The organism is Vibrio sp. Evd11, assembly GCF_900382755.1.
GTDB classification, from domain to species: Bacteria; Pseudomonadota; Gammaproteobacteria; order Enterobacterales; family Vibrionaceae; genus Vibrio; species Vibrio lentus.
Genome location: NZ_OSDX01000037.1, coordinates 1 through 41649, shown reverse-complemented (window position 1 = coordinate 41649; position 41649 = coordinate 1). Strand labels below are relative to the sequence as shown.

The window sequence follows — 41649 nt, the reverse complement described above, 5'->3', positions numbered from 1 at the left end:
TAAAGCTGACCGACTAAAGTCGGTGGTTTTAACCTTTTAGGAGACTAATAAATAGTTGCCATCAAAAATGAAGTCATCAATGTAATCAACAATGCCTGACGCCCCATAATACGGGAACCCCCCTTGCCTTTTTTCTCGATCAAGACTTTTAAGGGGTATTCGTTTATTGTTTTCGAAGTTGGCAACTTCAGAGATGCGTTTAAGAGGCCAATTACAGCTCATAACCCAACCCCGCTAGATTTTTCTTAATCTCCGCCTCTAGCGCTGCTGACTCGGTAAGCTGCTCACTTAGCTTTGAAGTCAGCGTTGACATCTTCTCAGCAAAAGGAACACCATCGTCCTCTTCTTCAGCAGTACCAACATAGCGCCCCGGCGTCAGTACAAAATCATTAGCCTTGAGATCAGCAATCGTCGCTGATTTGCTAAAGCCTGTTTGGTCTTGGTACTTATCTACTTTGCCATCACCTCGCTCAATACGCGCTTTGAGTTCTGCGTCATCACAGCGCCAAGCATGGTAAGTGTCGGCAATTAGAGCGATATCATCTTTGGTCAGTTCTTTATTGGTACGGCTAATCATGGTGCCCATCTCACGGGCATCAATGAACAGCGTCTCTTTTTGGCGGTTACGGAAACCTTCGAAGTAAACTTAACTAGCCATGCTTCATCACCAGGCTGTGCATAAGTGCGGCATTGTGTTGCGCCTCCAGCTGGCATATAAATTTGTGCTTTAGGGCGAGCACCACCTGAGCTACCTACTGCGACCAAAGTTGCTAACACTTGCTGAGTACTACCGTCTAACTCGTCCGTCTCTTTATAGTCAAGTACGGATTGGTCGAACAAGGTTTGGGCTTCAAGTCCCAGTGTTTCCAAGTCAATATCTGAAGGCAGATCTAATGAGAACCCAGAGACAGGCGTAAAAGACAATGCTCCCATTCCTTGCAGGCCAACAAACGCCAATCTATCCATTGCTGTTACTTGCGCTGGTAAAATACCTTGTTGACGGAACACACGATCTTGCAACAACAACCCCCAACCATCGGGAAGACTATCGCCAAAAACGCCGTGAATGCCTTGATGTGGTGCTTTTGGTGCTTGCTGTAATCGCACATCACCTTGAAGAGTAAATGGAGATAAATTGCCAAATCTGCTTATATAGTTTTCATCGTACTGAAAGAAAACACCTTGACGGTTTTGCGCTAATACACCCACCGATACGATTTCGCCTGTTGTGAGAGTACGTCCAACATTCAACTTTTGGATGGATTTAAAGCTCATCTTTAAGCACCTCTTCTATGCTGGTTGGTAAAGCGTTACGGTCAGCAATTGTTTGTGTCAATTGATAAAGCCTATCGAGTGAATCCAGCGACTGCCACAAAAGCAGCAACTGGCGAAATGAAATTTGTCCGGTAAGTTCAAACTTTTTTATGGTCGAAGCAGGTACACAACTACGCTGGGCCAGTGCCTCTCGCGATAGCTTCTCTTGTTTACGTAAGCCACGCAGATGAGTAGCAAAAGCTTGGCTTACATCGGTATCATCTAAAAGTGAAAAGTTCATACTCAGCCCGAATGGATACAATAATGTCCATTATATCTGAATTTTATAACTTATGGATACAATAATGCCCATATAAATATAAACAACAATCACATGGTTGGAGAAGAATACTAAAAGCTGATGCTTTACGTCAGACAAGAGGTTGAGTTAAGGTAATTCATGTATTTCTATAAAGTGATACATTCCTGACCTAGATAAACTGGTCATTACTAATACTTTATTGAGACGAATTTAGCGAGTGGTTGCGCTTGGTATATTGAAACCTTACAAGTGAGTGAATCTCACTTAAATAGCATAGGGCTGAAATTATTTACCATTTATAAGCGGTGCTTGATTTGAGTTGCCGTTAAAGGCTGTACCTTTTTCGCCATCGTAACCCCCTGAAGTAACCTCGAAATTGCTTAGATCTTAAAAGACTACTTCAGAGATTACTTTAAACGGTGGATTTTACAACACATCATGGGATCTCTTGGGACCAAGAAATAGCTAAGAGACTGATAAAACAAGGAATTCAGGACACAAAAAAGCCCACACTAGGTGGGCTTTCTTTTTGAATTTGGTGCCCGCTACTGGACTCGAACCAGTGACACCTTGCATGTCATGCAAGTACTCTAACCAACTGAGCTAAGCGGGCAACTCTGTGAAACTTATCTAACCGCTTTGTTAAGTGGCTAACGCTTCAGAACGAGATGGATAATAGCGAGTGATTTGGATGCGTGCAAGGATAAATTTGCACAAAACTGTTCGTTTGCTTTTAAAAACAACAATCAGAATAAAATTTAAACACAAAGTAGATCAATGGCTTGAAGTAGATCACATTTAAGTTCAACTTCGATGATTACATACATCAGCATACTTTGTGTCTGTTCTCCCTTTACTGAGCACTTTGGCGCGCGATATTAGTTAGAATCATCGTCCACGTCGAACACGACGTTGTAGTTCTCGGTATAAGTACAGTTAGGTTGACGACTACAAGTAAAGAAACGTCGGCCTTTATAATCGCCATGGCTTGCCAGTTTGATAATCATCGGGCTGCTACATTTCTTGCAGAATCGAACCTCTTTTGATGGCTCGATCAAATCAATGTGTGCTGCCAGTAACCTCTTCAAACGGCTCACTTGATAACTGTGCTTAATTGAAGCGCCAATAAGTGGAAGGCCAGCCGATTTACAAACGTGCATCAATAGCTTCTCGCGATCAACCTTTCCTTTATTAAGCTCTTTCCCATTGTCCAATTCGATGATTACGCGTGGCTCTAACGTTCGCGGGTCGCACACTACAAAGTCAAAATAACTACGTGAGATTTTGTTGTTCGCAATAAACCAATTCTTCTTGTTATTAGCCTTAGCAGGGATAACAACGTTAGACATGCTCACTTTAGCAAATACTTCCCCATGGTTACCCACTGCAGATTTAAGTGCGTTATAGAATGTCGCTTGTTGTGCCGACATTAACGAGCCTTTCTTCTGATAAGCATCATCTTTGGTGTCATCATTTTTTACTAGATAGTTTTGAATAAAGTAAAAGAACACAACCAGAACAATTACAACGATAAAGATATTAGTCATTTTCCAACACAATCACATTTGTATGGGGTTAAGAGAGTGGTTAGCGTATGTAGAAAAGCGTCATGTGGCAAGAAAAAGAAGTAGAGTGACAAACTTGAATCATGAGCTTTGAACGCTTTAATCGCCAGAGGTGGCCTCTTTATCAGCTTCGACAGTTCAAGACATACATCTCCTATTTACTAATCAAATCATCAATTACATATTAAATTGATTTAGATCAAACCGCACCAAGTTGTGACCAACTAGCATTAAAAACGTTAGGCAAATGTTAATAAGGAAATTACTATGGAACTCAAACAAGACCCAAGATGTTATACCGATGTGTGTGTCGATGGTAAGTGGTTCCATTATGACCACTGTGGAACTCAAGCTTATATGTTAAAAGGTGGCGCTTCAGCAGTCATTGAGCTCGCTCGTGAACCAGCAACAGAAGGCGAACTGGTTGAAATGTTAGAAGGTATCGCTAAGTAAGACTCTTAACAAATAACATGAAAACTAAGCGAATAGGAGTTGATAACACTCCTATTCGCTTAGGTTCTTTAGGTTCATTTAAGCGGTATTGCGTACTAAGCTGATTTCAAATGCTGTTTGTAGGTACTACTATTTAACTCTTGATTCGTTAAATGAATGTTCGCACCAATTGGTGTGGCCGACGCTAACGGACCAGAACATGTTTCTATCGTTTGATCAGCGATTGTTTGCCTTATCATTTCAATTGTTCGTCTGGCTCTTGAGTACTAGCAAGCAGTAAAACGAACTCTTCCCCACCCCATCGAGCCAACACATCGTTTATTGATAGCACTCTCCCTATACGCTTAGCAACCTTTAAGACAACCGACACATATGTAGATTAAAATCCTGAACACGGGTCGATCCGAGTAGTATTTTTCTCATAAATTAGAATAATCAGATAATTTTCTTGATTTAACTCAGGCAATGATTCTGTAAAAAGGCGTTATAGTAATTTTCCTGTTCCAGCCTCCGTGACTTCTTTAGAAACAACGGAGCAAAATGAGAATTAACAATGACCCAAATTAATGAACAACGTCTCGTAGAACATTTCTGCGATCTAGTGAAAATTGATAGTGAATCTCGTAACGAAAAAGCGATTGCTGAAGCTTTGGCTGAGCAACTCGGTGAACTGGGTTTTGAAGTTCACAAACTGGCGGTTCCTGAAGAAGTGTCTAACGGTTTCAACATTTACGCTCGTCTAGATGGCACTCTTCCAGGTAGCACAGTGTTCAGCTGCCACATGGACACTGTAACGCCAGGTATCGGCATTGAGCCAATCATCGAAGACGGTATCATCCGTTCAAAAGGTAACACAATTCTAGGTGGCGACGACAAGTCTGGTATCGCGGCTATCATGGAAGCAGTTCGTTGCATCAAAGCTGAAGGCCAAGAGCACAAAACTATCGAGATTGCATTTACAGTATTCGAAGAAGGCGGTCTGTTCGGTTCTTTAAACTTCGATATGTCTTACATTCAGTCTGAGCACGCTATCGTACTTGATACAGGCGGTCCAATTGGCACTATCGTCAATGCGGCTCCGGGTCAGCAGAAGATTGTTGTTAACATCAAAGGTCGCCCTGCTCACGCGGGTTTAGCGCCAGAAGAAGGCATCAGTGCCATTCAAGTTGCTGCAGATGCGATCACTAAGATGAATCTACTTCGTATCGATGAAGAAACTACGGCAAACGTCGGTATTGTTGAAGGCGGTCAAGCGACTAACATCGTAATGCCAGAGCTTAAAGTCGTGGCTGAAGCTCGCTCTCTAAACGGAGAAAAGCTAACAGCTCAAGTTGAGCACATGATCTCTACATTCCAAGAGAGTGCAAAACAGTTCGGCGCTGAAGTAGAAATTGAATCGACTCGTGCTTACGATGCATTCGTTATCGCAGACGATCACCCGCACATTCTTTCTATCAAATCCGCATTCGAGAAGCTTGGCGTAACGGCGAACACCAAACGCACTGGTGGCGGTAGTGATGCGAACAACTTCAACGCAAAAGGTCTAACAACGGTTAACCTTTCTACAGGTATGGCGAAAGTTCACACCACTGAAGAGTACATCGCAGTGAAAGACATGGTCGCAATCACTGAGTTTGTTGTGGCTTACGTGACTCAATAGTCTTACTGGTTAACTGCCTGTCTTACTTGTTAACTAGACAATCTTACTCGTTGACGAAATAGAAAATGCCATCTAGTTAACGTCAAAAAGCCGAGTTCACGTGTAACTCGGCTTTTTTGTTTTCTTAATTTAAACAGAAGTTCTAACCTAAAAACCCCTACGCTTCCAAAATTGGCCTTCGTCTTTTGCAACAAGGTCGAATGTCTTATCGGCAATGATGTTGCCTTTTAGCTCGACCGTCATGCGCCATTTACCAAGCTTATTTGAGACTGGCGCCCAGATGGTGTCACCTAAGTAAAAATCCCAGTCGTTGTTACCGACATGCTCTTCACCATCGAACGGTTCGAGCACTTCGCCCGTGTCGGTGGTGATGTGCGGGTGATAGATGCAGTAACGGATCTTTTCACCTTTGGCTTTTTTGATATTCAGGATATAGCCAAATTCCACGTCGATTTCAGCATCAACAATAGTGGTGAACTCTTGGATTTTTGGAAGGTCTTTAGATTTAGAATCCCATGTGGAATAAATACCATAAGAAGTCATGTCGACCACAACAGAGCGCTTTGCCATTTCAATCGTTACCTTGGAGTTGTTCTATTAATTTAATTCTATTTGCCACTCAGCTAAGTTGGATAAGCACGAGACTATTCTTGCCAATCTTTTGCCATGCGCTTAATCACCGACGGTTCGATGTCGTGAATGCTGCCATATTGTTCTCGGCACACTTCTATAACCAAGTCCGCTTTGTATTTGAGTGCAAGTTGGCGGTAAGCCTTCATTTCCCACTGCTTAATAAAGGTATTCGACACCACAACGTCTAACCCTTGCTTCAAGCCGTCTTCTGCAGTGTTCTGACACCACTCATGCGCTTGCTGCAACTGTCTTGGGTCAAAACAATAGTCACCCTGCTCATTCACGTAATACATATCCGCTTCAACATGCAATGCATCGTAGGTTTTTGCTTTTGTTGACTTGCCAGAACCCGGCAACCCTCGAATGAGTATTAACTTCATCTGTCACTTTACAGGCTAATTCGAAAACATGAGTTTATCTTAAATAGTAATGAGTTTCTCTGATAACTGCCTTTGCTCAACATCCGAAAACCGAGTCCTTACACTGACTCAGGTAACCACTGAATACAGTGAGACTGCCCTCGATGTCGGTGGATGGCTTCTGATAGAAAACACAAATAATTTACAACTATCCACTTTGTATATCGACAAGCGTATCAAACTACTATAGATTTAGAAGTATAGACGTCTACATATCTAGCTTAGGGAGAAAGCTTTGCCTATTCGCATTCCAGACCAATTGCCAGCATCTGATGTTCTTCGTGAAGAAAACATCTTTATTATGCCGTTATCAAGAGCATCGACACAGGAAATTCGTCCACTTCGAGTCTTGATCCTCAACCTGATGCCGAAGAAGATTGAAACTGAAACTCAATTCTTACGCCTACTATCGAACAGCCCATTGCAAGTCGATGTAGAGCTGCTGCGTATTGATGACCGTCCAAGCAAAAATACACCAACAGAACACCTTGATAACTTCTATCGCCAATTTGAAATGGTCAAAGGGAGAAACTTTGATGGATTGATCATCACTGGTGCGCCACTTGGCTTGGTTCAATTTGAAGACGTTATCTACTGGGATCATCTAAAAACCATCATGGAATGGGCGAACAAGCATGTGACCTCAACCTTGTATGTGTGTTGGGCAGCTCAAGCTGGCTTAAAGCTCTTGTATGATTTACCAAAGCGTACTCGTAAAGATAAGCTTTCTGGAGTTTACAACCACGAGATACATAACCCGTACCACCCAATTTTACGTGGCTTCGACGATACCTTCTTGGCACCGCACTCTCGCTATGCTGATTTCTCTCAGGAATACTTAGCCGAGCATACTGACCTTGATGTTCTTGCGACTTCTGATGTGGCGGGCGTATACCTAGCAGCGACCAAAGATAAGCGAAACGTGTTTGTAACGGGGCACCCGGAATACGACTCGCATACACTTCACAACGAATACATCCGTGATTTAGGTGAAGGCATGGAGCCAGTGATACCAATCAACTACTACCCGAACAACAATCCAGACAACAAGCCTGTTGCAAGCTGGCGTAGTCATGGACACTTGTTGTTCTCTAACTGGTTAAACTACTGCGTTTACCAACAAACGCCTTACGATCTGGATCATTTCAGCGAAGACAACTTTACCAAAGACGATTAAGTTCTTTCTTCCGATTCACAAATACATAAAGCCGTGTTCCATAGGTCGTTGATAAAAAGCCAAATTGGACACGGTTTTTTTATGATGTTTGGGTCGCATTCCATAATCGATCTAACACTTAAGTGTGTTCAATTTCATATCATAGGTTTGTGTTCAAAAGGAGCTGCACATGCCTAACAAGTCGCTATCACCAAAATCCACCCTGATATCTCATCTCACGCTACTCGCCTCTGTTTCTCTGGTAGGTTGTGTTTCTGTAACCGAAGGGCCACCAAAAATGGAAAGTGACCCAATTGCGATGTCTCAATCACGTATAGAATTGGGGTTGGGCTACATGGGACAAGGTAATATGGTCAAAGCACGTGAAAATCTAGAGCTCGCTATCAAACACGCTCCTAGTTATTACCGCGCGCAACTTTCGATGGCACATTACTACGAGCAAGTTGGCGAAGTAGATGAAGCAAGAACCACTTACCGCAAAGCACTCAGTCTCGATTCAAGAAACGGCAATGTATTGAATAACTACGGTACGTTCTTGTGTAAACAAGGCGAATACGAGCAAGCTGATAAATATTTCAACCGCGCAATTGATCAACCCTACTACTACCTTGTCTCTGCAAGTTATGAGAATGCTGCATTCTGCGCGTTTAAGGCTGGTAATACCGACCAAGCAAAATACTACTTCACACGTGCTATTGACCACGACCCAAATCGCGCAAAATCGATACTACAGCTATCAAAAATTGAAGTGAGTAACGCCGATTACAACGACGCTAGGCTTCGTTTATTCAAATTCCACCAGCGTTATGGCTACCAAATTCCATCACTTCAAATTTTGATTGAACTCGAAAGAAAAGCAGGAAATAGTGCACTAGAAAAAAAATATCAGAGCAAGTTAGATGAATTGCTTTCAGCTTAGCGAATATGAAAAGCACAAAAAACGGGCTTGTTGCGTTAACAACAAGCCCGTACGTAATTTCAACTTAATGTCTTAACTCCGTGCAGCCGCTATTTTAGCGCGATCCACTCTTGTCTTTGCTCGTCGTCCATAAAGGTCCATGCGATAAAGCGACTCACCTTCTGGCCTTGCGACATCTCAACCACTTTTACTTGTTTAGCTCGTAGCTTACCCAATTCTGAACGAATCATATCAACGTTGTCTTTCTTAGAAATCAATGTCGTAAACCACAATACTTGAGTCGCAAACAGTTGGCTCTCTCTCGCCATTTTCATAATGAAAGCAGCTTCGCCACCCGGACACCAAAGTTCAGATTTTTGGCCACCAAAGTTTAAGGTTGGTTTCTCTTGCTTAGTTGATTTATCTAACTTAACTGGCTTCTTATTCGTTTCTGGCTTGAATGATTGCTCTGCTTTCTTTGCACGGTTTGCCGCTAGATTATCCAGTTTGCGTTGTGATCCCTTTTCCGCCTCTTCTAGAGAACTATGGAATGGAGGGTTACAAATAGTGACATCGTAACGTTCATTATCCTTAATCACGCCCTTAAAGATAGATTCAGAATCCGCTTGTAGACGAGCTCGGATCTTACCTTTTAGATTAGCGTTACTTTCAGCAATGAAGTTTGCTGTTTTGATAGATACTGAATCGACATCAGTTCCCGTGCAGCGCCACTTATATTCTGTCGCACCAATAATTGGGTAGATACAGTTTGCACCCACACCGATATCTAATGCTTTCACAGACGCGTGGTTATAAGGTTCACCTTGGCCATCGCTATTAAGGATGTCTGCCACTCTGTGAATGTAGTCTGCACGGCCAGGAATTGGCGGACACAAGTAACCAGCAGGAATATCCCAATGCTTAACGCCATAGTGGTGCGCCAGTAAAGCTTTGTTAAGTAACTTAACGGCCAATGGATCAGAGAAATTAACGGTGTCTTCGCCCACTGGGTTCTTGATCAGATGTTCTTTTAGCTCAGGTAACGCTGCAACCAATAACTCAAAGTCGTAGCGACCTGTGTGTTGGTTTCTTGGGTGTAATCCACCTTGAGGCTTCTCTGCCGAACGTCTTTTCTGTGCTGCATTCTTGTTAAATGCAGTTTTATTGAAAGACGCCTTATTCGATGGCCCTTTATTAGCGCCCGGCTTACCTTTGCTATCTTTTGCAAAAGGTCGCTTTGCTTTGTTATTACCAGCGCCTTGGGGTGCAGTACTCTTACGGCTTTTATCAGATGTGTTCTTTGTAGAAATACGCTTGTCGCTGCTTGGTTTACCTGTACTTGGCTTAACATCACCTTGCTTTCGGTTACCTTGCTTGCCATTGCCTTCTTGAACTTGGCTATCTTTTGTTTTTGCAGATGAGGTACCGTTTTTTGACAGGCTTAGCGTAGTTCTATTTTGTGATTGGCTCATTGGGCTACTTCTTTAAGTCTAAATACATCATGAATAAACGGGCATCTAACTCAAGTTGATGATATTCCGGCTCCATGTGACAGCATAGTTGGTAAAAGGCTTTGTCGTGTTCTTTCTCTTTGATATGCGCCAGTTCGTGTACCACCAACATTCTCAGCAAAGGTTCTGGCGCATTTTTAAAAACACTAGCGATACGAATCTCATTCTTCGATTTGATCTTTCCACCGTGATTCTTCGCGACGTAAGAGTGCAGACCTAATGCATTATTGATTAGGTGTATCTTGCCGTCATAAATCACTTTACTGATCGGTGGTGTTTTTTTCATATAACGATTTTTAATCTCAATCGCATAGTCAAACAGGGCTTTCTCGCTTTTTATTTCATGATTCTTTGGGTAGCGAGCTTCGAACCACGGCACCAACTTTCCCGATTCAACTAGCTGAGTTACCGGGTCGAGAATGTGCTTCGGGTAGCCTTGGATATAGCGTAAAGAAGGATGCATGCTGAAAGACCGTACAAGTTACACCACGACAATACGTTGTGGTCTTGAAAATTGAGCCGCATAGTGTAACTGATCACACTTTTCTAATCACCTAGGATTCGTTACACTTTAGCGAGATTCACCAAGAGCTAGACTCAAAAAGAGATTATAAAAATGAAACGTGTTGTATTGTACGTCGCAGACAAATGCCCGCACTGTAAAGATGCACAGCGCTATTTGGATTCAAAGAAAATTGTTTACCGCCTAACGAATGCAAAGATGCAGCGTGGCCGTAAAGAGTTGCAAGCGATGGGAGCTCGCTCTATCCCCGTACTTAAAATAGGCGACCAGGTGATGGTCGGCTGGAATCAGAAGAACTTCGATAAGATGTATAACTCAAAGAGTACCTAAGTGCTCTAAGCCATTGATAATTCTATATAATAAAGCCCGAATGTCCAATCTAGGATGCTCGGGCTTTGTTGTTCTATACCATTCTAAATCACACGTAGCGCTTAACGAAATCAATAAAGGTTCGGTCCGCCTTCGACAGGTACCCATCCTTTCTCCAAGCCAAAGATAGATTGAGTTTTACAGGATCTTTAAATGGCACCCCCACGACGTCTTCTTCGTATTCTGTGACCAAACTCAGCAGCGCAGTAATGGCAAACTCTCGTTTTACTATAGAAAGAATCATTGGCAATAAGTTGGTTTCGAAGGCGATGGTCATATCGAGATTGTATTTTTTACAGGTCGCATCAATGAAATCACGGTGGAAATAACCCGACTTGAACATAATCAGTTCTTGCGCGAAAAACTCTTTAAAGGTAATGAATGGTTGTGACGCTAATGGGTGCTCTTTGCCAACTACAGCTAGCATCTCAGAACTCAATAAGTGATCGGTTTCGAGATCATCTGGGACATTTTCATGATTGATAACCCCAATATCGAGTTCGCCGTTTAATAGCATTTCACGAATCGATGCGGTGCCGGCATCAATTAAAGTCAATTTTAGGTTTGGGTATTGGCTTTTAAATGCCATCACGACTTGGGGGAAAAAGTAACTCCCCATCATGCTTGGAGCGCCTAATCGCACTTCTCCCTTTTCTAGTCCCTTTAGCTCATTCATTGCGAGTTGAGCATCATTGAACTGTTGGGCGATTCGCTTCGCATGCTCAAATAACACTTTGCCCTCTTCCGTTAAGGTGACGGATTTATCTCCGCGACGAAATAAAATCAACTCAAGTGTCTGCTCTAGTTTTTTAATGGAGATACTCAATGCAGGCTGTGCGATATGCAGCGCTTTGGCGGCTTGAGTGAAGTTACCAAACTGAGCAACAGCCAGAAAATGTCGAAGTGGTTTTGATTCAAGCATGTCGATATATTAATTATATAGAGGTAATATTTTTAATATATTTCTTTAATCGCCATTGTGCTGATAACTTGTTCACAAATAGCTTACTAACTCGCGCAGGCACAACGTAAATGTTTGATAAAGGCAGTCCTCAATACAGACGTATCACCCAATCATTGGCGATTGGCTCGTTTATCATTTTCTGTAACCTTTATCTCTTTCAGCCAATCTTGCCGCACATGGCCGAGCACTTCCAAGTATCGGAAACTCAGATCAACTGGCTGTTTGCCGCGACAACACTTGGGCTTTCCATCAGTTTGGTGCCTTGGGCAATCGCATCTGAAACCTTTGGCCGAAAGCCCATCATTCTGTTCAGTCTGTTCGCTATTCCTTTGATTGGACTGAGCATGGTGTTCACGACTACTCTACTACAGCTTGTTATTGCTCGAGCATTCATGGGAATTGCAGTCGCTGCTTTTGCGGGCGTGGCGGTTGCCTATATGGTCGAAGAGTTATCACCCAAAGCATTCGCAGTCGCGATCGGCGGTTATATTGCGGCTAACTCACTAGGTGGAATCTTCGGGCGTGTACTCGGGGGCTTAATCACGGATTACTTTGACTGGCACGCTACGGTATTGTTTTTCGTTGTCGGCTCTTTGCTTGGCGCACTCTATATTGCTTATAGCCTGCCTGACCAACAAAACTTCAAACCTCAGAAAGGGTTGTTCTTTCATCATAACCGCTCGGTTGTGATGCACTTAAGAAACCGTACCTTGTGGCTCGCGATGTTGATTGGTGGCGCTAACTTTGCGCTATTTGTTAACCTGTACTCTGTAATGGGCTTCAGGCTTGTATCTGCACCTCACTCGGTACCCGTTGGTTTAGCTTCGCTGATATTCCTATGTTACTTGGCTGGTACGGTAAGCTCTAAGCTCTCCAACAAATGGACACTTCGTTTTGACCCGTTAAACGGTATATTGATGGGCGTGTGTATCAGCTTAATTGGCATGTGGGTTTCTGCCGTCGACAAAGTCCCGTTCATGTTAGCAGGCTTGTTATTGATTAGTGGCGGCGCGTTCTTCGCCCATACCCTTGCCTATTCTTGGGTAAGTCAAAAAGCACCAAGCGCTAAGGCGACGGCAACTGCACTTTACTTAGTTCACTATTATATTGGCGGGAGCTTAGGTGGTTTCTTGCTCTTATATTGTTGGCAGCTGTTTGGTTGGAATGGCGTGATTGCGGGTGGGTCTATCTTCTATGTTGCAATATTTGCTTGGGTCTACCAATTAAAACAACTTCAAGTATCGGCCTCTAAACTCGCACAAGCATAAGTGCGACTGAGGTTGTAACTCAATTATTGCTTTTGATTAACGTCCGTTCTGATATCCTACGCAAAATTTCATTTCGGAACCTGTTATGTCGAACACTCAAAGCACAGATCTTCAAACCATCCACGACCAAGTAAAACAGTGGTTAGACGATGTCGTTATTGGCCTAAACCTGTGTCCATTCGCAGCCAAGCCACAACGTAATAAACAGATTAAGATCTTTGTGAGTGAAGCGAATACGGAAGAAGCGTTATTGGAAGATATCATGACGCATTTTGTAGAGTTAGATAACACGCCAGTCGCAGAATTAGAGACGACTTTGGTGGTTGTGCCTAACATGCTGCAAGATTTCTTCGACTACAACATGTTCATTGATTGGATTGAAGCTTTGATCAAGCAAGAAGATTGGGAAGGTGTTTACCAAGTGGCAACCTTCCACCCAGACTATTGCTTTGGTGGTGCGGATCCAGAAGACGATGAAAACCTAACAAACCGCTCTCCATACCCGGTTTACCATTTGATTCGTGAAGCAAGTATGGAAAAGGTGTTAAAGCACTACCCTAACCCTGAAGCGATTCCTGATACCAACATCGCGAGAGTTGAATCTTTAACACCCGAAGAGCGTCGTAAGTTGTTCCCTTATCTATTCAGTTAAGAACTAACCTTTGAGCATTAAAGACTGCAGCTTCAACTTACGAGTCTGAGTGTTCTTGATGATATGGGCGAGATATAAACTGATCTCGTCCATTCTGTTTCGCAATGTACAGGCATTCATCGGCAACTTTGATTAGCGAGTCTAATGCCGACATTCTTTCCCCTTTGCTATCCCCAGTACTCAACTCAAAATGACACGCGCCAATTGATATGGTGATAGGCTTACTATCTAGTGTAATTTTCTTCATTTCTTGTAAAAGAGTCATGAACTTATCTTCAACACAACTTGGTGTACTATTTGGATACCAAAGAATGTACTCTTCACCACCAAAGCGAGCTACAAACTCTCCATCTTGAATATTATTGCGCAGAACGTTTGCCACTTTCTTTAAAACAACGTCACCCATTTGGTGACCGTAAGTGTCATTAACGACCTTAAAGAAGTCGATGTCTACGACGGCTAGTGTCCCTTTACCTAGAGAGCCTTTTAACTGCTCTACTTCTGCATTCAACGTTTTGAACAAGCAACGTCGATTCGGCAAGTGTGTAAGAGGATCGTACAAAGCTTGATATTCAAGTTTTTCATTTAACTCTGTCAGTTTACGTTCTTGCTGTCTTCTAACGAGTTCCACTTCTATCCATGAGGCCATTAACCTCATCACGTCAATGTCGAACTCTTTGAATTCACGATGATAAGGAGTCGGGCTTGAAAAGTTTAAGGTGCCATAAAGCTCATCATTGACGAAAATAGGGACACCAATGTAAGACTCCAGACCAAAAGATTGGTAGGCAGGATGAGTCGCATACTTATCATGTTTGCCACAGTGTTCAATACAGATAGGCCTGATCGATTTACACGTTATCTCACAGTAGGTCGAGCGATAATCGAAGGTGTCACCTCTATTGAGTTCAACGCCTTCGGGTGTGACACAATGTTCAACTAAATAAGTATTACCATCGACTTTAGATAAGATACCAATATCTAAGTTGAAGCGTTCAAGGCCCATGATAAGCAGCTGAGCGATCTGAATATCGAAACCCTTTCGATAATCATTGGTGATTTGATACAAGCGGCGTATAACAACTTCACTTTCACTAGCTTGGTTCATAACTGGGATCCCACTGCAGCCAAAGTTAGTGGCAACATTAATATTTGGTATATTAAGAAGAGTAAAGGGTAAAAAAACACAATAATCAATTGGTTTGTATGCAAAATACCTCATTGGTCCAATGAATAAAAGTCGACTTCTTCGACTTTGCGTTAGCACCCTATTCCCAGCTTTGGTAAAATACCCCATTAACGAAACAGAATGGATAGGAAAATGAACCTTTCTCAACTAAGCCAAGAAATCTACGATCACCTTTACCGCGACATTGAAGAGTTCCGCAGTACTTTTGATCTGCCTGTTGCTGCTCCTGAAACAATGGACGAAAAAGGCGATACGCTACACACCTCTCTAGCGATCGAAGAACTGACAGAACTTGCAGAAGCTGACTCAAAAATCGAACAAGCGGACGCTATTGTAGACAGCGTTTATGTTTTGATGGGACGTTTGGTTCACCTTGGCCAAGCTAAGGTAGAAGACAACCTAGCAATCAGCTACCTGATCGACCTACTGTTGAATGTTTCTAAAAACCGTTCAATCGACTTTCTACCTTGTTGGGACGAAGTACACTCAAGCAACATGAGTAAAGTATGTCGTAATGAAACAGAATACGCAGAAACTGAAGCTTTCTATGCTAAGCAGAACATCAAACTGATGGCGGTTCAAAAAGGCGAGTACATCATCGCTAAGTGTGCGGAAGATTTCGTATCTGAAGGCAAAACCGTTCGCCAAGGTAAAGTACTAAAATCAGTACATTACCGCCCTGCGAACCTTGAGCCACTAACGGCTTAAGTAAGGCTACAACTGAAGCACTTTAAAGCCTCAGTTGACTGAAATCGAAAACGCCACGTTATTTTAACGTGGCGTTTTATTATCTATTAGAAAACTCTAGCTGTGTTAATTGGAGCCGTGTATTAGAAGCAGAACACTATACCAGTCGTGCCATGTGATAAGCCGCCACATATTCGCCATTTCTAAAGGCAAATCCAGCCGACTCCCCTTCAATCACGAAGCCAAACTTCTTATACAGGCTGATCGCTCGTTCGTTATCGGTATAGACGGTGAGCTCCAGTCGTTTGATGTTAATCCAGTTATCACACAAGTCGATCGCGGTCGCGAGCAGTTGGCTACCGACACCTTTGCCTAATACATCATCTTTAACACCCATACCGAATGAAGCAACATGACGCCTTCTCGGGTTTACACACACTTCCATTCCCAAATTGCCCACAATCTCATCGTCGATCATCGCGACATACGAGTACACGTTGTCGGGCATATTAGAGATTCGTTTCTGCCAGCTTTCCAGAGATGGATTTGGGAGTTGCAGCGTACCGGTATAAGCATTAGTGCATTCGTAAACTTCTTTTATTCCCTTTGCATCTGACGGTTCAGACCGTCTCACTATAATACTCATCGCAACTCCTACTATTATTCTTCGCTAAATGTGATGCACATCCTCAATGTGCACCTAGACACACTATCAAATAGTAAATATTTAACAATAGGTTAGATGAAATTGTTTCAAATTAAGGAATTAGCAAGTCGAGGGAAACAGTATTTTGACGAAGGCGTATTAATAATATGGTTTTACTTGTCGTGGCTAACGGAAGAGTTTCCGATCGAGAGAGTAAAGAATAGGTTATCATGTTGATGTGATATGGACACAAAGATATGTGCCCATATTGCTAAACTAGCTTTCTTGATTAGTCACGTTCACATTGAACTTGCATGACTTTAAGATTCGTAGCATTGAGCTTCTTAGCTAACGCTGCGCCTTCTTCATTACATTGCTCAAGAGTCGTAAATTGGGTATTAATTTCCATTTCAGCGGTGCTGTCAGCGCCACCGATCATTAAGCTTAGAAGTAGTGTTAGTTCGTACATTAATTAATCCTCTTTCGAGTTTTCAAAATATCCAATCGAATTAGATAACGTGCCTAGGTTCAGCCCTAGTTCACTTGTTTCGTTTGAGATAATTCTAATCATTCACTCGATTCGAGTCTTACCATTTTGTGCCACTAACTAAGAAAGCAGCATAGTCATGAATTAAAGGCATAAAAAAGACCAGAGCATCATCTTCTGGTCTTTTTTATGAATCAAACGTCAATCAGAGTTCTGTTTCCGAATCACTTTTCTCTAAGCTAATCACATTCAAAACTGCAAATGCAGAGGCTAGGAACAAGCCTAATATCCAAACAAAATACCACATGAAAAACTCCTTAATACAGTGAATGGCCGTTGCGTTCGACATACTCGCTATCGAGTCGTCCAAACATGGTGCGATAACTAAAAGCGGTGTAACACAGAATGATTGGCACCATCACAAACGCTACACCTGTCATGATATTTAAGGTCAGTTCACTCGATGTTGAATCCCACAACGTTAAGCTATGGCTTGGATTAACACTCGACGGAATAATGAATGGGAACATCGAAAAGCCAGCCGTTAAAACAATGCACGCATTAGTAAAACTTGAGCTGATGAAAGCCAGCGCATCCCATTTTAATCTCGCGCTAATCAAAGCCAGCAATGGAATGGAATGGTCACACTGCCAATTGGCGCAAACCACATCCAAGGGTAAATCTCGAAGTTGGTTAACCAAGCACCAGTTTCTGCCATCGCTTGTTTGTTTAACGGGTTTGAAACAGCGCTATGGTTCAACTCACTAACAATCAAATAACCATCAATTTGGCTTATCGCTAAACCGCCAATGACCATCAAGCTAGCTACAAGTATCGCGCTCGCCTGCACAACCAATCTTGCCTTGTTGTATAGCGCATCGGTGGTTTTCATCATCAGCCAAGCACTGCCTTGCAACAACGCCACCAATAACCCAACGAAGCCACACAAGAGAGCAAACGGATTAAGCAAATCAACAAACGATCCGTGGTACTCAACCATAAGCAAGCTATTGAGCGAGAAAGGAAGCCCTTGCATCAAGTTGCCAAACGCGACACCAAATAAAATCGGCGGAAAGAAGCCTGAAAATGAAATCGCCAAATCACATATTTTTCGCCATTGGTCGTTGTCTATCTTTGCTCGGTATTCAAGTGCAAGAGGACGCAGCCACAATGAGATAAGCGCCAAGTACATCGCAACATATAAGCTTGAAAACGATGTCGCATACACTAACGGCCAAGCTGCAAACAAAGCACCACCTGCGGTAATTAACCACACTTGGTTGCCGTCCCAATGGGGTGCAATAGAGTTAATCATCACTCGTCTTTCAGAGTTGGTTTTACCAATAAACGGTAACAACGCCCCCACTCCCATATCAAAACCATCGGTGATCATAAATCCAATCAGCAAAACACCGATTAGCACCCACCAAATTAAACGCAATGTGTCATATTCGAACATGAGTCAGTCACCTTATTGTTGAACTTGTCGCGCCAATTTGGCTTCAAGCGATGTTGTTGTTTGTTCATAGTGATAACGCCCCGTTTTTAAACTGCTCGGGCCTTTTTTGACGACGGTAATCATCAAGTAACTTTCAACAATGATGAAGACGGTATAGAGGCTAATAATTAGCGCGAGAGACGTAAGTAAGTTCTCAACGGTTTGCGAAGATGCCGCAACCGCAACAGGGAGAATTTCACCGACCGCCCATGGCTGACGACCATACTCTGCAACAAACCAACCCGCTTCGATTGCTACCCAAGGTAATGGAATCGATCAAAGCGCCGCTTTCAATAGCCAAGGCTTTTGAGTGATGTTTTTACGGTAGGTTTGTAAGAAAGCCGCGCCAAATACAAACAACATAATGAAGCCACAACCCACCATGATTCTGAATGACCAGAACAAAGGCCACACAGTTGGGATTGAATCATCAGCAGCTTGTTGGATTTGCTGTTCAGTCGCGTCAGTCACGGTGTCTGTGTACCGCTTAAGTAATAAGCCATATCCGAGATCGTGCTTAGTTTTATCGAAAGCTTGCTCTGTCTCATGTGAGGTATCGCCAGATCGCAAACGCTCTAGCAATTCATAAGCAATAATACCGTTTCGAATACGCACTAAATGTTGATCACGCAGATCATGAAGCCCCGTCACTTGCTCGTCCAAAGATCGCGTTGCAATAATCCCCATCACATACGGAATTTTCACAGCGAAATCCGTTTTGCCTTCCTCTTGGTTTGGTAATCCGAACAAGGTAAAAGCTGCAGGAGCAGGCTCGGTGTGCCATTCCGCTTCAATTGCCGCGAGTTTCACTTTTTGGACGTCACCCAGTTCATAACCAGATTCATCGCCAAGTACGATTACGGAGATAATCGATGCGATACCAAAAGACGCCGCTACAGCGAAAGATCGCTTGGCAAAGGCAACGTCACGACCTTTAAGCAAGTAGTAAGAACTCACGCCAAGGATAAACATCGCACCGCAGGTATAAGCTGAAGCGACTGTGTGCAAGAACTTAACTTGAGCAACCGGGTTAAGCACCACTTCGGCGAAGCTGGTCATTTCCATACGCATGGTTTGGTAATTGAACTCTGACCCAATCGGGTTTTGCATCCAACCGTTAGCAACCAGAATCCATAATGCAGAGAAGCTAGAGCCCAACGCCACCAACCAAGTCACGACAAGGTGTTGGCGTTTGGACAGCCTTTCCCAACCGAAGAAGAACAGTCCAACAAAGGTGGACTCTAGGAAGAATGCAACAAGGGCTTCGATCGCAAGAGGAGCACCGAAAATATCGCCGACATAGTGAGAATAATAGGACCAGTTGGTGCCGAATTGGAACTCCATGGTTAATCCGGTCGTGACACCTAAGGCGAAGTTAATACCAAAAAGCTTGCCCCAAAAGCGAGTCATGTCCTGATAGATTTGCTTACCGGTAAGCACATAGATCGATTCCATGATCGCCAGTAAGCAAGACATACCAATAGTTAACGGGACGAAGAGAAAGTGAAACATAGCGGTTAGCGCAAACTGTAAACGCGACAATTCAACTACATCAAACATTTAAGCTCCAAACATCATAATGATGGCTTTCATATTAAGAATTGGAGCGTATTTCAGCACAGTTCGAACAAACCAAACTAGAACAGAACAGCGGTTAAAAAACAGAACAGATTGAATTATCCGACGAGTAACAAGCTAGATTTCTGGTAAACATAGTCGACTAACGACTTAGGCTTGTGATTCCATGGTCTGAATCAAATCGCCTAGCTTTCGAATGGCTTCTGCTATGTTGTCGTCACAAGCGTACGAACAATTGAGACGAATATGATGAGAGAACTTTTTGTCGCTGCTGAATATAATTCCCGGCGCAACAGAGATGTTGTGTTCAAGTGCTTGCTCATAAAGCTTCTCTACACAAACAGAATGAGGCAGCTCTATCCAAAGGAAGTAACCACCTTGGCTTTTATGAATCAGAGCACTCGTAGGCAAACTGGATTCGAGAAGTGCTATATGCGCCTTCTTCCTTTCATTCAGCAGTTTACGAAGCTTTTTAAGGTGGTTGTCATAGCTATAAAACGTCAGGTAGTGAGATAAGCCAAGCTGAATCGGAATACTGCTGGAGAGTGTCGATAGATGCTGCAACCTCTGAATCTTTAACGCTTGTTTCCTTGCAACTACCCAACCAATTCGAAAGCCCGGCGACAGTGATTTGGAAAACGAACCACACAGCATGATTTGCTCGCCAGTGTCATAAGCTTTGGCTGGCAATGAACTTTGGTTTCCAACGTGAAGCTCACGATACACATCGTCTTCAATCATTGGGATCTTATGGTCATTCACTAACTCGGCGAGTCGCTCCTTGTTGTTATCACTCATCGAATAGCCAACAGGGTTTTGCGATTCTGTCATGAACCAACATGCTTTGATGTCCATTGAAGCGAACACCGACTCCAATACATCTAAATCGATACCGGTTTCAGGATCGGTCGGGATCTCAACAGCGGTAAGATTAAGCCTTTCAATGGCCTGTAACACACCATAAAACGCAGGGTACTCTATCGCGACTAAGTCACCCAGTTCGGTACAGGATTGCAGGCATAAGTTAAGTGCTTCCATTGCCCCAGACGTGATCACAATATCGTCGGGCAATACATCTAGCCCACCAGCTTGATAGCGCTGAGCGATTTGCCTGCGGAGTGTTTCACTGCCCGGTGGCAAATTAGTAAGCATGCTGTTATCGGGCATTTGACGACTGGCATTGGCTAAACTACGCGACAATGCTTGATGCGGAAACAAAGCAGGATCTGGAAATGCCGAGCTGAGTGGAATGATGCTAGGGTCTTTGGCTCGTTGAAGCACATCGTAAAGCAGGTCACTGATTTTAACGGGGTACGGCTTGATGGCTTTTTGTTGCGTGTGTTCTGAGGTGAATACATTTTTACGCGGTAACACGAAATAGCCAGACTTAGGCTTTGAACGCACATAGCCTTGGTCTTCAAGCTGTTGATAGGCCTGAAGTACCGTCTCGATACTGAGTTTATAGCGCTTACACGCATCTCTAATTGATGGGATCTTCTCTCCACTCAGCCAGATGTTTTGTTCTATCTGATTCTTGATTGTATTGGCGAGTATCTGAGATTTTTTCATCAAAAAGTCTTTTCTATCTAATGTGTAAAAGATTACTAAACCGTGGATATTCGAAGCATTCGGACATTCAGGTATAACAAAGCCCTACCCTAAACCCAATTACCATCACGGTCGACTTGTTTATCTCTCCCACAAGAAAAGACACCACACTCATCAATCGAGTGTAGTGCCTTAGTTACTAGTTACTAGTTACTTAGTTTAGATTAACTAACCGACTAGTTCGCTGGACGCCAAACGCCCCACTTGTCATTCTCGTAGGTCGCCTTAGGGTTTGTACCACCTTGAACCCACCATTGCGCTTTCCATGACTGGTTCGAGTAAGTCACGACTTCGCCACCAAGGTAAGTCGCTGATAAGTCCCACGTGCCATTGTCTGGGTCTGGAGTCGGATCAGGATCCGGCGTTGGATCTGGGTCTGGTGTTACACCACCGTCATCGACAATCACTTCGAACGTGAAGGTTTCAACACTATCACTTTCAATAGAACTAGCCATGAATGACAAGGTTTCATTAGCTACAATACCAGTCGTATCTACGACAACTGACGCAGTACCGTTATTTTGGATGCTTACAGCAGAACCTTGAGTTTGAGTTAATGTCGCCGCTTCACTTGTTGCAATTACAACTTTGTCGCCAGCATTCACTACGTTGTCACTATTCACTAGCTCGTAGATGTCGCCTTTCAATGGTTCCACACCACCGTCGCCACCATCAATCAACGTTAACTGACCAGAAGCACGACTATCCTTTGAGTTGAAGAAGTTACGTGAAGGATCGTTTTGGAAATACATGTAGTGCTGCATTTCAGCGTGCCAGTCACCAATGAAGATCGCGCCATCTTTGAACTCTTCATGCCAGCCGTTAATTTCTGAAGCCAACAAACGAGCCCAATCGTTAACGTTTGAAGCGTCGATAACGATGTCGAAGCTACGCGCTACTTCACCGTACTTGTTGATGATGTCGTATTTAACCGTATCACCAATTTCTGGCGTACCAAACTGGTCAGAAACAAACAGGTCGCCACGGACTAGATCAGGCTCAGGACCCGGCTCTGGTGGAGGAGTTGTACCACCCGCGATTGTGATGTCTGAACAGTTGTAGAAGCCTTCTCCTGCTGCATCGTCACGTTGCCAACGTACGTATAAGATTGCGTCGCCAGAGCGGTCTGAAGGAATCGTTACGTTGATACGGTATTTGCCACCACTTACAGGAACATTCCCAACTTCTTGGATAAGATCTAAATCACCCCACGCTAGGCCTTTACTCAGGTCTGCGTTTGGTTTTGTTAGATAGAACTCCCAGAATGACGGGTTGTGTGGTGCAGTCGCGTTGAATACATATTCAAATGTACCAGTGCTTAGCTCGGTGCGAGTCCAACCTGTATGAGGTGCGCCCATACCACGCTTTTGCGAATCATTGGCATAACACAAAGTGCCGTCTGGAATCGCAGCTTTCACAGCATTGATGTTGTTGAAATCTTGGATATTTTTCGCATATTCATTACGTTGAACGAACGGATATGACCCTGAAATATCTTTTGCTTGAGCACATGCCGCATTTGGTGGCGTACCTGACCAAACTCCGCCTTGCTCGTAACACGTGTTCTGACGTGCACTTGGAAATTCAGACCAGCCATGAGCGTTTGCCACTGATGGCACGCTGGATAGCATAGCCATCCCCACTGCTATTTTTAGAATATTATTATTTGCTGTTTTCACTTTCACACTCTCTATTATTTTACCCTGCACACAACATCAATTGGTCACTTACCAACCTAAATTGCAGTTCGAAGGCTTATAGTTTTTAATTGAAGAACAACGAAAAATATATACGTCAATTTTATCAATGACAGCGGGTTTTATATTGATAGGAATCAGAGTCACACAACTCAAACAAAAGCGTTGTAGATAGATGATGTTGCTTCGAATTATTGGATCTCAGTATTCCGTCTTGATTGGAGAAACAATATTCAAAGTGAATAAAAAAGCGGCTGAATGATTAAGCCGCTTGGAAGTTTGTGTATCGAATAGAGAACCGAGCCTAGTCGACTAATGAAATCTTAATCCAATTTTTTCCATTGTTGTTCAACCCAATTAGGATCTTCAGCAACACCCGGAAGATACGCTTCTTCATTACACTGTTCAGCCCATGAGCCAAAGCATTGATAAATACCTTCGCCTTCAAATAGGACGATGTCTCCATCAACGTAACTACCAAAACCTTCTGGATACACATAATCATGTTCAGGCGGTGGTGTGCCAGCTTCAACCAAATGGAAGTTCAACGTCTGTTGCCCTACCAACTTGCCTTCGCTGTTTTTCACACTCACGACTAACATGTGGTGACCAGCTTCTGATTTGGATAAAGGCAGCGCTACAGGTTCTGACGAATCATCTTCTACTTCACCACTCCAGTGCGCTAATGACTCTCGGCTATGGTTGTACACCGTCAACTCAGCTTTAACATCACCTTCGGCCACCAGTGTTAGGTCTAGAACTGTTGCTTCTTCACCAATTACGTATTCAGGCTCTAACCCTTCAACCGTGAGTGAGGTTTCTGGTTCCGGTACTTCAACATCGTAGCCTATTTCTACGCGCTGGATACCGCTGTCTTTATTGACGTATATCGGGTTCACACCATAAATTGGATCGAACCCGCTTTCACTCCATACACCAGACTTAATATCGTCATGCTCCTGATTAACTTTGGTCGCTAATGCCTTTGACCAGTTCTTTGATTGGCCAGCTTCACTGTCAGTAATCTCGAGACGAGTACTTAGTGCAGCGTTTTCGCCAGAACCATCAAAGACACGTGTGTATACCGCATCACCCTCTTTCAAATTCATGGTCGGAATTATCTGGCCTGCATTTCCCCAGCCCGGTAATTGAGAGTCATCGCCATCAAACACAACATCAATCGCGTTATAGAAAGCCTTATCTGTATCACCAACATCCCAAACCGCCAGAATCACATGATAGCCTTCGCTCTCTGGTACGTTACAAGTGTGAGTAGCCGTATCTTGTGTCATCTCTCCATGACCATCAACTTCACAGAAAGGTGTAAGGTTGAATGCAGCACGTGTCAGTGGTGAGTTTTGGTCCCATCCATCTTTCGTGATGTAATACTTGAAACCAGCTGCAACGTGGTTAGCCTTAAATGTCCACTCAAACTCTTGGGAACCCGCTTCTATTGGGCGTTTCTGCCAGCGCTCTGAAGTTTGTTCATCTAGATTTCTTGCAATTGATATCTCAGCACTAGCAATGTAACCATCATCAGGCCCGCCTTCAGGGAAACCGTCATCACCTTCCACACTTTGTGGTTCGTACTGTATGTTGCTGCAGTCCATGTTCTTAGGCTGACCTTCAGAATCTTCTAGGTGACACAGAGCGACACGACTTATTATGTTGCCTTCATCATTTAGTGACACAAAACCATGTGCCATAGCACCACCACAAACGGTAGACAACGCAATCGCTAGAGCCGTTTTCTGTATTCTTATTCTCATAACTTTTCCATTTAAAGACTTCATTATTCCAATTAACAGACCTCAATAATTTGGCCCGTCGACCTATCCAATATTGTGGATTGATCTGATATTGCGATTCGCTATTAACGGGTTACTTGGCTTGAATATAGTTATTTAGCTCGAACATTAATAAAGAGAATGCATATCAGTCGATTTGAGCATGGTTTATGAAGACGGGATTATTTAATCAATAAGACTGATTGATACTCAGCAAAGCTGATAAGGTAAAAAAGCCAGTTCATACATCTGAAAAATATGAGGTTTATTCAAAATTTAATGAGACAGAGCATTAACTATTTGAATAGTTTTATGAATGGAAAAGGCATAGGCTGGTTTAGAAAAGATTGGATGAAAACGGAAAGAGTCGAGTTTCTCGTCAAAATAACGATTTTGACGAGTCATCATAAATAGCGGGTTCGATTAGATCAGGAGAGGAATAAAATTGCTTACTAGTTTATTGCCTCAGAAGCTTAATAACGGCTGTTCATACCAAAGCGATGTGACATGTCATCGTCCATACGACCTCCCTTCCAGCCGCCGCCACCCAAAAGATTGAGCACATCGCGCGCGGTGTAATTCTCGCCGCCGAAGAAGTCATTAGACACATCATTACGTAACAGCTGGATAATGGGAACCAATTCAACATCTAAATCTTGTGGATCAGCAAATAAAGCCAATGCGATTTGCTGTTGGCGTTTACTCAATTCACGAGAACTCGTTTCGACTTGACCGATCGAGAAAAAGTCACGGCTTCCGTAACTCTGTACCATCTTTGCAGACAGTAACTTAATCACCTTTTTGATTCTTCGTCGTTGAATATATCTAAACACTCTAGTTCCTCTTTCAATTTACAAATATCACATCAAATGTTGTTCAGATTTGAGCAACACTTAGAATGTCACTCTTTATGACGATGCTCAATATATAACGTCAGTAATATACTGATTAACAATGCAAAAAGGCAGTTTCGAGACGAATACTCTTTGCACCGCTTCTCATTGAAACGGATCAATAAGTAAATTTTTAGGTAAACCATGATTCAGAACACTAAGTACTTTCTGACGTAACCATAGCGTACCTTGATCACGTTGATGGCGCACATGCCAAGACATCGAAATGGGCCCCGGCTGCATGGTGAATGGCGTTTTCTTAATCACCAGTTCTCCCTTGCTCACGCTCTCCGATATTATCGGTAATGGAATCGTCGTGATCATGTCAGTATTGATTAACAACTTAGGTATGGAGTAACAGTGGTTCACCGTCATGGCGATGCGCCGCTTCATCCCCTTCTGTCCTAGTAGCATGTCTACCCCGCCCGTCGCTTCACCTGATAACGAGAGCAACAAATGATCAGCACTAGCAAACGCACTTAGCGATAGCTCTTCACTGGCTAACGGGTGATCGGCACGCATTGCGCACACAAAGTGATTATCAAACAGATGTTGAGTTTGAACTTGAGCTGAGTTGCCTTCGAAATAATCCAAAACCATATCGACATCGGCACTGAGCAATAACTTTTCTCCATTGACGTTGTAAGGTACGGCGTGAATATTAACGTCAGGCGCTTCTAACTCTATTCGTTGCTTTAACGGCAACCAAAACAGATCTGCCATCCAATCTGTGGTCGCGATTCTAAACGTGCGCTTTAACGTCGCAGGATTAAACTCATCACGCTCAGTTGCAATCCGTATTGATTCTAACGGCTCACCAATCGTTTTCCACAACTCGACGGCGTAAGGGGTTGGGCGAATCCCCCTTCCTTGTTTCACGAATAAAGGATCTTGCCAAGCGTGACGCATTCGAGAGACGGCGTTCGATACCGACGGTTGCGTCATCGACAATCGGTCTGCAGCCACAGTAATCGAGCTTTCCTGCATAATCGCATCAAAAATAACCATTAAATTCAGATCGACATTCGCCATCTTACTTGCCTAATTACACGAGGAGTTAGATGAATGAGTATCGATAAACTCATCATATTAATCAATGTATATTATACCAATCATCAATTAGACGATAAGTATCAAGTTGGGCAAAGTGAGTTCGACAAGCAGATTAACTCGCTGTTAGAAAAACAAATCAGATGACTCACTTATAAGGAAATACGATGAAAGCCGTGTATTTAGAAGAGTATGGAAGTGCGCAGAACCTAACCTTCGGCGATATAGCCAAACCCACTATCACACCAAATCAAGTGCTGATCAAAGTACAAGGCGCGGGGGTAAACCCTGTCGACTGGATGGTAAGAGAGGGATTCTTAGAGGCTACTGGTCAACATGAAATGCCACTCATTGTTGGCTGGGATGCAGCAGGTCAAGTTGTCGAAAAAGGCAGCAATGTAAGCAACCTTAAACTTGGGGAGCAGGTCTATGTATATGCGCCCATTTCTGAACAAGGCGCCTACGCCGAATACCTAGCTGTCGATAGTGATTTAGTAGCAAGTGCGCCCAAGTCTCTCGACATCGTGACCGCAGCAGCTGTGCCATTGGCCGCAACAACAGCATGGCAAGCACTTGTTGAAGGCTGCCAACTCAAAGCAGGTCAACGTGTCCTTATTCACAATGCATCCGGAGGTGTTGGTAGCTTTGCAGTTCAAATAGCGAAATCACTCGGCGCTTATGTTATCGGAACAGCATCAGCCAGCAACAAAGCCTACTTAACGGCTTTAGGGATCGATCAATTCATTGATTATCAAACTCAACGCTTTGAAGATCTGGTTGATGAGTTAGATGCTGTACTCGTCGCTGTAGGAGGTGATGGCATCGTGGAACGCTCACTCGAAGTGGTACGAAAAGGTGGCAACGTAGTCTCACTGTTAGATGACATTGAAAGCGTATTACCACTGCAACTAGGCGTAAACTTTCAACGTTGGTGGGTTTCACCCAATGCCAGAGATCTACAACGTATTGCCGCTTTAATTGATGATGGCGTAGTTAAAGTGAACATCCATAAGGTGTTCCCACTATCTAAAGCCGCTCAAGCACACGAGTTAAGCCAGTCGAAACGTGCTCGTGGCAAAATCGTATTGGAAGTTTCGCTGTAAACACTATCAAGGAAAGAGGATATAAAATGGCCATTAAACAAGCTTTTCGTAATAAGAACCTACCCGATATGATCAACGCGTTTAGTTGGGGGCTGAAACTAAGTGAATTCAGCGAAGTTTTCTTTGTCACAGGACATGCTGACTGTAACCCGGACTTTATTACTCAACACCCTGATGATCCTGTAGCTCAAACACGATTGATTTTAGACCAAATGAAGTCATTCATAGAAGAAGCTGGCTTTAGTATTAACGACATTGTCAGGACAGATTGGACATTTACCAACGAAGTAAACTCTGCACAATTCGAAGGCATTGCTCATGTCTGGGAAGAGTTTTTAGGCGATGTTGAAGTAAAACCAGCGACAGGCACGTTACGTTATGTTCAACGCTTAGGGATGCCAGATATGATGGTTGAATATGAGATGATGTTAGCCCGATAACTGCCGAGCTTTCCAATCCTAAGATTCAACCGTCTTACCCAAACGATAAAGGCTTAACCAAACAATAGATAAGTTTGATTATCGACTGAGATACTTTTAACTTCAGTGTTAAACACAGACTCTAGCTGTTCAGGCGTAAGAACTTGTTCTGCACTACCTGATGCTTGAAGTACGCCTTTGTCGAGCAGCAACACTTGGTCTGCATGTCTTAAGGTCCGGTTAAGATCGTGGTTTGCCATTATTACTGCGATGCCCTTATCTGCCACTCGTTCAATCAGTTTGTAGAGCAAAGCTTCTTGAGCAATATCCAATGGCGCCGCAGGTTCATCGAGGATCAGCAGCTTTGCGTAAGGATTAAGCGTCGGCCAAATTTGCAGGCACATTCCTGCCAAACGAACGCGCTGCCATTCACCACCAGACAAGGTTTGAATGGAACGATGAAGCTTGTCTGCTATGTTTAGCATCTGGCTTATTTCTTCCAAAGCTGCGTTGATTTCAGCATTGAGTCCCTGTGAGGAGCTTGGCAATGACAACGCAAGGTATTGGAACACTTCCAAATTGAAAGCGGGTCTTGCACTTTGGCACAAGTAAGCACGATGCAATGATAGGTCTTGCAGCGACAGTTCTGACAAATCCTGATCATCGATCTTTATATCGCCTTTGTAACCATCACCAATGCCAGATATCGCTTCGAGTAAGGTACTTTTACCGCTGCCATTGGGGCCAATAACATGAGTCACCTGTCCTTGCTTGAGTTCAAATGATAGCGGTAATAAACGAGCAACGACGCTCAGGCTCTTAATTTGAATCATGATTTTTAATTAACATCCAAATGAAGATAGGCGCACCGATACTGGTGGTCATCACACCCAAAGGCAATTCTGCAGAATCGAGTAAAGTACGCGCACAAATATCAGCAAACACCAACAAAGCAGCACCTGCAACAGCAGACAAAGGAAGCAGGTATTTGTTATCCGTACCAATCGCTAGACGCAGTAAGTGTGGCACAACCAAACCAACAAAGCTGATTACGCCGCCCAATGCGACTGCGCAGCCGACTAAAATAGATACAGCAAAGATTAACCGCCAACGCAATTTAGGCACATTCACGCCCAGTTGCGCAGCGTGTGTTTCACCTATCATCAGTTTATCTAGTTTACTGCCCTGTAAGCACAGCCAGATAATCACAGGGATCATCACTAACGTTAGCGAGTGTTGATACCAAGTCACGCCACCTAAGCTGCCCATCAGCCAGTACATCAATAGGCGAAGGCTGAGGTCATCACTAAAGTAGAAAGCCCATGTCACCATCGCGCCAGAAAGAATACCTAGCGCCACACCCACTAGCAATAATTTGGCCGTAGTCAGTCGCATCGTTTTGACCATGCTCACCAGAATAACGGTAAAACAGAGTGAGCCTAAAACGGCAGCGACCATGAAGAGTTCTGGTGTAGGAGCAAACGGCAAGAAGAACAGCACAACCACCATCGCCAAGCTTGCACCGCCAGAAATACCAAGCACACCTGGCTCTGCCAATACGTTACCCAATAAGACTTGTAAGCTTGCGCCAGATACAGCTAAACCTGCCCCGATGGCAATAGCCGCCAATAATCGAGGTAAGCGTAAATCAATCAGTAGTTTTTGTTCTAACGTGGACAAGGTGCCCAGAGGGGAAATGAAGAGATCGCCAACCATTAGGTAAATTGCACTCAGCGCGACAAGCAGTGCTGCCATCAGATAAATGGCTCGCGTCCATTTGCGCTGTTTTTGGTGAAGAAGTTGTTGGAAATCCATATCAAGCTACTTTGAAATTGTTCGCGTAACCTTACCTGTATCCCTAAATAAACTCAAGGCTCACACCGTAATGTGAACCTTGATATTTCAACCAGTTGAGCGGTTGTTTTAGTCGCTTAAACCCAGCTAGGTATTAATCGTACACAAGCTGACCGTGGTCGAATCGTGTTTCAACTTCGCACACCATTAAGGCCGCTCGTTGACCAATGGCCACGTTGCGATTTGGGAATACCACGGCTTCGTTTTCATTCTTCGCCATCAATGGCTTATCACCATCATGACCAAATACTTCACCGTGCTTGAACGCGGTAAAGTTCTCTACCGAATCAGAGAACATGAAATCAAAGTCATCGTGCAAACGCACAATAGTGCGGCTCACACGATACATGATAGTTCGCTTAGGCAGATGCTCAGGCTCAGCTTCAGCAATCAAGTTACGCATTGCCAAATCAAAAGCAGTGAGCTTATCAAGTTGGTTCTCACCAATTTTTGCGACCTGACCCAATTCCATTGTCAGTGCTTGCGCTTCAAAGTTTTCAGCGCTGTACCAACTGAAAGTGCTGGTTGGTGCATTCGACAGCAACACAGCTTCAACGTGGGCACTGTTGATGAAATCGAAAAGCTCTTTATTACGTACTTCGTGACGAACCTTAGGGCTCACCGCGAACGAGTAATGCTTAGATAAACGGATTGCGCAGTGCAGATCTAGATGCCAACGAGTGGCAGGTTCCGTTTCTTTGTAAAACTCAGTAACCAAGAGCTTCAAGTTCTTCGCGATATCCACTTCTCGATTGCTTTCGTGCTGTTTTTCATCAAACAGACGGTTCATATTCACATCAAGAAAACGCGTATGCGCATTGGTCGCTTCTGGGTGAGCAATGATGAACAAACATCTTGCTGTCACGACTTGGAAGCCTGTTTCAATATCCTCAATGAGCTTATCAATCAGCTCCATTGGTGAAGTTTCGTCGCCATGAACACCTGTTGAAAAGATGATGTTCTTGGTCTCAGAATTATACTCTGCGGGAATCACTTCCAATACACCGCGTTGATGAAGCTTAATTTGAACACCGTTACTCAGTACGGTCTGTCCTGCAACCACTTCTTGCTCAAGATCTAGGCTGTCAAAAAGAAATGATTGGCGAAAGAGGGTCTTCGTCATGCGCTACTCCTTAATTGCACGGCCGTATGTTAATAAATTGTACATAGAAATTGTGTTGCTAGGATCGCACTTATCAATAGAAACTCCGTTATCACTCACAAATACTACCCATATATTTTTGTATTACCTGCCGACTTTACTAACCGACATCTGTTCCAAATAACTTTACCTATTTAGAACAACTTTTGGTTATCTCTGTTTATATCAGCAAGATAAGAGCCGCGTAAGCTAACACAGCTCTTACCTACCATGAACAGATTGAGATCAATTAATCTTCCTGATCGAGCAATCTTTCAAATTCATCGATTTGAACTTTGACCATGTCGATGCTTTGTTGCCAAAAATCCGCTTGAGTCAGATCCATACCAAGGTGTTTTTGAACGACTTCTTCCGCCATCATGCTGCCCGTATCACGAAGCAAGGAAACGTAATCACCGTAGAATTGTTCGCCCTTAGCATCGCGCTGAGCGTAAACACCTTTACTGAACAGGTAACCGAACAGGTATGGGTAGTTGTAGAAGCTCACTTGAGAAATGCTGAAGTGCAGTTTGCTTGCCCAGAAGTAAGAGTCGGCTTCTGTCATTGCATCGCCATACCACTCCTTCCAAGTGGTTTCCATCAAGTCACACAGCTGCTGAACCGTTAGCTCACCTTTTTCACGCTGCTCGTAGAAGGCTTTCTCAAACTCGAAACGTACTGGAATGTTTACCATCAAAGCGAGTGAAGAAGAAAGCTCTTCCCACAACATTTCAAGTTTCTCATTGCGTGTTTGTGCTTGTTTTAACAAGTGGTCACGGACGATGTTTTCAGCAAAGATCGAAGCGGTTTCTGCTAGCGTCATTGGGTAGCGTGTTTGACACAACGGCATATCTTTCATCACCCAGTTGTGAAACGCGTGGCCTAGCTCGTGCGCCAATGTCATTAAGTCTGAGCGGCTACCACTCCATGTCATGAACACAAGCGGGGTGCGTGTCGCAGCAAACTTGGTGCAGTACGCACCTAGACGTTTGTTGGCTGCTGGAGCGGCATCAACCCAACCGTTCTCAACCATTAATGCAACAAAATCAGCCATCTCTGTATTGACTTCAGCGAAGGCGGTTTTAATCACTTCGATCGCTTCATCGAATGGGTAAACCTTAGATTCGCTGTCACCCAGCGGAGGCATCGCGGCTAAATGGTTCCAAGGCTTCATTTCATCGAGCCCGTGAACTCTTGCCATTAACAGACCTGCTTTCTGGCCTACTTCGCGATTTGCCTTTGCTACCGACATCATGGTGTCTAGCGTTTCAGGTACGATGCGGCTGGCGTGTAGGCTTGGATCAAGGAAATGCACGTCGCTTATTTTCGAGCGCTTTTTGTTCTCTGTCAGTCGCCAACCCGCAAGCGCATTTAGAATTGAAGCAAAAGACTCTTGGTGCGTCTTCATTGCGCCTTGGACTGCGCGCCATGCCGGTTCTTGTTTGTCGAATTCACTGCCGTACAACAAGCTCGCTGCTTGTGAAAAACCTAGGGCTTCGTCTTCACCGTCTAGCTTTAGCGATAGTTTCAAAGAACCGGTTAAGTTATCGTATAAACGACCCCATCCATCACGCCCATCAACCTTCATCGCAGCTAATAACTGCTCTTCAGCAACGCTAAGGCGGCTGCTCGATAGTTTGCGTGAGCTTTCAATAGCAAAGCGCTGCCCTGCTACATCGGCACTATCATGCTCTAATACGGCATTCACAAATTCAGGTTCTGCGTGAATTAACGTGTCTTCATAAGGACTGAATGCTTGAGACATTTCAGAGTTCAGCTTAGCTACACGGCCAAGCAGTGCTTTTGCTTCTGTGTGTGTCGCGTCGACCGATGCGTGACAGTTAGCAAAGGTATTGATTGTGCTAAGTAACGTGCCTGCCGCTTCTGAGGTCTGGATAGCGTTTTGCATTGCCAGAATGATGTGACGTTTTTCAACATGCAGGTACAACAGCTCAATACACTGTTGAATCAGTTCGATGTCTTGTTCGATTTTTGCATCATCAAGATCGCGATAAGCAATGCTTAAATCCCAACTTGGAGTTGTCATGACTAAATTCCTTTCACGTAGGTAGTAATACCAATCTGGTAGAGCGACTGTAAACGCTGCTTTATATTTCTAATTACTTTTAATATTTTTAGTAGATTGTTAATTCTTAAACTGTGTTTTTGAACACTCAGAGAACAGGCAGCCCTATCGCTTTAACGCTGATAAAGCTCTGCGCGAACTGAGTGACTTGAATATGGGTTATCGACGCATTCTCAATCGATAACTTCGAGTACAAGCTCGGGTTTTTCCAATCAATATCAAGGCAATGCGCTAATAACATTCGAATTACGCCACCATGAGTAACCAGCAATAGATTGTCACTTGGATCATTCAAAAGTTGCGACCAAGCTTGAGTTACTCTGTTATGGAAGCTCTGTAAACTTTCCGCGCCAGTCAGTTGATGGTTTGCGGGATCTTGCCAGAAGGTGTCTAACATCGTCCACTTGTCTTCAAGTTCATCAAATGCGACTCCGTCAACTTCACCAAAGTTCATTTCTTGGAAATCTGGTGCAACAGACAAAGGCACCGACATGCATTGTACATATAGGTTTGCCAAGTCACTGCATCGTCTTAATGGTGAGGTAATAACTCCATCGAAAGCGACATCGTACTGAGCCAACGCATCACAAATCCGCTGTTGAAGGTTTGGGTTAACCAACACGTCAGATAAACCATTCAGTGCAGCTTTCCCTTCAACCTTGCCATGTCGCAGTAGATAGATATTTTTGGTTGTTCCGTTGACCATGAGTGCGACCTAATCCTGAGTATCAAGCGATTGATTAGATGGTTTTAAGTGCAGTGGCAATCCTGCGGCTATCAACGTAACTCGTTCGACAACGCGAGCTAGCGCTTGGTTCATTCGCCCCGCATTGTCGACAAATAAGCGCGACACTTTACCCAGAGGTACCACACCTAAACCGACTTCGTTAGACACCATGATAATTTGCGCTGTGCTCTGCTCTACGCTTTGCACTAAAGCCTCAACCACGGCTTCAACCTGTTCATTGGTTGCGTCATCACCCAGTTCAAAGATGATGTTGTTCAACCACAATGTTAGACAGTCGATCAGCACCACATCATCTTGATCAAAAGACTGAATTTTTCCGGCTAACTCGACGGGCACTTCATGCTCAACCCAATGTTCGCCTCGACGTGCTTTATGATGAGCGATTCGCTCACGCATTTCATCGTCTAGATAGGTAGCGGTCGCAATGTAGTGCAGGCGTCCATTTGAACATGCTTCAAACGCACATAATGCTTGTCGCTCTGCAAAACTAGACTTACCAGAACGAGCTCCGCCCAATACCAGATGGCTGTTTCGCTGACTTGCTTGCTTAGCTTGATTAGCTTGAATAGTGTGATTCGTGTTTGTCATAGGACGCCGTTATAGAAAGCCATTGTAAAAAGCAGTTATGAATACAAGGTAAGTCAGCAACTCCATTAACTGTTGAGCCGCACCCAAGCAGTCGCCAGTAAAGCCACCAATTCGATCCGTTAACCACTTTTTGAAACCTGTTCTGAACAGATAGGCGACGACAGATAAAACCAAAGCGAACTCGAGACCAAACCACAAGCTTGGCAGCACACCAATAATTAGCAAAAAGACAAGCTCACCCTTGGTTTGTTTGTTGGCCAATGGCTTACTTTTACTGGTGTCCAAATCGCTGACATAAGGCATGTCGTAGATAAGGGAAGCCGCAATCGCACGGCTAAAGGTATAACTCGCGACGATAACCATAAACAGTCCAGTCATGCTCACGAGTTCATTCAATAAAACCCACTTACCCAGCAGAGCCATAACCAGAGCAGACGCGCCATAAGTGCCGATTCGGCTGTCTTTCATGATGGTTAAGCGGCGTTCCAATGTCATACCGCCACCAATGCCATCGGCCATATCGGTTAAGCCGTCTTCATGGAAAGCACCCGTCAGCATTAAGCTGAAACTCATCATCAAAAAGATCGCAATCGTACTCGGCAATACCGCATCGAGCAGTAAGAACAGACCGCCACACAATACGCCAAGCAACAAACCGACCGTAGAGAAATAACGACCCGAACGGTTCATTCGCTCTTCTGAATAGGGAGTGTTCTTCGGCATTGGCAAACGAGAAAAGAAGCCCATTGCCAACGAAAACAGATCCCATTGATAAGCAGAGCGATCTTTCAATGATCTTTTTGGTGCATCACTCATTAAACAGTGACTCCTGCACTTTCGAAGCTCGCCATGTTGTTATAGAACTCGGCTGCCGCACGAATAATTGGCATAGCTAACGCAGCACCTGTGCCCTCGCCTAATCTCAATCCAAGATCGAGCAATGGCTCAGCGTCTAGTAACTCTAGTAGGATTTTATGGCCTGACTCTTCTGAGCGATGAGCGAAGATCATATAATCACGGCAGTTCGGCTCAATTAAGGTCGCGACATACGCCGCAACCGACACGATAAAACCATCGACCAGTACAGGGGTTTTGTTTTGATAAGCGCCAAGGAAAGCACCGACCATTTGAACGATTTCATAACCGCCGACCTGAGCTAGTACCTCTTTAATATCTTTAACTTCTTTCGCATCTATGCCTTTGCAGCGAGCTACACCTTGCTCAACCACAGCCACTTTACGTGCTAGCTGTTCATTGTTGATGCCAGTGCCTAGGCCAACACATTCAACGGCAGTACGGTTTGCTAGTGCACTTAAAATCGCTGAAGCGCTGCTAGTATTGCCGATGCCCATTTCACCAAACATGATGATATTGGTGCCATTCGAAATGGTTCTAGATACAAGCTCTGTACCCAGTTCAATCCCACGTTCAACCGTTTCTAAACTCATTGCCGCTTCGTTGGCAAAGTTATTGGTTCGCGTACCTAAGCGCTGAGAGATCAACATGTCGCTGTCAGATTCAACAGGCAACAAAATCCCAGTATCCACCACCGTAATATCGATGTTGTTCACCGCACAAAAGCAATTAATCGCTGCGCCGCCGCTTAAGAAATTCAACACCATCTGCTGTGTGACGGCACTTGGGGCAATACTCACGCCTTCATCAGCAATTCGATGTGTTCCACCGCAGCTTCTTTGCCTTGGCTCTGAATCAATGCCAATTGATGCGCGACTTTTTCTAGTAAGCCAAGCGCACCGAGTGGCTTGGTTTTTTGGTCGATGCGATGTTGGATGGACTGTGAGTATTTTGTCTCTAACATAGTTTTTAAAACGCTTATTTTAGGTACGTTGATTTAGGGGCTGCTACTTAGGGATTATTACTTAGGGCGAGCGACAGAGAACACATTGGAAAGCGTCGCGTATTCACCGCCACCCAATCGAGACAAAGGATCAAGTGCTAACGCATCAACCTTAAGACGCTCACTCTCTTTATCAATCACATCTTCGGAGATGTACACGGTTTCGACTTGAGCAAAGATGAGGCTTTGTGGCACCTCTCCAACTTCTTTTACTTCGTACAAGGTGCAGCCAAAAGCGACCGCGCACTCTTTTACTCTTGGTAAAGAAAAGCCTTCAAATTCAACCAGCTCAATATTATTAGCGGTTACTTCAGAATCACCGTGATCGAGTGTTGCTGCAGTCGCCGTCATTGTTTCTGCAGAACTTGAAGAAGCAATGTGGATTACCAGCTTACCCGTTTCAAGGGCATTACGGGTGGTATCTTTGATTTCGCCCGATGGCTTCTTCCCAACCGATAACATCAGTAGCGGCGGATTGCTGGAAACAGGCGTGAAATAAGAGAAAGGCGCTAGGTTGTACTCTTGATCAGAAGATTCCGTCAATGCCCACGCAATAGGGCGAGGAACAACGGTTTGTGTCATCAGGTGATAAATCTGAGTGGGAGCAAGAGTATCAAGCTTGAGGTTCATAGCACGTCCTTGGTCTATGTGAATTACGACTCAGTTTACGTGTTAAGCAATGCCGTATCTATGCCTAATCAACAGAAACCGTAGAGAGTGTTCTTAATTTAAACAGATCCCACTGTTTTTTTCTCAAATTAACAATCAAATTGACGAACCCTAAAACACCGACAATACTGGTAATAGATTTATCAATAAGTTACGTTTTGGCATCGTTTATGCTCTATATAAAACAACTTATTAAACCCTCTCCGTTGATAAGTTAAGTAAGCAACTTGTCGGTCTCTCTCCATCGAGAAGTTAGCAACAAAGCAAGTTCAGTAAGACGGTAACAAAAAGTGACTCCCCTCACTTAGTAAAAAACAAAGATTTAGGAGGTGAAATGTTCGCAAACCAAAGCAAAAGGAAACCAATTAAATCGAGTAAAAAAGCAAGTAAGAAAGTGAAGAAAATCCCACTATCCTTCACATGATTATGACAAGCCCGTTGCCCAGCGGGCTTTGTTATATCTGGCACTACACTAATATTGAACATTAGATTTTAGACCACCAGCCCCGTTTTAACTTATTGTTAGACTTCCATCCTATCAACCTATCAACCTATCAACCACGCAACTGACCACTCGTTGTTCAAAAGTTTTATTCGCTTAAAATTCAAACACTGTTTATATTAAACAAGCACTTGCAAAGGGTTAAGGATAGCTATGAGTATTTCAGGAGACAAAGCATCGGTCATTGTTGCAGGGGCAACAGGTCTGATAGGTTCACACGTTCTGGATTTGCTTATTGATGAGCCCGCGGTCGAGCATATCTATGCTTTGTCCCGAAGAGCACTAGATTCTCAGTTTAACTCCAGCAAACTCCACACGCTCATTCATAGTGATCTACAAGTAACAAGCTGGGACGATACCAAAGCGACGCCCAACTTAGGTATTATCTGCCTAGGTACTACCAAGAAAAAAGCGGGTTCCAAAGAAGCATTACGTAAAGTCGATGTTGAATTGGTCAGCCAAGTGGCACAGTCGATGAAGTTTATTGGAGTAGAAAGACTTGCTGTGGTTTCAAGCTATGGTGCATCACCAACATCCTATTCTCATTACCTAAAATGCAAAGGTCAGATGGAACAGAATTTGATGCGTATCGGCTTCAAACAGCTGTTTATTGCTCGTCCTGGCCCTCTTGTTGGCGAAAGAGCTCAACCACGAGCCGACGAAAAACTCCTACAAAGTCTCTTCCCTCTGTTGTCACCATTTATGATTGGTAAATATAAAAACCTGCGCCCTATTCAGTCAAAAGACGTGGCACAAGCCATGCTGTTCCGATTATTCGAAAATAATTTCCAAAATGTAGAAATTTACTCGTCAAGTGACATGCTCAATTTATTGGCAAAATATCGCTAAAAAGCTCATCTATTCACCAAAATGTTGGATATCCATTCATCCCATTGAGTGGATATTACTAATTGTTCTAATCAATTACTTTTCTTTATTTTACGTTTTGTAACAGAACGTTATCTTAGCTAACAGTACTTAAGCCTATATATCTAGGTCACCCATCAATCTGAAGTAATTCATAAGGACATTAAATGTCATTCCCAACTATCGCTGCCTTAGCGGTATTCATTGGTATTCTATTTTTTCTCTACGGACAGCAGAAAAAAGAAAACACACTTTCTCGCCTTGTTCTATTAGGTTTAGTTTTTGGTAGCGCATTCGGCCTAGGCTTACAGCTGCTATTTGGCGAAGGCAACCCGGTCATCAAAGAAACGTTGGATTGGGTAAATGTTGTTGGCAGTGGCTATGTTGGCCTACTAAAAATGGTGATCATGCCATTAGTATTGGTTTCAATGATTGCTGCCGTGGTGAAGCTTGAGAAAGGCGGTTCACTGGGCAAAATTTCTGGCATCACTATTTCAGTATTACTGGCAACAACGGCGATCTCTGCGATTGTGGGTATTGCAGTAGCTCAAGCATTCGGTCTTTCGGCAGAAGGCTTAACAGAAGGTGCTCGTGAAACGGCTCGTATTGCAACACTAGAAAGCCGCATGGGAAGTGTGTCTGACCTAACGATTCCACAAATGCTGGTTAGCTTCATTCCAACTAACCCGTTTGCAGATCTAACCGGTGCTCGCTCTACTTCAATCATCGCGGTGGTTATCTTCGGTGTGCTTACAGGTATTGCTGCTCGTAAAGTAATGGCTGAAAAAGAAGAGCTAGAGTCACCAATTCGCACTTTCGTTGAAGCGGCTCAATCTATCGTAATGCGCTTAGTTAAGATGATTATGGCACTAACGCCATACGGCATCGCTGCGTTAATGGCGAAAGTTGTCGCAACATCAAGTGCTTCAGACATCCTAAGCCTACTGGGTTTCATTGTTGCTTCTTACGTCGCAATCATCCTGATGTTTGTTGTTCACGGTGTGTTGGTCTCTTTTGTTGGCGTAAACCCAAAAGAATACTTCCAAAAAATCTGGCCTGTACTGACATTTGCTTTCACCTCACGCAGTTCTGCAGCAACGATTCCACTGAACGTAGAAGCTCAAATTACTAAACTAAACGTGCCACCAGCGATCGCTAACTTGTCTGCAACTTTCGGTGCGACAATTGGCCAGAACGGCTGCGCGGGTATCTACCCTGCAATGCTAGCCGTCATGGTTGCGCCAACCGTGGGCATCGACCCAATGGACATCAACTTCATTCTGTCTTTGATTGCTATTATTACAGTGAGCTCATTCGGTATCGCGGGTGTGGGTGGCGGTGCAACTTTCGCAGCGCTTATCGTACTGCCCGCTATGGGTCTTCCAGTGACTATCGCAGCTCTGCTTATCTCTATCGAACCACTTATCGATATGGCACGTACTGCGCTTAACGTATCAGGTGCAATGACAGCCGGTACGATTACAAGTCGTATACTGGGTAAGAAAGAACAAAAAGAGTTGGAACAAGCGAACGCTTAATTCGACTTCCTTATCGAAGAGCGATTAAAGCTCTTGGTATAAGTAAGCAAAATAACCGATGCAAATGCATCGGTTTTTTATTATCTGTCTTTTATCAGAGTGACTTTGTAAACGGCAGAACTTAAAGCACCAGCTGAATTACTTTCTCAGCTAATGCTTCATCGTCGTCTTCACTCAACCCACTGATACCAATCGCCCCAATCACCTGCCCTTGATGTTGAATAGGTACACCACCTTTAAAACCAGTGATTTTCGGGTCTGTCCAATAGCTTAAGTCTTTACCTGTCGCTTTCGCCCATGCACCTAAGTTGCCACTCGGTTGTCTATCTCGTGCTGAGGTATAGGCTTTGTTTTGAGCTAACAAACCGGCTTGCACGCTGACGTTATCCATTCGGGAAAACGAAAGCAGTTCACCATGCGTATCACACACGCTCACCGCAATTGCTTGGTTGTTATGCCCTGCAATATCGAGCGCACTGTACACGAGTTGTTGTACTATTTTTTGATTCAACATATCCATCCCTTATGGCAATGCCTGACCACGTGAATACACGTATAAGTTGTACCACTCTTCGCAACTTAAGGTGATTTGCGTCGCTGCTGCAGAGGCTTTGATTCGATGTAGATTAGTTGTGCCAATAACGGGCTGAATACTTGCAGGGTGACGAAGTAAAAACGCCAGCACAATCGCTTCACTTTCAACGCCATATTGATTTGCTAACTGAGCCACGTAGTGCGCTGTCTTTTTCACGTTTTCATGTTCTGAATACAAACCTTGCTCTGCAAAACGACCTTGCGCCAAGCAGCCCCAGGCTTGCAATTGAATCCCATTCATTTGGCAATGCTCTAGTGTGCCTGCCGTGAAGTCCGATTGATGGTGACCTTGAGAGTTGACCATTACCCCATCATTCAACCAATCAAGCTTTGCCAAGCTCATTTCAATTTGATTCGCGACAATAGGCTGACCTAACGCAGATTGCAGATACTGGATTTGGTGACTGTTCATGTTCGACACACCAAAGAAGTCGACCTTACCTTGTGCTTTCAGGTTCTCTAGCGTTCTTGCCAATTCATCGAGCTCCATTAGCGGATCAGGACGATGCAGAAGTAACACGTCGAGCTTTTCCGTATTCAATCGATTCAGAATGCCTTCTACCGATTGACCTACCCAATCTGCCGAGAAATCATAACGGCCAACGTTCCCCTCACCTTCAAAGCGAATACCACACTTAGATTGAATGAACATTTGATCACGTAATTCAGGAGCTTGCTGTAACGCTTGACCAAAGGCTTGCTCAGCTTTGCTGAAAGTATAAATGTCAGCATGGTCGAACAGATTGATTCCCACCTCCAGTGCAGTGTCAATTACGCTGCGTGTTTGCACTATATCAGCCGCCGTTACTGGGTTGTCGTTCCAACCACCACCCAACCCCAGGGTGAGATCGTGAGCGTTTTTTAATCAAAATTATGATCGATTTGACGATCACA

Annotated in this window: 39 protein-coding genes, 1 tRNA gene and 7 pseudogenes; 12 read left to right on the top strand and 35 right to left on the bottom strand. The window is 43.9% G+C overall.

Translation table 11 applies throughout. The features are described from left to right. Nucleotides 1-36: 36 nt before the first annotated feature. From ED652_RS24150 to ED652_RS15570, 7 genes and pseudogenes are all read right to left on the bottom strand, one after another. Nucleotides 37-222: a restriction endonuclease subunit S gene (locus tag ED652_RS24150; protein WP_122055416.1), complete on the bottom strand. Its 186-nt coding sequence runs from the start codon at nt 220-222 to the stop codon at nt 37-39. Continuing rightward, nucleotides 212-628: pseudogene (locus ED652_RS15595) on the bottom strand (N-6 DNA methylase); the annotation flags it as partial. The gene ED652_RS24150 and the pseudogene ED652_RS15595, both read right to left, overlap by 11 nt. Nucleotides 629-633: 5 nt before the next feature. Continuing rightward, nucleotides 634-1275: pseudogene (locus tag ED652_RS15590) on the bottom strand (HipA N-terminal domain-containing protein); the annotation flags it as partial. After that, nucleotides 1265-1555 carry a helix-turn-helix transcriptional regulator gene (locus ED652_RS15585; protein WP_122055414.1) on the bottom strand — a complete coding sequence of 97 codons (291 nt, stop codon included), beginning with the start codon at nt 1553-1555 and terminating at the stop codon, nt 1265-1267. The gene ED652_RS15585 and the pseudogene ED652_RS15590, both read right to left, overlap by 11 nt. 150 nt (nt 1556-1705) lie before the next feature. Further along, nucleotides 1706-1786, bottom strand: a pseudogene (locus tag ED652_RS24025) (DNA-binding protein); the annotation flags it as partial. Nucleotides 1787-2112: 326 nt separating this feature from the next. Continuing rightward, nucleotides 2113-2189: transfer RNA gene (locus ED652_RS15575), tRNA-Val, on the bottom strand. Nucleotides 2190-2454: 265 nt separating this feature from the next. Next, a complete protein-coding gene (locus tag ED652_RS15570; RefSeq protein ID WP_122055413.1) occupies nt 2455-3123 on the bottom strand; it encodes a DUF2726 domain-containing protein in 669 nt (222 codons plus the stop codon). 285 nt (nt 3124-3408) lie between these two features. Here ED652_RS15570 and ED652_RS15565 point away from each other — a divergent pair, with 285 nt between their 5' ends. Further along, nucleotides 3409-3594: a hypothetical protein gene (locus ED652_RS15565; protein ID WP_086049299.1), complete on the top strand. Its 186-nt coding sequence runs from the start codon at nt 3409-3411 to the stop codon at nt 3592-3594. 235 nt (nt 3595-3829) lie between these two features. On the opposite strand, the gene ED652_RS24020 is transcribed toward ED652_RS15565, so the two are convergent. Beyond that, nucleotides 3830-3907, bottom strand: coding sequence for a GGDEF domain-containing protein (locus ED652_RS24020; RefSeq protein WP_254051708.1), 78 nt, complete (start codon nt 3905-3907; stop codon nt 3830-3832). A 240-nt stretch (nt 3908-4147) separates the two neighbouring features. Here ED652_RS24020 and ED652_RS15555 point away from each other — a divergent pair, with 240 nt between their 5' ends. Continuing rightward, complete coding sequence (locus ED652_RS15555) at nt 4148-5254, top strand: M20/M25/M40 family metallo-hydrolase (protein ID WP_122055412.1); 1107 nt, start codon at nt 4148-4150, stop codon at nt 5252-5254. 147 nt (nt 5255-5401) lie between these two features. Here ED652_RS15555 and ED652_RS15550 read toward each other — a convergent pair whose 3' ends face one another. Both ED652_RS15550 and ED652_RS15545 read right to left on the bottom strand, forming a co-directional pair. Further along, entirely contained in the window at nt 5402-5824 is a 423-nt protein-coding gene (locus ED652_RS15550; protein ID WP_122055411.1) for a DUF3859 domain-containing protein, read from the bottom strand. Between the two features lie 74 nt (nt 5825-5898). Then, nucleotides 5899-6267, bottom strand: coding sequence for an ATP-binding protein (locus ED652_RS15545; protein WP_122055410.1), 369 nt, complete (start codon nt 6265-6267; stop codon nt 5899-5901). Between the two features lie 274 nt (nt 6268-6541). On the opposite strand from ED652_RS15545, the gene metA reads away from it, so the two are divergent. Next, nucleotides 6542-7483 (top strand): homoserine O-succinyltransferase, encoded by a 942-nt coding sequence (gene metA, locus ED652_RS15540; RefSeq protein ID WP_086049295.1) that lies wholly within the window; start codon nt 6542-6544, stop codon nt 7481-7483. A gap of 169 nt (nt 7484-7652) precedes the next feature. Further along, a complete protein-coding gene (gene pilW, locus ED652_RS15535; protein ID WP_122055409.1) occupies nt 7653-8402 on the top strand; it encodes a type IV pilus biogenesis/stability protein PilW in 750 nt (249 codons plus the stop codon). An 89-nt stretch (nt 8403-8491) separates the two neighbouring features. Here the strand turns inward: pilW and rlmF are convergent, their stop codons facing one another. Further along, entirely contained in the window at nt 8492-9853 is a 1362-nt protein-coding gene (gene rlmF / locus ED652_RS15530; RefSeq protein WP_122055408.1) for a 23S rRNA (adenine(1618)-N(6))-methyltransferase RlmF, read from the bottom strand. Nucleotides 9854-9857: 4 nt separating this feature from the next. Beyond that, nucleotides 9858-10355, bottom strand: coding sequence for a YgjP-like metallopeptidase domain-containing protein (locus tag ED652_RS15525; RefSeq protein ID WP_004734935.1), 498 nt, complete (start codon nt 10353-10355; stop codon nt 9858-9860). 153 nt (nt 10356-10508) lie between these two features. Between ED652_RS15525 and ED652_RS15520 the strand changes: the two genes are divergently transcribed. Next, nucleotides 10509-10745, top strand: a complete 237-nt coding sequence (locus ED652_RS15520; protein ID WP_012604109.1) for a glutaredoxin family protein — start codon at nt 10509-10511, stop codon at nt 10743-10745. Nucleotides 10746-10833: 88 nt separating this feature from the next. On the opposite strand, the gene ED652_RS15515 is transcribed toward ED652_RS15520, so the two are convergent. Next, the gene (locus tag ED652_RS15515) at nt 10834-11706 is read right to left on the bottom strand and encodes a LysR family transcriptional regulator (protein ID WP_122055407.1); all 873 of its coding nucleotides are present in this window, start codon (nt 11704-11706) and stop codon (nt 10834-10836) included. Between the two features lie 110 nt (nt 11707-11816). Here ED652_RS15515 and ED652_RS15510 point away from each other — a divergent pair, with 110 nt between their 5' ends. Then, entirely contained in the window at nt 11817-13016 is a 1200-nt protein-coding gene (locus ED652_RS15510) for an MFS transporter (protein WP_122055406.1), read from the top strand. Nucleotides 13017-13101: 85 nt separating this feature from the next. Next, complete coding sequence (locus tag ED652_RS15505; protein ID WP_017096948.1) at nt 13102-13668, top strand: DUF1415 domain-containing protein; 567 nt, start codon at nt 13102-13104, stop codon at nt 13666-13668. A gap of 37 nt (nt 13669-13705) precedes the next feature. Here ED652_RS15505 and ED652_RS15500 read toward each other — a convergent pair whose 3' ends face one another. Continuing rightward, nucleotides 13706-14776 carry a sensor domain-containing diguanylate cyclase gene (locus tag ED652_RS15500; RefSeq protein WP_122055405.1) on the bottom strand — a complete coding sequence of 357 codons (1071 nt, stop codon included), beginning with the start codon at nt 14774-14776 and terminating at the stop codon, nt 13706-13708. A gap of 213 nt (nt 14777-14989) precedes the next feature. Between ED652_RS15500 and ED652_RS15495 the strand changes: the two genes are divergently transcribed. Next, on the top strand, nt 14990-15565 hold the full coding sequence (locus ED652_RS15495) for a nucleoside triphosphate pyrophosphohydrolase family protein (RefSeq protein ID WP_050650035.1): 576 nt from the start codon (nt 14990-14992) through the stop codon (nt 15563-15565). A gap of 136 nt (nt 15566-15701) precedes the next feature. On the opposite strand, the gene ED652_RS15490 is transcribed toward ED652_RS15495, so the two are convergent. The 10 genes and pseudogenes from ED652_RS15490 to ED652_RS15445 form a co-directional block, all read right to left on the bottom strand. Further along, complete coding sequence (locus ED652_RS15490) at nt 15702-16190, bottom strand: GNAT family N-acetyltransferase (protein WP_017109820.1); 489 nt, start codon at nt 16188-16190, stop codon at nt 15702-15704. 289 nt (nt 16191-16479) lie between these two features. Then, nucleotides 16480-16659, bottom strand: coding sequence for a hypothetical protein (locus tag ED652_RS15485; protein ID WP_122055404.1), 180 nt, complete (start codon nt 16657-16659; stop codon nt 16480-16482). A gap of 223 nt (nt 16660-16882) precedes the next feature. Continuing rightward, the gene (gene cydX / locus ED652_RS15480) at nt 16883-16984 is read right to left on the bottom strand and encodes a cytochrome bd-I oxidase subunit CydX (protein WP_017109819.1); all 102 of its coding nucleotides are present in this window, start codon (nt 16982-16984) and stop codon (nt 16883-16885) included. A 10-nt stretch (nt 16985-16994) separates the two neighbouring features. Further along, nucleotides 16995-18136 (bottom strand): annotated as a pseudogene (cydB, locus tag ED652_RS15475) (cytochrome d ubiquinol oxidase subunit II). 12 nt (nt 18137-18148) lie between these two features. Continuing rightward, nucleotides 18149-19735, bottom strand: a pseudogene (locus tag ED652_RS15470) (cytochrome ubiquinol oxidase subunit I). 168 nt (nt 19736-19903) lie between these two features. Next, nucleotides 19904-21322, bottom strand: coding sequence for a PLP-dependent aminotransferase family protein (locus ED652_RS15465; RefSeq protein WP_162929950.1), 1419 nt, complete (start codon nt 21320-21322; stop codon nt 19904-19906). A 215-nt stretch (nt 21323-21537) separates the two neighbouring features. After that, entirely contained in the window at nt 21538-22998 is a 1461-nt protein-coding gene (locus tag ED652_RS15460) for a lytic polysaccharide monooxygenase (RefSeq protein ID WP_122055402.1), read from the bottom strand. A 383-nt stretch (nt 22999-23381) separates the two neighbouring features. Further along, a complete protein-coding gene (gbpA, locus tag ED652_RS15455) occupies nt 23382-24827 on the bottom strand; it encodes an N-acetylglucosamine-binding protein GbpA (RefSeq protein WP_122055401.1) in 1446 nt (481 codons plus the stop codon). A 491-nt stretch (nt 24828-25318) separates the two neighbouring features. Then, the gene (locus ED652_RS15450) at nt 25319-25678 is read right to left on the bottom strand and encodes a DUF6559 family protein (RefSeq protein WP_099166875.1); all 360 of its coding nucleotides are present in this window, start codon (nt 25676-25678) and stop codon (nt 25319-25321) included. Nucleotides 25679-25843: 165 nt separating this feature from the next. Next, nucleotides 25844-26770 (bottom strand): LysR family transcriptional regulator, encoded by a 927-nt coding sequence (locus ED652_RS15445; protein WP_122055400.1) that lies wholly within the window; start codon nt 26768-26770, stop codon nt 25844-25846. A 185-nt stretch (nt 26771-26955) separates the two neighbouring features. Between ED652_RS15445 and ED652_RS15440 the strand changes: the two genes are divergently transcribed. Then, nucleotides 26956-27891 carry an NADP-dependent oxidoreductase gene (locus ED652_RS15440; RefSeq protein WP_122055399.1) on the top strand — a complete coding sequence of 312 codons (936 nt, stop codon included), beginning with the start codon at nt 26956-26958 and terminating at the stop codon, nt 27889-27891. A 26-nt stretch (nt 27892-27917) separates the two neighbouring features. Next, nucleotides 27918-28331 carry a RidA family protein gene (locus tag ED652_RS15435; RefSeq protein ID WP_122055398.1) on the top strand — a complete coding sequence of 138 codons (414 nt, stop codon included), beginning with the start codon at nt 27918-27920 and terminating at the stop codon, nt 28329-28331. Nucleotides 28332-28384: 53 nt separating this feature from the next. Here the strand turns inward: ED652_RS15435 and btuD are convergent, their stop codons facing one another. From btuD to ED652_RS15390, 9 genes and pseudogenes are all read right to left on the bottom strand, one after another. Continuing rightward, entirely contained in the window at nt 28385-29143 is a 759-nt protein-coding gene (btuD, locus tag ED652_RS15430) for a vitamin B12 ABC transporter ATP-binding protein BtuD (RefSeq protein WP_122055397.1), read from the bottom strand. Next, the gene (btuC, locus tag ED652_RS15425; protein WP_122055396.1) at nt 29130-30125 is read right to left on the bottom strand and encodes a vitamin B12 ABC transporter permease BtuC; all 996 of its coding nucleotides are present in this window, start codon (nt 30123-30125) and stop codon (nt 29130-29132) included. Before btuC ends, btuD begins: the two co-directional genes overlap by 14 nt. A 133-nt stretch (nt 30126-30258) precedes the next feature. Continuing rightward, complete coding sequence (locus tag ED652_RS15420; RefSeq protein WP_122055395.1) at nt 30259-31287, bottom strand: succinylglutamate desuccinylase; 1029 nt, start codon at nt 31285-31287, stop codon at nt 30259-30261. Between the two features lie 268 nt (nt 31288-31555). Continuing rightward, nucleotides 31556-33352 (bottom strand): M3 family oligoendopeptidase, encoded by a 1797-nt coding sequence (locus tag ED652_RS15415; RefSeq protein ID WP_122055394.1) that lies wholly within the window; start codon nt 33350-33352, stop codon nt 31556-31558. Between the two features lie 127 nt (nt 33353-33479). Then, nucleotides 33480-34097: a histidine phosphatase family protein gene (locus tag ED652_RS15410; protein WP_122055393.1), complete on the bottom strand. Its 618-nt coding sequence runs from the start codon at nt 34095-34097 to the stop codon at nt 33480-33482. 9 nt (nt 34098-34106) lie between these two features. Next, nucleotides 34107-34727 (bottom strand): bifunctional adenosylcobinamide kinase/adenosylcobinamide-phosphate guanylyltransferase, encoded by a 621-nt coding sequence (gene cobU, locus ED652_RS15405; RefSeq protein ID WP_122055392.1) that lies wholly within the window; start codon nt 34725-34727, stop codon nt 34107-34109. Between the two features lie 9 nt (nt 34728-34736). Further along, nucleotides 34737-35543: an adenosylcobinamide-GDP ribazoletransferase gene (locus tag ED652_RS15400; RefSeq protein WP_122055391.1), complete on the bottom strand. Its 807-nt coding sequence runs from the start codon at nt 35541-35543 to the stop codon at nt 34737-34739. Then, nucleotides 35543-36546: pseudogene (cobT, locus tag ED652_RS15395) on the bottom strand (nicotinate-nucleotide--dimethylbenzimidazole phosphoribosyltransferase). Before cobT ends, ED652_RS15400 begins: the two are co-directional and overlap by 1 nt. A 57-nt stretch (nt 36547-36603) precedes the next feature. After that, on the bottom strand, nt 36604-37215 hold the full coding sequence (locus ED652_RS15390) for a flavin reductase family protein (protein WP_108161513.1): 612 nt from the start codon (nt 37213-37215) through the stop codon (nt 36604-36606). 694 nt (nt 37216-37909) lie between these two features. Between ED652_RS15390 and ED652_RS15385 the strand changes: the two genes are divergently transcribed. After that, nucleotides 37910-38605: an NAD-dependent epimerase/dehydratase family protein gene (locus ED652_RS15385; protein ID WP_102310937.1), complete on the top strand. Its 696-nt coding sequence runs from the start codon at nt 37910-37912 to the stop codon at nt 38603-38605. 185 nt (nt 38606-38790) lie between these two features. Continuing rightward, nucleotides 38791-40161, top strand: a complete 1371-nt coding sequence (locus tag ED652_RS15380; protein ID WP_065103637.1) for an L-cystine transporter — start codon at nt 38791-38793, stop codon at nt 40159-40161. A gap of 121 nt (nt 40162-40282) precedes the next feature. Here ED652_RS15380 and ED652_RS15375 read toward each other — a convergent pair whose 3' ends face one another. After that, nucleotides 40283-40675, bottom strand: a complete 393-nt coding sequence (locus ED652_RS15375; protein WP_122055390.1) for a heme-binding protein — start codon at nt 40673-40675, stop codon at nt 40283-40285. A 9-nt stretch (nt 40676-40684) separates the two neighbouring features. After that, nucleotides 40685-41596: pseudogene (locus ED652_RS15370) on the bottom strand (aldo/keto reductase family oxidoreductase); the annotation flags it as partial. Nucleotides 41597-41649: the final 53 nt, after the last annotated feature.

Coding starts and splice junctions, on each gene's coding strand:
- ED652_RS24150 (WP_122055416.1), bottom strand. CDS start 222: ATGAGCTGTAATTGGCCTCTTAAACGCATCTCTGAAGTTGCCAACTTC.
- ED652_RS15585 (WP_122055414.1), bottom strand. CDS start 1,555: ATGAACTTTTCACTTTTAGATGATACCGATGTAAGCCAAGCTTTTGCT.
- ED652_RS15570 (WP_122055413.1), bottom strand. CDS start 3,123: ATGACTAATATCTTTATCGTTGTAATTGTTCTGGTTGTGTTCTTTTAC.
- ED652_RS15565 (WP_086049299.1), top strand. CDS start 3,409: ATGGAACTCAAACAAGACCCAAGATGTTATACCGATGTGTGTGTCGAT.
- ED652_RS15555 (WP_122055412.1), top strand. CDS start 4,148: ATGACCCAAATTAATGAACAACGTCTCGTAGAACATTTCTGCGATCTA.
- ED652_RS15550 (WP_122055411.1), bottom strand. CDS start 5,824: ATGGCAAAGCGCTCTGTTGTGGTCGACATGACTTCTTATGGTATTTAT.
- ED652_RS15545 (WP_122055410.1), bottom strand. CDS start 6,267: ATGAAGTTAATACTCATTCGAGGGTTGCCGGGTTCTGGCAAGTCAACA.
- pilW (WP_122055409.1), top strand. CDS start 7,653: ATGCCTAACAAGTCGCTATCACCAAAATCCACCCTGATATCTCATCTC.
- rlmF (WP_122055408.1), bottom strand. CDS start 9,853: ATGAGCCAATCACAAAATAGAACTACGCTAAGCCTGTCAAAAAACGGT.
- ED652_RS15525 (WP_004734935.1), bottom strand. CDS start 10,355: ATGCATCCTTCTTTACGCTATATCCAAGGCTACCCGAAGCACATTCTC.
- ED652_RS15520 (WP_012604109.1), top strand. CDS start 10,509: ATGAAACGTGTTGTATTGTACGTCGCAGACAAATGCCCGCACTGTAAA.
- ED652_RS15515 (WP_122055407.1), bottom strand. CDS start 11,706: ATGCTTGAATCAAAACCACTTCGACATTTTCTGGCTGTTGCTCAGTTT.
- ED652_RS15510 (WP_122055406.1), top strand. CDS start 11,817: ATGTTTGATAAAGGCAGTCCTCAATACAGACGTATCACCCAATCATTG.
- ED652_RS15505 (WP_017096948.1), top strand. CDS start 13,102: ATGTCGAACACTCAAAGCACAGATCTTCAAACCATCCACGACCAAGTA.
- ED652_RS15500 (WP_122055405.1), bottom strand. CDS start 14,776: ATGAACCAAGCTAGTGAAAGTGAAGTTGTTATACGCCGCTTGTATCAA.
- ED652_RS15495 (WP_050650035.1), top strand. CDS start 14,990: ATGAACCTTTCTCAACTAAGCCAAGAAATCTACGATCACCTTTACCGC.
- ED652_RS15490 (WP_017109820.1), bottom strand. CDS start 16,190: ATGAGTATTATAGTGAGACGGTCTGAACCGTCAGATGCAAAGGGAATA.
- ED652_RS15485 (WP_122055404.1), bottom strand. CDS start 16,659: ATGTACGAACTAACACTACTTCTAAGCTTAATGATCGGTGGCGCTGAC.
- cydX (WP_017109819.1), bottom strand. CDS start 16,984: ATGTGGTATTTTGTTTGGATATTAGGCTTGTTCCTAGCCTCTGCATTT.
- ED652_RS15465 (WP_162929950.1), bottom strand. CDS start 21,322: ATGAAAAAATCTCAGATACTCGCCAATACAATCAAGAATCAGATAGAA.
- ED652_RS15460 (WP_122055402.1), bottom strand. CDS start 22,998: ATGGCTATGCTATCCAGCGTGCCATCAGTGGCAAACGCTCATGGCTGG.
- gbpA (WP_122055401.1), bottom strand. CDS start 24,827: ATGAGAATAAGAATACAGAAAACGGCTCTAGCGATTGCGTTGTCTACC.
- ED652_RS15445 (WP_122055400.1), bottom strand. CDS start 26,770: ATGGCGAATGTCGATCTGAATTTAATGGTTATTTTTGATGCGATTATG.
- ED652_RS15440 (WP_122055399.1), top strand. CDS start 26,956: ATGAAAGCCGTGTATTTAGAAGAGTATGGAAGTGCGCAGAACCTAACC.
- ED652_RS15435 (WP_122055398.1), top strand. CDS start 27,918: ATGGCCATTAAACAAGCTTTTCGTAATAAGAACCTACCCGATATGATC.
- btuD (WP_122055397.1), bottom strand. CDS start 29,143: ATGATTCAAATTAAGAGCCTGAGCGTCGTTGCTCGTTTATTACCGCTA.
- btuC (WP_122055396.1), bottom strand. CDS start 30,125: ATGGATTTCCAACAACTTCTTCACCAAAAACAGCGCAAATGGACGCGA.
- ED652_RS15420 (WP_122055395.1), bottom strand. CDS start 31,287: ATGACGAAGACCCTCTTTCGCCAATCATTTCTTTTTGACAGCCTAGAT.
- ED652_RS15415 (WP_122055394.1), bottom strand. CDS start 33,352: ATGACAACTCCAAGTTGGGATTTAAGCATTGCTTATCGCGATCTTGAT.
- ED652_RS15410 (WP_122055393.1), bottom strand. CDS start 34,097: ATGGTCAACGGAACAACCAAAAATATCTATCTACTGCGACATGGCAAG.
- cobU (WP_122055392.1), bottom strand. CDS start 34,727: ATGACAAACACGAATCACACTATTCAAGCTAATCAAGCTAAGCAAGCA.
- ED652_RS15400 (WP_122055391.1), bottom strand. CDS start 35,543: ATGAGTGATGCACCAAAAAGATCATTGAAAGATCGCTCTGCTTATCAA.
- ED652_RS15390 (WP_108161513.1), bottom strand. CDS start 37,215: ATGAACCTCAAGCTTGATACTCTTGCTCCCACTCAGATTTATCACCTG.
- ED652_RS15385 (WP_102310937.1), top strand. CDS start 37,910: ATGAGTATTTCAGGAGACAAAGCATCGGTCATTGTTGCAGGGGCAACA.
- ED652_RS15380 (WP_065103637.1), top strand. CDS start 38,791: ATGTCATTCCCAACTATCGCTGCCTTAGCGGTATTCATTGGTATTCTA.
- ED652_RS15375 (WP_122055390.1), bottom strand. CDS start 40,675: ATGTTGAATCAAAAAATAGTACAACAACTCGTGTACAGTGCGCTCGAT.